At 45.2% G+C, this 57,671-nt stretch carries 40 protein-coding genes and 4 pseudogenes (1 of these 44 running past the window's edge); 32 read left to right on the top strand and 12 right to left on the bottom strand.

Annotated features, from left to right (window positions below; translation table 11 throughout):
- Positions 1 to 273 precede the first annotated feature (273 nt).
- Positions 274 to 1,452: an EndoU domain-containing protein gene (locus tag ACWXW9_RS02090; RefSeq protein WP_494928052.1), complete on the top strand. Its 1,179-nt coding sequence runs from the start codon at positions 274 to 276 to the stop codon at positions 1,450 to 1,452.
- Positions 1,453 to 1,492: 40 nt separating this feature from the next.
- Positions 1,493 to 1,909, top strand: coding sequence for a hypothetical protein (locus tag ACWXW9_RS02095; RefSeq protein ID WP_494928053.1), 417 nt, complete (start codon positions 1,493 to 1,495; stop codon positions 1,907 to 1,909).
- Positions 1,910 to 2,078: 169 nt separating this feature from the next.
- On the opposite strand, the gene ACWXW9_RS02100 is transcribed toward ACWXW9_RS02095, so the two are convergent.
- The 3 genes from ACWXW9_RS02100 to clpP all read right to left on the bottom strand — a co-directional run bounded on the left by ACWXW9_RS02100 (position 2,079) and on the right by clpP (position 3,755).
- A complete protein-coding gene (locus ACWXW9_RS02100) occupies positions 2,079 to 2,744 on the bottom strand; it encodes an MBL fold metallo-hydrolase (RefSeq protein WP_494928054.1) in 666 nt (221 codons plus the stop codon).
- A gap of 161 nt (positions 2,745 to 2,905) precedes the next feature.
- Positions 2,906 to 3,112, bottom strand: coding sequence for a hypothetical protein (locus ACWXW9_RS02105; RefSeq protein ID WP_494928055.1), 207 nt, complete (start codon positions 3,110 to 3,112; stop codon positions 2,906 to 2,908).
- A gap of 58 nt (positions 3,113 to 3,170) precedes the next feature.
- Entirely contained in the window at positions 3,171 to 3,755 is a 585-nt protein-coding gene (clpP, locus tag ACWXW9_RS02110) for an ATP-dependent Clp endopeptidase proteolytic subunit ClpP (protein ID WP_494928056.1), read from the bottom strand.
- A gap of 199 nt (positions 3,756 to 3,954) precedes the next feature.
- Between clpP and ACWXW9_RS02115 the strand changes: the two genes are divergently transcribed.
- Together ACWXW9_RS02115 and ACWXW9_RS02120 are read left to right on the top strand one after the other, a co-directional pair.
- Positions 3,955 to 4,680 carry an RNA polymerase sigma factor gene (locus ACWXW9_RS02115; protein ID WP_494928057.1) on the top strand — a complete coding sequence of 242 codons (726 nt, stop codon included), beginning with the start codon at positions 3,955 to 3,957 and terminating at the stop codon, positions 4,678 to 4,680.
- A pseudogene (locus ACWXW9_RS02120) lies at positions 4,680 to 4,900 on the top strand (IS66 family transposase); the annotation flags it as partial. The gene ACWXW9_RS02115 and the pseudogene ACWXW9_RS02120, both read left to right, overlap by 1 nt.
- Before the next feature lie 105 nt (positions 4,901 to 5,005).
- On the opposite strand, the gene ACWXW9_RS02125 reads toward ACWXW9_RS02120, so the two are convergent.
- Positions 5,006 to 5,920, bottom strand: a complete 915-nt coding sequence (locus ACWXW9_RS02125; RefSeq protein ID WP_494928058.1) for an arginase family protein — start codon at positions 5,918 to 5,920, stop codon at positions 5,006 to 5,008.
- 105 nt (positions 5,921 to 6,025) lie between these two features.
- Between ACWXW9_RS02125 and ACWXW9_RS02130 the strand changes: the two genes are divergently transcribed.
- Both ACWXW9_RS02130 and ACWXW9_RS02135 read left to right on the top strand, forming a co-directional pair.
- Entirely contained in the window at positions 6,026 to 6,367 is a 342-nt protein-coding gene (locus tag ACWXW9_RS02130) for a winged helix-turn-helix transcriptional regulator (protein WP_494928059.1), read from the top strand.
- Between the two features lie 207 nt (positions 6,368 to 6,574).
- Positions 6,575 to 6,850 (top strand): hypothetical protein, encoded by a 276-nt coding sequence (locus ACWXW9_RS02135; protein WP_494928060.1) that lies wholly within the window; start codon positions 6,575 to 6,577, stop codon positions 6,848 to 6,850.
- 84 nt (positions 6,851 to 6,934) lie between these two features.
- On the opposite strand, the gene ACWXW9_RS02140 is transcribed toward ACWXW9_RS02135, so the two are convergent.
- The 3 genes from ACWXW9_RS02140 to ACWXW9_RS02150 all read right to left on the bottom strand — a co-directional run bounded on the left by ACWXW9_RS02140 (position 6,935) and on the right by ACWXW9_RS02150 (position 10,141).
- Positions 6,935 to 8,497 (bottom strand): multicopper oxidase family protein, encoded by a 1,563-nt coding sequence (locus ACWXW9_RS02140; RefSeq protein WP_494928061.1) that lies wholly within the window; start codon positions 8,495 to 8,497, stop codon positions 6,935 to 6,937.
- A gap of 160 nt (positions 8,498 to 8,657) precedes the next feature.
- Positions 8,658 to 8,909, bottom strand: coding sequence for a hypothetical protein (locus ACWXW9_RS02145; protein ID WP_494928062.1), 252 nt, complete (start codon positions 8,907 to 8,909; stop codon positions 8,658 to 8,660).
- A gap of 119 nt (positions 8,910 to 9,028) precedes the next feature.
- The gene (locus ACWXW9_RS02150) at positions 9,029 to 10,141 is read right to left on the bottom strand and encodes an alpha/beta fold hydrolase (RefSeq protein ID WP_494928063.1); all 1,113 of its coding nucleotides are present in this window, start codon (positions 10,139 to 10,141) and stop codon (positions 9,029 to 9,031) included.
- Positions 10,142 to 10,287: 146 nt separating this feature from the next.
- Here ACWXW9_RS02150 and ACWXW9_RS02155 point away from each other — a divergent pair, with 146 nt between their 5' ends.
- From ACWXW9_RS02155 to ACWXW9_RS02210, 12 genes are all read left to right on the top strand, one after another.
- Positions 10,288 to 10,863 carry a TetR/AcrR family transcriptional regulator gene (locus ACWXW9_RS02155; protein ID WP_494928064.1) on the top strand — a complete coding sequence of 192 codons (576 nt, stop codon included), beginning with the start codon at positions 10,288 to 10,290 and terminating at the stop codon, positions 10,861 to 10,863.
- A gap of 68 nt (positions 10,864 to 10,931) precedes the next feature.
- The gene (locus tag ACWXW9_RS02160) at positions 10,932 to 11,432 is read left to right on the top strand and encodes a MarR family winged helix-turn-helix transcriptional regulator (protein ID WP_494928065.1); all 501 of its coding nucleotides are present in this window, start codon (positions 10,932 to 10,934) and stop codon (positions 11,430 to 11,432) included.
- A 70-nt stretch (positions 11,433 to 11,502) separates the two neighbouring features.
- Positions 11,503 to 12,621: an alpha/beta hydrolase family protein gene (locus ACWXW9_RS02165; protein WP_494928160.1), complete on the top strand. Its 1,119-nt coding sequence runs from the start codon at positions 11,503 to 11,505 to the stop codon at positions 12,619 to 12,621.
- A 48-nt stretch (positions 12,622 to 12,669) separates the two neighbouring features.
- A complete protein-coding gene (locus ACWXW9_RS02170; protein ID WP_494928066.1) occupies positions 12,670 to 13,734 on the top strand; it encodes an alpha/beta hydrolase family protein in 1,065 nt (354 codons plus the stop codon).
- A 312-nt stretch (positions 13,735 to 14,046) separates the two neighbouring features.
- Complete coding sequence (locus ACWXW9_RS02175; protein ID WP_494928067.1) at positions 14,047 to 14,196, top strand: hypothetical protein; 150 nt, start codon at positions 14,047 to 14,049, stop codon at positions 14,194 to 14,196.
- A gap of 48 nt (positions 14,197 to 14,244) precedes the next feature.
- Positions 14,245 to 14,649 (top strand): Rrf2 family transcriptional regulator, encoded by a 405-nt coding sequence (locus ACWXW9_RS02180; protein WP_494928068.1) that lies wholly within the window; start codon positions 14,245 to 14,247, stop codon positions 14,647 to 14,649.
- 218 nt (positions 14,650 to 14,867) lie between these two features.
- On the top strand, positions 14,868 to 15,176 hold the full coding sequence (locus ACWXW9_RS02185; RefSeq protein ID WP_494928069.1) for a hypothetical protein: 309 nt from the start codon (positions 14,868 to 14,870) through the stop codon (positions 15,174 to 15,176).
- 220 nt (positions 15,177 to 15,396) lie between these two features.
- Complete coding sequence (locus tag ACWXW9_RS02190; protein WP_494928070.1) at positions 15,397 to 15,834, top strand: ABC transporter substrate-binding protein; 438 nt, start codon at positions 15,397 to 15,399, stop codon at positions 15,832 to 15,834.
- A gap of 24 nt (positions 15,835 to 15,858) precedes the next feature.
- Positions 15,859 to 16,656: a hypothetical protein gene (locus ACWXW9_RS02195; protein WP_494928071.1), complete on the top strand. Its 798-nt coding sequence runs from the start codon at positions 15,859 to 15,861 to the stop codon at positions 16,654 to 16,656.
- 428 nt (positions 16,657 to 17,084) lie between these two features.
- Positions 17,085 to 19,151 carry a thioredoxin domain-containing protein gene (locus tag ACWXW9_RS02200; RefSeq protein ID WP_494928072.1) on the top strand — a complete coding sequence of 689 codons (2,067 nt, stop codon included), beginning with the start codon at positions 17,085 to 17,087 and terminating at the stop codon, positions 19,149 to 19,151.
- A 406-nt stretch (positions 19,152 to 19,557) separates the two neighbouring features.
- Positions 19,558 to 21,558, top strand: coding sequence for a methyl-accepting chemotaxis protein (locus ACWXW9_RS02205; protein ID WP_494928073.1), 2,001 nt, complete (start codon positions 19,558 to 19,560; stop codon positions 21,556 to 21,558).
- Between the two features lie 144 nt (positions 21,559 to 21,702).
- Positions 21,703 to 24,300, top strand: coding sequence for a response regulator (locus tag ACWXW9_RS02210; RefSeq protein ID WP_494928074.1), 2,598 nt, complete (start codon positions 21,703 to 21,705; stop codon positions 24,298 to 24,300).
- Between the two features lie 5 nt (positions 24,301 to 24,305).
- Here the strand turns inward: ACWXW9_RS02210 and ACWXW9_RS02215 are convergent, their stop codons facing one another.
- A complete protein-coding gene (locus ACWXW9_RS02215; protein WP_494928075.1) occupies positions 24,306 to 24,998 on the bottom strand; it encodes a response regulator transcription factor in 693 nt (230 codons plus the stop codon).
- A 596-nt stretch (positions 24,999 to 25,594) separates the two neighbouring features.
- Between ACWXW9_RS02215 and ectB the strand changes: the two genes are divergently transcribed.
- The 3 genes from ectB to ACWXW9_RS02230 all read left to right on the top strand — a co-directional run bounded on the left by ectB (position 25,595) and on the right by ACWXW9_RS02230 (position 29,312).
- On the top strand, positions 25,595 to 26,857 hold the full coding sequence (gene ectB / locus ACWXW9_RS02220; RefSeq protein WP_494928076.1) for a diaminobutyrate--2-oxoglutarate transaminase: 1,263 nt from the start codon (positions 25,595 to 25,597) through the stop codon (positions 26,855 to 26,857).
- 134 nt (positions 26,858 to 26,991) lie between these two features.
- Entirely contained in the window at positions 26,992 to 27,969 is a 978-nt protein-coding gene (locus tag ACWXW9_RS02225) for a helix-turn-helix transcriptional regulator (RefSeq protein ID WP_025682089.1), read from the top strand.
- Between the two features lie 125 nt (positions 27,970 to 28,094).
- The gene (locus ACWXW9_RS02230; RefSeq protein WP_494928077.1) at positions 28,095 to 29,312 is read left to right on the top strand and encodes an MFS transporter; all 1,218 of its coding nucleotides are present in this window, start codon (positions 28,095 to 28,097) and stop codon (positions 29,310 to 29,312) included.
- A 107-nt stretch (positions 29,313 to 29,419) separates the two neighbouring features.
- Here ACWXW9_RS02230 and ACWXW9_RS02235 read toward each other — a convergent pair whose 3' ends face one another.
- The 3 genes from ACWXW9_RS02235 to ACWXW9_RS02245 all read right to left on the bottom strand — a co-directional run bounded on the left by ACWXW9_RS02235 (position 29,420) and on the right by ACWXW9_RS02245 (position 33,763).
- Positions 29,420 to 29,938 (bottom strand): NAD(P)H-dependent oxidoreductase, encoded by a 519-nt coding sequence (locus ACWXW9_RS02235; protein ID WP_494928078.1) that lies wholly within the window; start codon positions 29,936 to 29,938, stop codon positions 29,420 to 29,422.
- A gap of 163 nt (positions 29,939 to 30,101) precedes the next feature.
- Positions 30,102 to 31,220: a GGDEF domain-containing protein gene (locus ACWXW9_RS02240; protein ID WP_494928079.1), complete on the bottom strand. Its 1,119-nt coding sequence runs from the start codon at positions 31,218 to 31,220 to the stop codon at positions 30,102 to 30,104.
- A gap of 107 nt (positions 31,221 to 31,327) precedes the next feature.
- On the bottom strand, positions 31,328 to 33,763 hold the full coding sequence (locus tag ACWXW9_RS02245) for a glycoside hydrolase family 94 protein (protein WP_494928080.1): 2,436 nt from the start codon (positions 33,761 to 33,763) through the stop codon (positions 31,328 to 31,330).
- Between the two features lie 224 nt (positions 33,764 to 33,987).
- On the opposite strand from ACWXW9_RS02245, the gene ACWXW9_RS02250 reads away from it, so the two are divergent.
- Entirely contained in the window at positions 33,988 to 34,722 is a 735-nt protein-coding gene (locus ACWXW9_RS02250; protein WP_494928081.1) for a thioesterase II family protein, read from the top strand.
- Positions 34,723 to 34,742: 20 nt separating this feature from the next.
- Positions 34,743 to 35,597, top strand: a complete 855-nt coding sequence (locus ACWXW9_RS02255) for a sugar phosphate isomerase/epimerase family protein (protein ID WP_494928082.1) — start codon at positions 34,743 to 34,745, stop codon at positions 35,595 to 35,597.
- A gap of 79 nt (positions 35,598 to 35,676) precedes the next feature.
- On the opposite strand, the gene ACWXW9_RS02260 is transcribed toward ACWXW9_RS02255, so the two are convergent.
- Positions 35,677 to 36,045, bottom strand: coding sequence for a DUF423 domain-containing protein (locus ACWXW9_RS02260; protein ID WP_494928083.1), 369 nt, complete (start codon positions 36,043 to 36,045; stop codon positions 35,677 to 35,679).
- Positions 36,046 to 36,361: 316 nt separating this feature from the next.
- Between ACWXW9_RS02260 and ACWXW9_RS02265 the strand changes: the two genes are divergently transcribed.
- The 9 genes and pseudogenes from ACWXW9_RS02265 to ACWXW9_RS02305 form a co-directional block, all read left to right on the top strand.
- Positions 36,362 to 39,310 carry a glycoside hydrolase family 48 protein gene (locus tag ACWXW9_RS02265; RefSeq protein ID WP_494928161.1) on the top strand — a complete coding sequence of 983 codons (2,949 nt, stop codon included), beginning with the start codon at positions 36,362 to 36,364 and terminating at the stop codon, positions 39,308 to 39,310.
- A 170-nt stretch (positions 39,311 to 39,480) separates the two neighbouring features.
- Positions 39,481 to 39,984 carry a ferritin gene (locus ACWXW9_RS02270; RefSeq protein WP_494928084.1) on the top strand — a complete coding sequence of 168 codons (504 nt, stop codon included), beginning with the start codon at positions 39,481 to 39,483 and terminating at the stop codon, positions 39,982 to 39,984.
- A 138-nt stretch (positions 39,985 to 40,122) separates the two neighbouring features.
- Positions 40,123 to 40,206: pseudogene (locus tag ACWXW9_RS02275) on the top strand (transcriptional regulator); the annotation flags it as partial.
- A 26-nt stretch (positions 40,207 to 40,232) separates the two neighbouring features.
- Positions 40,233 to 40,835: pseudogene (locus ACWXW9_RS02280) on the top strand (FAD-dependent oxidoreductase).
- 138 nt (positions 40,836 to 40,973) lie between these two features.
- Positions 40,974 to 41,522: a GNAT family N-acetyltransferase gene (locus ACWXW9_RS02285; RefSeq protein ID WP_134914796.1), complete on the top strand. Its 549-nt coding sequence runs from the start codon at positions 40,974 to 40,976 to the stop codon at positions 41,520 to 41,522.
- 57 nt (positions 41,523 to 41,579) lie between these two features.
- Positions 41,580 to 42,697 (top strand): annotated as a pseudogene (locus ACWXW9_RS02290) (LLM class flavin-dependent oxidoreductase).
- 232 nt (positions 42,698 to 42,929) lie between these two features.
- The gene (locus ACWXW9_RS02295) at positions 42,930 to 45,056 is read left to right on the top strand and encodes a S9 family peptidase (protein WP_494928085.1); all 2,127 of its coding nucleotides are present in this window, start codon (positions 42,930 to 42,932) and stop codon (positions 45,054 to 45,056) included.
- Between the two features lie 636 nt (positions 45,057 to 45,692).
- Positions 45,693 to 46,916 carry an ACP S-malonyltransferase gene (fabD, locus tag ACWXW9_RS02300; protein WP_494928086.1) on the top strand — a complete coding sequence of 408 codons (1,224 nt, stop codon included), beginning with the start codon at positions 45,693 to 45,695 and terminating at the stop codon, positions 46,914 to 46,916.
- Positions 46,891 to 57,671 carry the 5' portion of a non-ribosomal peptide synthetase/type I polyketide synthase gene (locus ACWXW9_RS02305; RefSeq protein WP_494928087.1) on the top strand. It continues 1,888 nt past the right edge of the window, so 10,781 of the gene's 12,669 nt are visible here — the first part of the coding sequence; the start codon lies at positions 46,891 to 46,893; its stop codon lies off the right edge, out of view. Before fabD ends, ACWXW9_RS02305 begins: the two co-directional genes overlap by 26 nt.

The following is a 57,671-nucleotide window of genomic DNA, read 5'->3' on the forward strand; positions in this document are numbered from 1 at the left end:
TGAAGTAATGATTTTGAGACTCAATATTTTTACGGGTAATTATCTTAATAGTGAGTTGACTGAAATAAGATATATTTTCGCGAATATTCAGCAGGAGATGACGAGTTATAGAGGTACTTTTTTATAATTAAGAGGGAGCTGTATTTGATAAATATAAGTCATAGGTCATAGGGAATAAGACTTCTTATTCTTATAACAATTAGGAGTAGAGAAGGTTTTCCATAAATTTGAATCATGCTATTATATCCTAACGAACCTAATCCGAGGTAAATTATGACAACAATTAAAGTGACACCTGAACTACTTATATCCGTATCTAAGCAATTTGAGCTTGCGCAGCAAACGGCTATTCAAATGAATGGTCAGTTATTACGGCAAATCTCGTTTATGGAACAATTTTGGGATGGCATAACGAAGGAGCAATTCTACTACAGCTTTCACATTTCACAGAAGAATATGGATGACTTTGTTACACTTACAGACTCCATTGCGAAAGAACTTCGTCATCATGCGGATAAATTTAGTTTGGCGGACGCTGAACAGGGAAATTTGATCGGAGTTACTGATAGTTTTCCTGCACTTGCAGGGGCTATGGGGATGATGAATACCAAGGGAGTAGAACAAGATAAGCCAGCTTATGATTATGATGAATATGACAAAAAATTTGTAGGGAATATGTGGATTCTCAGCAAGAATGGTGTTACTGATCAAGAAGCAGCCAAAGCAACTCTGGCCTATAATGAAGCACTTAAAAATGGACACATTAAACTAGATAACGAATCAGAAGATGTGGATATTAACTTGGTACAAATAGAAGCGTTCAAACAAGGATATAATCCTTGGACGGGAGAAAAACTATCTGAATGGCACGCGAAATCTCTTATTGTCAGTAGTGTATTTTCTAGTTTTATGGGGATTAGAAGTCTTAGTGGCGGTCGTGTTAAAATCAATAAGGGTTTTAAGATCAAATCTGGATCGAATAGAATTCCAAAGGCTGATTTTAAAAATGGCAGCACTAGTTATGTAAAGAATATTACTATTATAGATGATGCTATGAAGGAAAAGATATTATTTGGACAGAGAAAGTTCTCAAATAAGAATGATGTTATAGGTGGTCACTCTCCAAAGATAAACAACGGAAATCCTAACTATGCAGTTGAAGAAATGGTAGTTAATACTGATGGCACAAGAAGGGTTAAATACACAACGCAATTTCCAGATGGAAATCTTTCAAAAATTAAAACAAGCACATTATTTCCAAATACATGGTCTGATGATGCTATTATTAATGCTATAAAAAAAGTTGCAGATAGCCCAAGTATTGGAACACGAGATGGGATAACTCTTCACAGAAGTACAATAAATGGGATCGAAATAGAGGTAATGAAAGATGGAAATAAAGTAATCTCAGGTTTTTCTACAGGTGGTGTTCACACACCAGGTTTCAACTAAATAATATGGCTCACTAATTAATTTAATGGAGGAAACTAATTTGTATACAAATTTAGATGAATTTATTACAGAATACCAGCATACTACTGATTTTTGGTATGATGTAGGGTGCGTTATGGCATCTGAAAAGCTATCAAAGTTCAGTTCAAAAGATTGGCAGGAACTATCAATTATTGTGCATAATAGACCGCTAGAATGGCAGAAAAAACTTGCTTATTGTTTGGATACTTCTTGCAACAGGTATGAACTGGAAATTCTATTATCATTGCTAAGTACTGAAGATGAGGAACTATTTGAGATATGCATAGATACTCTAAGAAGCTTTACAACCCAAGAAAGCAAACAAATGATACTAGACAAACCGTCCATATTGAATCGTATAAATGATTTGCTTCCAAAAGCAGGCATTGTCTCTAAGAAGATGCTAGAGGATTTTCTAACGAGATTAAATTCATAGTGAACCACATGATTTTAAAGACTTTCAAAAGAAGAATGGATCAACAGATATAAACAATATTATGGACTTCTCCATTGAATAACGGAGAAAACGAATGAACTAAACCGACCCCATAATTGGAGTCAGTTTTTACTTGCTGATTGGGTAACCAGCGCTTGAAACTTTAACTTTATAATCCTTGGCTAAGTTCTAATATCTGATCATTCACATTTACATTACTTAGTCCCCCGTGATAACAAACCACGGATGCAATGTCGAGATCTAAATACTTTTTCAATGAGAGACGAGCGGCATTCATATCGGGTGTGGTTGGGACATGAATTCCCCCGAGAATCTCGTTTACACTGTACATCGAATCCCCGGCAATGAGGGTCTTACTTTGCCTTAAATAAAGGCTGATATGACCAGGGGTATGCCCAGGAGTATGGATGACGCGAATCCTGCCGCAAAACGGCAGTTCCTGACCATCTATTAAGGTATCGTCCACTTTGCCCTTCGGGGGATTCTCAAGGTGACCATCTTTTAAAAGAGGTATCTCCCCCTGAATATACGGCTTATCCAGTTCGTGAGCATATACTTTAATATTATGGCCACACTCCTGCAAAATCTCAGGAAGACTGCCTATATGATCCACATCCTGATGTGTCAAAATCACAGCTTTTAGTTTGTCGAACGACACGCCTACCTTTTCCATGGCCATGCGTAAATCTTCAAATTGCCCTGGGAATCCTGTGTCTATTAAAACAGCCATTTCTCGATCCCACAAAAGAATGGGGTGAATCATATTCCCATGAAAATCTAGATGAAGTATTTCTACTCCCTTTGAAATTTGCATAATATCGGGCCTCCATAAAATGAAATTTATACATAAAATAATATGAAAGTCCTCACCCTTGAACAATCACATGCCGGTTGAGAAAGACGCCACCCATGCGGCTCGCCGATCCGATCGCACGACTTGTTGAATCGGCGAGTACCAGTAATGCTAAAATAGGTTCATGGGGCGAATCCAACTCTGTAGCGTTGCCGTTCCTTAATGTCAATGGATACGGTGCGAATGGACGTAATAGGAATAACAAGCGTCTGATATTGCGTAAGGTACTTAACGAACTTGTCGTCAATCTGATCCAATATCCCGTTGCATGCATTTGTCCCATCTATAAAATGAATAGTTACTTCCTTGCCTTGTAAGCTTGCTAACATGATATCACCTCGTATTTTCTTGAAGTTTCTTGCCGGATCATTAGGTTTTTGACATACTCTACAAAGAAGTCACCACTTGATCAATAACACCATATTCCAGTGCTTCCTGAGCGGACATGTAAAAATCCCGGTCCATATCTTTTTCGACTTTTTCAAAGGATTGCCCGGTCCGTTCGGCTGTGATACGGGTTGCCTTTTCACGAGTCCATAAAATTCGTTTTGCGCTGATCGCAATATCGCTGGCCTGCCCTTGTGCGCCGCCGTGCGGCTGATGGATCATAATCTCACTGTTCGGCAGCGCCGAACGTTTCCCTTTGGCGCCGGCCAGCAACAGGATCGCGCCAAACGAAGCAGCAAATCCCGTACATATCGTATGCACATCGGGTTTGATGTACTGCATCGTATCATAAATGGCAAATCCTGCGGAAGTAGAGCCACCCAGGCTGTTGATGTACATGTAAATTCCTTTTTCCGGATCTTCCGCCGCCAGGAACAATAATTGAGCAATAATACTGTTAGCCAAATGATCGTCGATGGCTGCCCCTACAAACACAATACGATCCTTTAATAGTCTGGAATAGATATCGTACGATCTTTCACCTTGAGCGGTTTGCTCGACAACATAAGGAACATAAACACTCATTTTTTTACCCCCACTTTCCTGTTTTCAGTTGATTTCTCCTTGTAAACGAACCGAGACCGTAAAAAGATACGGAGGTTTCAATGGAAAAACGATTTGCGTAAATAGTGTAACTTTTACAACCACTTGTTCGTTTACATTGGAAGTAGCAAAAGGCTTTGCTCTAGCAAAGGACAGAATAAGACCATGGAGGAGAAGGCCTATGAGCATAGATGATTCTATACAAATGAAAGCCAATATAATGAACATCGAGAACTTGGAGGAATTACAGGCGGTCCTGAAACGTTACTGTCTGTCGCTTACGAAATCAAATTGGGATGCGGAAGAACTGGCGCAGGACACTTGGGTAAAAGCATTAGGAAAGTTAAATAGCTTCAAGCATACAAATCCCAAAGCGCTTTTGCTACGGATTGCTAAGAACACCTGGATTGATGATATACGGAGAAAAGCAGTCTACACTCGGATAGTGAATAGGGAACAAGCGAAAGTAACCGTGCCGGATAATGGACCTTTTGAAATCGAGCTAGCGTTGCAGTCCTTAATGAATCATTTATCTCCGCTTCAGAGAACTGTTTTTTTGCTGCGAGATGTGTTTGGATATTCGATTAGTGAGACATCCGACATGCTCGAAACAACGGAGGGAGCGATAAAAGTTGCACTCCACCGGGCACGAAAATCGCTTGGAGCAGTCAAGGAGGACCTCCTCAAAGGAGAGTTATCCTTACCGGAAAGTGAAAAGTCAAAAACTTTTCTGAGGGCGTTGACGGCGGCATATCAAATGGGAGATATTGCAGCAATGGTTATGCTCTCCCATCAGGATGTAATGGAGCCTGATGTGGTGATCGGAATCGTCAATAATAAGCTGCACCGGAGTCTCGCTTCAGTAAAACGAACTGATTCCCATACCATGAGTATGATGGCTGCATAGCCTCGAGCGAGAAGACGGAGCCCGATCAATTGGAGCTGAATCTGTTCAATGAAGCCGAGGTGTTCGCGACACTTGCCTCGCAGGAGCCAGACATGAAGACGGTCACCTACAAGTCGGATAAAATCTGCTGACAGCCGCAAGGCGAAGCTGGATTAATTCCCTGTGGGAACCATCACCTATGTTTTTACCTGAGGAGGAGCAGGTCTGCACCAGCTACGGTACTTGCCGCATCCCACATAAAAATACACCCACGCAAACATAAAGTGCGTGAGTGTATTTTTATGATTAAGCAGATCATAGTTCTGTTATAATTCCATTTATGAATTTACTTATTTAAAATAGGTATCTCTCCAAGCAGATTCTTTAAGTTAATAGAATCCCACGGCATATGCTCCGTTATACCTAATCCAACTACATCTGTTTCTTCTGATAGTTCTTTAATCAGATTAAGTAGTTGAGGCATTTGCATTGTTCCCGCAGGAGAATAGTTATAAGGTGCTTCAGGGTTGGCGAATAATAAAGAACGAAATGCCTTTGGGTCAAGCACATCTAAATCAAGGTGAATAGCTAGGTGCTTAATGCCACTTTCTTTAATCCACTCTCTTATAGATTCAGTACTGTTCGTTAACTCTTTGGTTCCTGCGGTTTTAATACCTAGTCTTTGAATCACTTCTGTGTCTTGTTCTGCAGGAGCTATACCTAGTCTTTGAAACGCTTCTGAAATCACTTCTGTTTCTTGTTCTGTAGGAGCAGCTAATCCCGCGATAAAGATATTTTCAGGTTTTAGAGGGATTTTCACATGTTTTGCGAACTCCTCATCTCCTTCTCCCAAAAGATTCCCGAGCGGTAATGTATGTCCGTTATCATAGCCCACATATCTAACTAAATCACTGTGAGCATCGATCCAAATTAAACCTAATTCCCCACCGTATCGTTCGTTTAAATAGGCAAATGGGGCTTGTTCGACTAAGCAGTCACCACCAAACATTACAATGCGATCTGGCTTATGAGCATTAATGATATGCTGAGCAGCCTCTAATTGTTCAAGTAGCTGTTTTCTCCCATTCATACCGTTCTCGTTTTCAAGAGGAGTTCCATCGTAAGCTTGAACTGGAACATGAATAAGGGGTTGATCATTGTCCGGAGCTAGCCAAGCAAGCAGTTCGGCTCCAAAAGAGTAGTTAGGGTTGTACCCCCCTTGCCATTGTGGCATTAAAAGGCGTATTGTTTTTTTAGCCATGTTTTTATCTCCTTTACTTCAAAGTAAGGTTAGTATAAACTGAACGCAAATAAAAACGTAGTACGCACTTTTTTGATAGGTACTACCCGAAAGGATAGTGTAAAAATGAGTATGGCTGAATATATAGGTAAAGTTAAAAATATTCAAGATACACCTTTTGGTTATACAGTGTCAGTGATTGGTGGTAAATGGAAAATGGTTATTATTTATCTCCTAGCAGAAAACCAAACGGTTCGCTTTAATGATCTGAAAAGACAGATAGGAGCTATTACTTATAAAACATTGAGTTCACAACTAAAAGAATTGGAAGCGGATGGTCTGGTGAATCGGAAAGAATATCCTCAAGTTCCCCCTAAAGTTGAGTACAGTCTCACAGATAAAGCGGAAACGCTATTACCCGTTTTGGAAGGGTTATGTGAGTGGGGAACAAAAAACCAAAATAATTAAATCTAGTTTTCTAATTGCTCACGGTATTAGAGAGACCATACTGTTGATGGTCGGAGAAACCCATTTATTTTTGTGCATCACAAGAAATGTAGAGATACCAGGGTTTACCTCAGCCACCATTTCAACTGTTATCTTACAGAAAAGTAAGGTACCGTTGAATGGCTTCGGGTGTTCGTTCGAAACCAGAACATGCGTCGCGAATAGCTAATGGCGAGAAGCAGGGGATGTGTGTACACTCGCGGGCTATTTTTTTGGTATGCCGATGAACTTCGTGATCTGGATTACCAAACGGCTCTGCAACAATTGATGGCATTCTTTGTAGATCTCGCATCCGCAAAAAACAAACAAAGCAAACAAAACGTATGGTGGTCAACTTCGACAGTGGATAGCCGATTTGCCCTTGTGCATCAAGGGTTTATTCGGTCACTCAAACTGCGAAAGTTGAGTTACTTACAAGGTGTGGGCTATTTGACGTTTACATAGGATGTTCACCGTTTTGGGATTAAAGAGCCAATGGCTTGCTATACATATCATAATTATTGTTCATTTCTGAATAATAATACACTGCTATCTACGACCCTCACCTTTTTTCCCGTCCTGTGCTTTATAAACCACCATGGGGCGCATCATTTCGTGATCTTCATGTTCCAGCATGTGACAATGCCATACAAAGCGTCCGGTGAATGGTCCGAAACGGCTGATAATGGATGTAACGTAACCAAAGGGACTCCGAACGGTATCTTTTAATCCCCTTTCATAGGGTTCAGGAGGGGCGGCAGGTCCTGTGAAAATAAGGTTTCCGGTTTTTTGAAAATGAGCAACGTCAAAAGGCTGGCGACCCAGGATTTGGAAGCCAACCAAATGGAGGTGAATGGGGTGAGGAAAATCATCGATTACATTGATGATACGCCAAATTTCAATGGTATCTACTTCAATTTTTTCGGATATTCGATCCATCCACATTCTTCCATCCAATAAATTAAAAGATCGACCATATTGATCCTTGATTCTGACGAGTTTTAAATCTCTGATTCTCTTTGCCATATTTATAGGAAATCCTTTGATTTCTCTTAGGTAAAAAGGAAGGGAGCTGGTATCTGCACTTCTTAATGGAACGCTTACTCTGAATTGCATGACATCTGTTGTTTCTGGCGATGCACTCTTGGTGACATTTTTGAGAGTGATGGTTTGACCATAGTATTGAGAAAAATCAACGATCACATCTACACGCTCGGCACTCATAAGTATAAATTCATTTATTTTTATCGTTGTCTCCAGAAGGCCACGATCCGTGCCAATTTGATAAAAAGGCTGATTGGAGTCCAGTTTCAATGTAAGGATTCGACTATTGGATGCGTTTAAAATTCGGAATCGGTATTTTCTTGGTTCAACGTTCAGAAATGGATAGACCTTCCCATTTACCAGTATCGTATCCGCATCAAAAGGAGAGACCAGAGAAGGATGAGGAAGACGTGTATCGTTTGGATCCGATGTGCTGGGGTAGTAAAGTGATCCGTCCGGGTTGAACGAACGGTCCACTATGAGTAGAGGGATTTCATAGCTTCCTTTCGGAAGATTAAGGGATTGTTCATTCTCGTCGCGAATGAGATACAAGCCCGCGAGTCCTGCGTAGACGTTTAATCTTGTAATTCCTACTGTATGGTCGTGATACCATAACATGGTGGCCGGCTCAATGTTGGGGTACGTATAAATCTCACGTTCAAATAAAGGCCCTGTTTGTTGAAAATCCCGTGTAAACCACGCTTCGGGGTAACCATCACTATGAGCAGGTGTTCTTCCTCCGTGCAAATGTACAACGCTTCTGCCCTCTGGAAGAGTTACTTCGGAACCGTGAATCGTGGTATCAACGGGAAGAAAGTGTTTATTGGGCAGATCACTCATCCATTTGATATGTACGGTTTCATTCTGCATCACTTGGAACGTAGGTCCCGGAAATATCCCTTCATACCCCCATAAACGGGTTGGTCCCAGGTCTCTATGCAGCTTCTGGGTAAATTCCCTCATAGTCACTTCATAGTATGAGCTATTATGGCTTCGCTTCTTGGGAGATAACGTGCTTGGGATAGGCAGTTCATCCACAAATTTTTGCAGCTTTATCTTTTCAGACATCAGAATTGAAATCCTCCCCATTATAGGCTTAACTGAGTAAATGTATGAGCATAATTTTTCATTATGTTCAATTGTATGTATTTCAAAGGATGAACAAACTCATAGGGTTGCCAATAAAGTAAAAATGGACCGCATAAGCGATCCAATTTACATTCCTGTTTTATTGATGATGCCACCACGATTCCACAATTTGATGAGCATGTTGCGGATGATATCCTCTTCCTATGAGGTAGGAAACTGCTGCCGCCTCTCTTAAAGCATGTTCCGTAGAAATGGTCTTCGCTTCCCACAAACCGTTTTTTACCCAAGGCTCAACTACCGCTAAGGTTTCATTTTTCAAATTGTGCATATGAGTCGATTGCGGATAATGACTATACATATGAGTCGATTGTGGATAATGAGTATATGCCAATTTTTTCTCCTCCTTTTTTCCATCAAGAATACATTAGCATATGCCCATATTTTTTTTTGGTGAGCCCAAAATGTCAACCATGGTTTTGGGATTTATGTTACATTAATAATCCCTTTATGTTACAGGAATTTCTTCATTTCATTAAATGCTAACTCCCTGTGACCTGCTTGACAGTGTTGTTCACCGCCTGTTTCTTTAGTAAATACTTTGGTTGTAATGGAAGCAGCATTTATTAATTCTTGTTGAATTTGTGGTAGTCGGCTAATAGGTACATATTGATCATCTTCTCCAGCTAATAAGAGAACATCTTGATTAATGAATGCTCCAATGCCTTGCATCGTGTGTTTTTCGAAATTTTTAATGAGGCCAAAAGGCGTTGATTCACCGGTGTTTTCCATCCTTTTGGTAATCTTCCAATGTAAATCAATATTGTGAGTCATCATCTTTTCAAGTAAAGAATTCACTTGATCTACTTCATTACGATCGACTAGTTGCATCATATTATGATAAGTTTCTGCTGGCATACCCATTTTTAATGCATCTAAACCACAATAGAAAATGTTAAAAGCAATTACTTTATCGATTCTCTTTTCAAAAGCTGCAGCACGCATAGCTAAATACCCTCCCCAGGAAGCACCTACGAGGCTTACACGATCTAATTTGAAATAATCAATCACAGTTGATATTGGCTTTTCCCAGTTGTGAATGAATTTAAGACCGTTTTTTAATGCAGTTCCTTGTCCTGGACCATCAAATACAATAATATTGTAATCAATTCCTTTCATGAATTTCATCATCTTAAGCATCTCTTCCATGTAAGAATCATAACCACCAAAGACAAGTAATGTTTTGTTAGCTCCAGGTGTCAATAATTTTACAGCAGGAAGATAGGAGTCTTCATAGGAAATCTTGTAGGATTCATAATCAAAATCATGAAAGCCTTTATAGAAGGTTTCTCTATATTTTCGATACATTTTTTCTTTATTGGGATCTGTGGGTGTAAGATAAAATTCTGCTGCTTGATAGTAGACTGAGGCTAAGTCATAGTCCTTGCTATCTTCGCGTTTCTTTGCAAAATCTAACCAGGCTTTATACCAGCTATGGGTATCGTTTAATTTCGGAATCATTTTTTCCAAGTCTGCTTCTGCGCGATCATCTTCTTGATAATAATCATTGATAAAACGGTTAATTTGAAGATTGAATTGTTCGTTATTTACATATTGTTTAAACATATATTTTCCTCCTTCAATTTGGGTATGTGCTTACTATAGAGTATAGTTACTACATAAAAAATAATTAACATCGTATAATCTGTAGGATATCTTACACGTTATACTTGAAGTGTTCGAAAACTTACACATAAGGAGCAAATGGTTAAATGAATGAAGATATCAGAATTTATAAAACAAAAATAGCTATTGAACGAGCACTCATTGAATTACTTCAACAAAATGATTTTAAAGATATTACGATCAAAAAAATTTGTGACCAATCTCTTATCGGACGTTCTACTTTTTACAGTCATTATTTGGATAAGTACGACTTACTAGAAAAAATAGTTAAACAGTATGCTTCTGATTTTAAAGTTGAGATTGAACAGCGCTTCGATCCAATGGAAGATGGCAAGGTGGCAAATGCCATAGAGCTTGTAACCAATAATATGATTAAAAATAAGTTCGAGATCTCAACATTGTTAACCGTTCATGAAGTATCAGCTGATTTACGTAAAGAATTTGAACAAATTTTGTTTAGGACTTGCTTAGATTATTTAAAGCAACAGAATTCTTCAACTTCGATCGCGTTGGAGTATTTAGCAGAACTATATGCTGCTAACTCAATGATGTCTATTCATTGGGTTTTGAAAAATGGAAAAGATGCTAACATCATTCTTCTTTTAGATCAAATGCAGGAATATATTTTTAACCAGGTAAAGTCTGATTTATATAAAGGTTAGTAGGCGTGGAGTGAAGCTTTTATCGACATGTCATTAATAAGTTGCAGGAATTTTTTATAAAATAATTATTGACGAAATTAGTTGTTATAGCTATTGTATTGATGACAATAAAAATAAGGCAGGTTATACAAATGACCAATCAATATGACTACAAACAATTGATCGGATTTAAAATTATTAAGGGAGAAGTCCTCATAAAGAGAAGGCTTTTAAGCGCCTTTTTGGATAAAGGATATGACATCACTTTTGAGCAATGGACTGTTCTCAATGTACTCTATGCAGAACCGGGCCTGATTCAAAGTGAAATTGCGATTAAAACTTACAAAGACAAAACAAATCTGACCAGAATTCTGGACGTTCTTTCTAAGAAAGACTATATAGTAAGGGAAACCCATGACAAAGACAGGAGAAGCATCCGCATTTACCTGACTGATGCAGGAAAAATGATGTTTCATGATCTGATTCCTTGTGTGGAATCCATTAACGAACAATTTCGGGAAGGTATATCTGACGAAGAATTCGCAGTATTTATGAACGTCCTTGAAAGAATAAGTAGCAATGCCGAGTAATTTTTTTAACTATATAGTTGTTATAGCTATTATAGTTAAAGCAAATAAAATTTAAGGAGGAATTACTTTGGTGAAGCTGTCCCTGCGAGAGAAGTTTGCATTTAAGTTTATTTTTAACGAAAAAAATGTGTATCACAGATGGTACGGAAGATTCTTATCTTTCGGAATTGATTACGGAAGGTTGAAAAGAGTCGTCGCCAGAATTCCAAATTGGATGCAGTGGTGTGAAGAATGGACGAAGGAAGGGGATGAGCTCCATAGAAAAGCCGAGCAGGCTTTAAATGAAGGTAATATTACTAAGGCCAAAGCATTGTTTCATGAGGCAGTAGGTTGCTATCATGTTGGCCAACACATTTTCTTTATCGATTCCAGTCAGAAAGAAGGAGCTCAAGAGAAGGCAAGAAGGAGCTACAAACAGGCAATCCGTTTATATGAAGACAAAGAAAAACCAATCCGAATTGAGATTCCGTTTAAAGGTGTGAAAATTCCTGCTTATTTGCGACTTTCAGGAATTCCGAACCAACCCCTGGTCATTTTTGTGAATGGAATGGATAACATTAAGGAAGCTGAAGGCCATTCCCAGGGCAACCTTTACAGACAGCATGGATTCAATTTTATTACTTTTGATGGCCCCGGGCAGGGAGAACTGTGGAAGGACCTGAAATTTGATGTCAAAGAATATCACAAAGCGGTTTCAGCAATTATCGACTGGTCGGAGAAGCAGCAGGATTATCAAATCGATATTCAAAAAATCGCCTTAGCAGGCTTTAGCTTAGGAGGATATCTAGCCCCAGTGTCTGCGGCATATGACAAACGAGTAAAGTGCGTGGTAGGCAACAGTGGGCTGGTTTATATCGGGGGTCTCCAAGGTTTAAAGCAATTGAATCCGATCTGGCAGCGTGGCGTCACTTATATGACTGGATGTATGACACTTGAAGAAGCCGTTCATACATTTGATTGGGACATTGAAATGGCTCCGAATCTACAGGTCCCACTATTGTTTTATCATGCAGGGAAGGATGAAGTGATGCCCTCACCAAAAATTCATTCTGAAAAGATGTTGAAATGGGCACAGGGAGACAAACAACTTAAATATTACGAAGACGGGGAACATTGCACCATGAACTATCTGGATGAAGTGTTCCCGGAAATGATTGACTGGCTTAAACACAACCTCGAAATGAACTGAACGAATACAATCGGGATGAATGAATCAATTGAAGAGGTGGTTAATGACATGGATAAAAACCAGCAGGAGCTTCATGCCACGATTCGAACTGTACCCATAGACAGGGCAATTACCAATGGATTTGATTTAATTGATTATTTGAAACTTATGGAAGAATACCAGCAGGGAAGAGACTATGTTGACACATGCCTGGAGATCGCAGAGACTGCTCAATCGCTTGCGGAAAAGGCTCTAAAAGATGGACATATTTTTACTGCAAGAACATTCTTCTTAAATGCAACAGCAGCATATAGAGTCGGGCAATATACAATAATTCATGACACGGAAAAAAAACTGGATATGTATCGCAAATTAATCATCTGTTACAGCGAAGCGGCAAAATTATATACTCCACCAATCGAGAAGGTTGAAATTCCATACAAGGGATGCCAAATGGCTGGTTGGTTGAGAATGCCTGAAAAAGCAAACGGTCGGGTACCTGTTGTTATTTCTATCGGTGGTGCTGATGGATGGCGTGAAGAGCATCACAATTACAGCCATTTTTACTCCGAACGAGGAATAGCCTATCTAATGATGGATGGTCCCGGCCAAGGTGAAACCAGATTATTCAATAAACTGTATATGGAATTGAACAATGAAGAAGCTCTCAATGAAATAATTGAGTATGTATTCAAAGATCAACGTTTTGAGAAAATCGGGATGATCGGTTATAGTTTTGGAGGATACTTGGTTGCCAGAACAGCAGCAATTAGTGACAAACTGAATGCTTGTGTTGTTAATGGGGGCTCATACTCTCCCAAAGAAATACTGTCCTTCTTACCACACTTTGCGAATGTATTTTCTGCTTTGACTCATAAAAAGGATCAGGATTTGAAACGGTTTATGGATGGCATGACCATGGAAGGATACGCTAACCGGATCAAATGTCCGCTTTTTTTAAATCATGGAAAACTTGACCCCTTATTTTCAGCTTCCGGTATTCAAAGAATTTATGATGAGTCTATTTCTGTAAATAAAACAATTAAACTATGGGATGACGGAAACCACTGTGTAACCAATCATGCAACTGAAGTTATTACAATGATAACGGACTGGTTTACAGAAGGATTTTAGAATTGTCCAGCATTTATTTTAAGATCCAGAGAGAGCCTTCTTTGTTGTTTATATACTCCATAGTTACCCTGATAAGCCAGTACCAACTAATTGTTCGAAATTACAAGTTTTTTTGTTCACCGACAGGATAATTTGTCAAAGTTTTCAATCACAAATGGACAAAGTGTTATTTTAAATGTATTGTAGACATTTTATATCCATTAATGAACCTTTATATCGTTGCAAAACTATATAGCTTTACTTACTTACTTACTTACTGACAGTTCATCCTAAGTAAGCAGTTCAATGGGAGGAGCCTTGCTTGTAACAAGCATGACAGCAACTAGCTCAGTCTCTTTTTCCGGCAGCATGCTTGAAGGTATTCGTGCTTCTTTTGGAATCGTAACCTTAATTTCAGGGATGGGCTTTGTTTTTTCCTTTTATCTGTCGGAGCATTCGAAACTTGACGATGCCGCATTATAAAGGATATTATATATAGATTAAATCCTGAATTGAGGTGAACTACTGAGCATGAAGTATTCTAAAGCGACAAACTATGCCCTTCACACCATGCTCTTTCTAGTAGTATTAAGTCCTAATAACAAGCCTGTTGGTGTACAACAGTTGGCGGATCGACAAGGGGTTTCACCTACTTACTTGTCCAAAATATTGACCAAGCTGGTCAAGGCGGGAATGATTGAATCCACTTCGGGTGCCAATGGCGGTTACAGATTGAAGCGGAACTGGGAGGATATTTCGTTTCTAGATGTTATTCATGCGATTGAAGGCACAACTACTTTGTTCGACTGTGGTCTGAACCATGAAACAGAATGCTTAATTCAAAAAATAATGGTTTCAGCGGAGAACAAAATGGATGAACATCTGAGAAATCAAAAGATATCCGAACTTGCCAAAGAAATAAAAATGGTTCTGTGAACCATTTTTATTTTGGGTTGATTATAGATATAATATACCTTTTATATATTTTATGTGAATGGTATGGAGAAATGGCTAGGAGCATACGCAGAGTACAGAAACAAATAGCGAAATATGGATCTAAATACAAAGTCAGAGGAGTATTCAAATATGAAAATTTTCATCACGGGTGTTACAAGGAGCGGTCGCCAAGTCCTTGCTGGAAAGCTGGCCATACGGTGTATGGATTGATCCGCAGTCCTGAAAAGGTGGCAGCCGTCAAAGAAATAGGTGTGGAACCTGTTATTGGATCGCTGGATGATTCTGCTGTGCTGACTCAATATGCGCAATGGAGCGATGCGGTGATCAATACGGCTAGTTCGGATCATCCTCTGGCCATCGAAACATTCATCAGCTCGCTTCGTGGCAGCGGCAAGCGGTTCATACACACATCTGGTTCCGGTGTCGTCGCCGACGACGCGCACGGTGAGTATGAAGGACAGCAAATATACGAGGAAGAAACGCTATTTGTACCAATTGATCCGTAGAAGAACGCATTGCGATCAACCAACGTATACGGCAAGCGGGTATAGATAAGGGGATACGCAGCAATGTAATTGCGACTTCCATGATCTACGGGACCGCGCTTGGCCTTCCTGCGGAGAGCTTTCAACTGCCTCTTGTCATTCGCAAATCACGTGAGATGGGCGCGGGCGTTTATATCGGGTTCTAGGTAAAGTGGAACAGGCTGAAAAGGTCATTCAGAATTTGCAAACGAAAGAAACTGAAGCCAAGGAGAAACTCCATTCTCTAGTTGGTGACGAGACAGTCATGTACATGATGATTATGGCGAAGGAGATCGTTATTTACGGAGAAAATAGTGATCGGGGAATCTTCATCCATAAGACACTAGGTCTAAAGCCGATTAAAGATTATCCACAGGGTGAGCTAAGTCTATCCATTTCATTGGAAAAAATACCGGAATATAATCCTGATCATATCATTTTGCAGTTAGACGATGACTCCAGTCAAGAAGTTCGGAATAGATATGAGGATATGCTGAACAGCTCTTTATGGAAAAACATGACAGCTGTGAAGAAAAAACAGGTTCACATGATGGGAGGCAAGGAATGGTTTAGTCTGGGCATGTCTCCACTGGCAGATCTTCATGCTATTAACGATGTCGTTCATGCTTTTGAAAAATAGATAACAATAATGGGAGTGTATGCTATGGGCACGGTTGATTTTCAACATTTGGAAGAAATTTTTTTCCTTACTTTGAATGAGCTTGATAAAACCGTGCTCACCATCCCTGCATTGGATCTATTAAAAGTTGAAAATATGAAGCACTTAATCGACACATACGGCACGCTCATCAAAGCTAAAGAAAGATCTGCAGCGGCAGCTTTTTTTATTAGCTGGTACGCGGGGGTATGCGGTGCGATGCAGCACATGCTGTATCGAGGCAACGTGTTGCTTTTGGATTTATCATTATCTAATTTATCCGTACAATTATATGTAGTTGACGGCTATCCGCTTTTTTCATTTAAAATCAACGAAGTGCGATTTAGCCATGCTCCGATAATGGGCCGTGATGATGAGTATAAGAAATCGCTTGATTCCTTTTACAGGGAACAGGTAACGCCTGTAATCGAACTTTTGTCCCAATTGGCTCCCATAAACGCTATTCCATTATGGGGACAAATCGTCAATGCGTTATATGCTCAAATGCAAGAAGAGTTGGCTGAAGCCTCTGATGAAGAAAGTAGAACCAGGATCATTTCTTTTTTCAAATTGCTCACACACGATGTCGATGCTAGTGCGTTCGGACTCCGTAATAACCCGTTTAATATTAAACCAAATTTCATTGAACACCCAAATATCCCTGATCAAAAAATGTTAGTGAAAACAGCTTGTTGCCTAGCTTATTGCTTGGATCGTGAATTTGGTTACTGTTACGCATGTCCGCGGTTAAAAGCAAAGGATCGGGCATTAATGAGAGGGAATGAACGTTATTTTATAGATTGAAGTTTGTATTGTAAGCTAACTCAGGGATTGAGGTGTGCATTAAAGGAGCTGAAATTTAGGTGACCGGAATAGTAGAAGTGTTTATGCTGATGATCTGACAGCGATTAAAAGCTACATTGGAAAATTTCGCAGCACAAACAACATATTGCTGGATGTGGCAGATGTAAAGGATGCAGTTGGCATCTACCAGAGTCTCCAGTCCGATTCTGCTCCGGGATACGCTAAATCCCTGAACGTGTATTTCTTTTTAATCTTACGCGTCCCGTAATTTTGTTGGTTGCTTTGAAAAATAGCCACAATCCGGGTGAGAGGATGCTACAGCACTTCCGGGAGAGGGTTACTTTTTTTATATATGCTACTTTCCCGGTCCATTTGGGGTAAACTAACACTAAGGGTGTCTTTACCCAATCCCAAAATGAAATGAGGTCGTGACAACGAACAGCAAACCCAATAGATTAGCCAAGGAAAAGTCACCGTATCTGCTGCAACACGCTCACAACCCAGTTAACTGGTTCCCTTGGTCAGATGAGGCTTTTGAAATCGCCAAACGCGAGAATAAGCCCATTTTCTTATCTGTCGGCTATTCCACTTGTCATTGGTGTCATGTAATGGAAAGAGAATCCTTCGAGGATGAAGAGGTTGCGGAGATACTAAACCGGGACTATGTATCCATTAAGGTGGATCGGGAGGAACGTCCGGATGTGGATCATATTTATATGTCCATCTGCCAGACGTTGACGGGGCATGGGGGTTGGCCGCTGACGATTCTGATGACGCCGGATCAGAAGCCTTTTTTTGCGGGTACGTATTTGCCCAAGGAGCAAAAGTTTGGCCGTGTCGGTCTATTGGAGCTGCTGGAGAAGGTGGGAACCCGGTGGAAGGAGCAGCCCGAAGAGCTGGTGGAGCTGAGTGAGCAGGTGCTAACCGAGCATGAGCGACAGGACATGCTTGCGGGGTATCGCGGTGAACTGGATGAACAGAGCTTGAATAAAGCTTTCCATCAGTACAGTCATACCTTCGATAAGGAATATGGCGGCTTCGGGGAAGCTCCGAAGTTTCCTTCTCCGCATAACTTGTCATTTTTGCTGCGATATGCACAGCACACTGGAAATCAGCAGGCACTGGAAATGGCAGAGAAGACGCTGGATGCGATGTATCGGGGCGGAATCTACGACCATGTAGGTATGGGATTTTCACGGTACTCAGTGGATGAGAAGTGGCTGGTGCCGCATTTTGAAAAAATGCTGTATGACAACGCTCTGCTGGCCATCGCGTATACAGAGGCTTGGCAGGTGACGGGCAAGGAGCTGTACCGGCAGATTACGGAACAAATCTTTACATATATCGCAAGGGACATGACAGATACAGGAGGGGGTTTTTATTCGGCGGAGGATGCGGATTCCGAAGGAGAAGAGGGCAAATTCTATGTCTGGGACGAATCTGAGGTAAGGGCTGTACTCGGCGATAAGGATGCCGCCTTTTTTAACGATTTGTACGGGATTACACCTTACGGGAATTTTGAAGGCCATAACATTCCGAACCTGATTGATATTAATCTGGAAGCCTACGGGATCAAGCATGACTTGACCGAACAGGAACTGGAACATCGGGTCAATGAGCTACGCGGCAAGCTGTTTGCTGCCAGGGAACAACGGGTTCACCCTCACAAGGATGACAAGATTTTGACCTCGTGGAACGGGTTGATGATCGCTGCTTTGGCGAAGGCGGGACAGGCTTTTGGAGATACCAGATATACAGAGCAGGCCCAGAAGGCAGAGTCGTTCCTATGGAACCAACTGAGACGGGAGGACGGACGGCTACTGGCGCGTTATCGGGACGGGGATGCAGCTTATCCCGGCTATGTTGATGACTATGCTTTTTATGTGTGGGGCTTGATTGAGCTGTACCAGGCCTCCTTTGACATACAGTATCTGCAACGGGCGCTGACGCTTAATCAGGATATGATCGACCTGTTCTGGGATAAAGAACGGGACGGATTATTCTTTTACGGGTCAGATAGCGAGCAGTTGATTGCCAAGCCTAAAGAAATTTATGACGGAGCCATTCCGTCGGGTAACAGTATCGCGGCCCATAATTTTGTGAAGCTTGCGCGGCTAACGGGTGAATCTCGATTGGAGGACTATGCAGCCAAGCAGTTTAAGGCTTTTGGCGGCATGGTTGCTCATTACCCGTCAGGCTATTCGGCGTTGCTCAGTTCGTTGTTGTATGCAATTGGAACGACGAAGGAGATTGTTATTGTGGGCCATAGGGATGATCCGCAGACCGTACAGTTCATTCAGGCGGTTCGAGCAGGATTCAGACCCCATACAGTGATTGTTTTGAAGGATGAAGGACAGCCGGAGATTACAGAGACGGTTCCTTATATCCGTGATTACGCTCTTGTGGATGGCAAACCAGCCGTATATGTGTGCGAGCATTTCGCCTGCCAGGCACCTGTCACCCATCTCGATGATCTGAAGGCTTTACTGAATTGATTAACCTAAAATAAAAACAAATTTGATCCCCTTGGGGTAACAACATATGGTGATTTTCGAAAAATGACCTTATGTATGCCAACCTCAAGGGGATTATTTCATGTTTAGAGGTAGGTATAGTGAGTTAAAACTAACATTTCCTTAACATGTTCAGTGCATTTTTTTTAATAGTTTTTAGGTATATTATATTAAGGAATCGGTTCCAAGGAGCCTTGCTGTATTCAAAACTAAGTACATATACCTATTTGTTGTCGTGTTTATATCTTATTTTGTGTCGAAGCGTTTTAGAGGGAGATGATGAAGAACAGAAAAGGGGAAGTGAATTTGTCGAGTGAATAATCATCAGCAAAGCGAAGCGGTTCACAATATGCAAGTAATCCAGGTGATGAAATGGAGATGTTGACTGATGAAGAAGTTTGCAAGAAAACCATGGGACTTAAGAAGGATGCTCAGCAATAATTTTAAAACGAAGCTGATGGTCGCTTTTATTGCTTTTTTGATCATACCATCTATGATTGTTGGGGCTCTGTCGTTTGTGAGTGCCAGCCAGCAGATTCGAAACCAAATTGAAGATAGCGCAGAGCAGGCCATCATCCGCACTAATTTTATTATTGATAGCGCCATTTCACCCAAGGTGCATGATGCAGAATATTTTGCTGAAAGGCTAAAAGGCAACCTGGTGGAGACGGAGGAACAAGCGGCGAATTTGGAAGAATTCTTTAAGCAATATATTGCACTCCATCCTGAAACAGAATCCATTTATTATGGAACGAAGGGTGGTAAATTTACAACCTATCCACAGAAGGAATTACCGGATAATTATGATCCCCGAGACAGATCATGGTATGAGCAGTCTATAAAGGAACAAGCAAAAACAGCGATTAGTGCGCCCTATCACTCCGCATCCTCCAAGCAAATGACGGTTACGGTATCCAGGGCTACGACGGATGGTTCGGGTGTTATTGGCATCGATCTGAAAATTAGCGGTATAAAGGAGACACTGAACAATATTAAAGTAGGTCGTGAAGGTTATGCCATATTGCTGGACAGCAAGCGCACTTACATTGTTCATCCGACGAAGGCACCAGGCACCAAAATAGCAGATATTGAATCACCCATGTATGAGAGCGACGCTGGTGAATACGAGTATCAGTATGAAGGCCAGTCCAAATATATGAACTATGCGACCAACAAGCTGACAGGCTGGAAAATAGGCGGAACGCTGTATTTATCTGAAGTGGATGAAGCAGCACGACCGATTTTGATCAGCACCTTGCTTACGGTCGTCGGGTGTCTTGTGGTGGGGATAATCATTGTTTATTTCCTGATCCGTTCCATCATTAAACCTATTTTAAAATTGAAGGAACAAGCGGTTAATGTGAGCGCAGGGGATCTGACGCAGGACATTCAAGTGAAGAGCGAGGATGAGATTGGACAATTGGGACTGGCTTTCCGAAACATGCAGGATAACTTGCGATCCGTCATTCAGAACGTAGGGGAAAGTGCAGATCATGTCGCTAGATCCTCGAACGAGCTAACGGTAAGCGCAGAACAAACCAGTGCTGCAAGTGAGCAGGTGTCCCAGGCTGTACAGGAAATTGCCTGCGGAGCGGAGAAGCAGACTACAGGCCTGGAAAATAACTCAGTAGCCCTTGATGAAATTGCACAGGGAGTCACACAAATTGCGGAACGCTCAATTGCGGTAGCCGATTTGGCCAGACGATCCTCTTTACAAGCAGAGGAAGGACGGAAATCCGTTGAGCAAACAGGCGAACAAATGAATTCGATTCACCATTCAGTAGAGCAATCTAACCGAATGATTCAAACCTTGCAAGCCCGCTCTCAGGAAATCGGTGAAATTACCAAGGTTATTGGTGAACTATCCAATCAGACGAACCTACTGGCCTTGAATGCAGCGATTGAGGCGGCTAGAGCAGGTGATCATGGCAAGGGCTTTGCCATCGTTGCAGATGAGGTGCGCAAGCTGGCAGAGCAATCGCAGGCATCTGCAACACAGATTGCCACATTGATTGCCGAAATTCAGCATGAAACGGAAACTACGGTTCAGACGATGAACCGTGTTACGACTGAGGTTCAGGATGGGCTGCAGATTTCCAAAGAAACCATTGTCAAGCTGGGAGACGCGATGGAAGGCATTCGGGAGACCACACCTCAGGTGGAGGAGGTTGCTGCGATTGCACAACAGATATCAGCGAGTGTACAAGAGATTGCAGCGACAGCCAACGAGCTGGCGACGATTGCAACCGGTAATGCTGCTACTTCTGAGGAAGTTGCCGCTTCCTCAGAAGAGCAGCTGGCTTCCATGGAGGAAATATCAGCCTCTGCTCAGCTGCTATCAACAATGGCTGCTGAGTTGAGGTCTATGATTAGTCGTTTCAAGTATTAAAACGAACTTGAACCCTATGGAATCTATAGTACAATGAATGCTCGGGACAGTTCTTTAAGCCTTATGGCATAAGGAATCTGTCCTGAGTTTTTTTATATTTCCAATATAGCTTACAAAGTAGGGAGATTACAGGAGGGAGAACACTTGGTTCGAGACTTGGTGCTTTATGTTATCGTGATATTATTAATTGTTTTGACTTTTCAGCCACCTATTACATTTGCGCGCCGCAATCTGATTTCTCAGCTCATTCGGCAGACAATCACGCGTGTTTTTTATGGAGTGACAGGAATTCTATTCTTATATTTTGGCATAAGTGATAGAGCTCTGATGACTTGTGTTCTGGAGCTAGTGATTGGTCTGATGTTCATCGCTTTGTTTGTACGCGTTTGGATCATTAAACATACATATGAACAACGTTTACTGAGCCAAAACCGTGATCTCCTAAATGTGCTTCGGGTTCAACCCGGTTTTACCTTCAGGCTGGAGAAAAGCGGCGACGAATTTTATTATAGGCTGCTCGAAGGAAGCTTGCTGGAGCGCATGGGTTTGGATCTGCAAGTCAGCTATAATCGAAGGGAGCATGTTAAGCGACTCGGGGATATTTTCGAGCTTTCCTCTGAAACGCTGGAGCAGCTTAGCGAATACTACAAACAGGCATGGTTCGGTGACCGGACGGTATTTGAGCTGGAGTTTTGGGAATACTCGGCTTTAATTACCTTACATCCGGTCAGGGAGGACGGGATCACCAAGCATGTCATCGGTCACGTAATGGATATTACGGAGTATAAAGCTTCCGAGCAGAAAAGAAAGGAGGTAGACGAGGCTAACCATGCCAAAAGCGTTTTTTTGGCTCATATGAGCCACGAAATTCGCACGCCGCTGAATGGGATCATCGGTCTGTCCAAGCTGTTGAACAAGACGGAACTGACTGCTGTCCAAAAAGACTACCTTGACAAGCTGCTCGCCTCCTCGCGTACCCTCTCGTCCATGCTCAATAACGTACTGGACTTTTCCAAGATGGAAGCAGGCAGTTTGGAATTGGAAAGACAGGAGTTTGAGCTGGAAAAAATGCTTAGGCATCTTGCAGATACGGTGGGTACTTTGCTGGAACACAAAGAAATAGAGATCATTTTTATAACGGACCCCAAATTACCCAAAAGTGTTAAAGGTGATCCATTGCGGATGGAACAGGTACTTTTAAACCTTCTGACTAATGCCGTCAAATTTACGGATCAGGGACATGTATTGTTAGAGGTGAAAATGCTAAGCCAGCAGAACGGACGGGTAGTGTTGTCCTTTATGGTGGAGGATACGGGTATAGGTATTTCCGAGGTGGGTGTGAACAAGCTGTTTGTCCCTTTTACCCAAGCGAATACATCAACCAGCCGCCGATATGGGGGCTCCGGGCTGGGTTTGGCCATTAGCAAGCATTTGGCTGAAGCCATGGGCGGGAATGTAGAGGTTGAAAGCCGATTGGGAGAATACAGTCGGTTTTACTTTAATGTCGAACTGAATATCGGAGATCTACATCCGGAAGGCGCACAGATAGAAAAACAAATAAGCGGCAAAGCCTTAATTGTTGTACGGCATGAGCTGTTGAGATTTAGTCTGAACGAATTACTACAAAGCACAGGATTAGAAACATACACCATTTCATCCTTTCAGGAATGTGTGGAAGCTTTTGAAAATGGTGAGCATTTTGATTTGGTTATGGTCGACATGAGTATGGGTGGCTTTCGAGAGCTGGAGACCCGGAGGAAGTGGCTTCAATTGCTGAATAGACAGATGACTCAGGTCATTGGACTTACAACAGTCTACCAGATGGAAGGGATAGCGACTGGGGACGAGGATAGCAGGGTGGATGCCTTTTTGTCCAAGCCCGTGACTCGGAACGCTCTATGGGAGGCTATCCGATGGGGGCTGGAAAAGGAAAAGGCAGTTTCTGTAGATATTAATACTCTGGATACATATACGATGATGAGCCCTCGTTATGAAGGAGAGATTACAACACAGAAGTATCAAATTCTCATAGCGGAGGACAATGAGATTAACCAGGTGGTAATTACCGAGTTCCTGGCAGAGCGCGGTTTTGAAGTAACCATGGTTGCAAACGGAAGAGAACTGTTAGAGTCACTGGAACTGCGTTCCTGGGATATGGTAATGCTTGATCTGCATATGCCAGAGATGGATGGCTTTGAGACGGCCAGACATATTCGCAGAAAGAAAGCTTTTAACAGACTTCCAATTATCGCCTTTACGGCCGATGCTGCGCAGCATGAACAGGAGGTTTGCCTTCTTTCAGGCATTAATGCAGTGCTGCTCAAGCCTGTCCATGAACTGAACGCTGTAAGAGTGTTAAACAGTTGGATTCATTTAGCATGGCTGCAAGAACTAAATGGTGTTCACGCGGAACAGGCGATAGCCGGTATGGATGGAAAGGTGTATATTTTCCAATTTGCCCTTTACAAATGGATTCAGGAATACCAGTATCTCGATAAAAGATTGACGAGGAAAATGGACAACGGACAGTTATCTGCCGCTCTCCGATTAATCCACTCGCTTAAGGGAGGGGCAGGAAACCTGTTTGCGTCCGGGCTGCTGGCAAAGGTCATAGAGCTGGAAAAGGGATTGAAACGTAGCCATGAAACCTCACCGGGGAAGATGTATCCAGACTGGCGAGAGCAATTGAGCTTGGTTCAAAAGGAGATTAACCAAATCAAGTCATCGGTTCCCTGGAGCTGATCATGCTATTGCACAAATTTATAACCAATTCCCCAGATGGTCCTGATTAATTTCGGCTTTTTAGGGTCTTTTTCGATTTTCCTGCGCAAATGGTTGATATGTACGTCTACAGCCCTCTCATTAATAAAGGAGTCTGTGCCACGAAGAGCTTGAATCAAGGCATATCGGCTGAATACAATTCCCCGGTTCAAATAAAAAAGCTTCATAAGCTCAAATTCCGAAAATGTCGTCTCCACAATCTGCCCATCAACGGTAATCATTCTTCGCGCCAGATCCAAAACAATGTCTGTTTCAGGCTCGGCTTCAGGCGCAAGGCCTCTTGCCTGTAACCGTGTGATTTCAATACGACGGAAAAGAGCCTCGATTCGCGCCTTTAGCTCCTGCATACTGAAAGGCTTGCAAATATAATCGTCTGCTCCCAACGTAAGTGTACGGATGCGCTCTGAGATATTGTTTTCTGAAGAAATCACGATGATTGGCACATCCGTATGCTTGCGTACCAGTGGGCAGGGATTGACACCATCCAAATCTGGAAGCAGCAGATCTAGCAAAATAATATCAGGCTGCACCATACCCAGCCGGGCAATTCCCTCAGCCGCCTGCTCCACCCGGGTAACGTTGTAGCCTTCTCCAGTCAAATACAAGGAAAGGGTATCTCCCAGCATATTGTCATCTTCAATAATCAAAACATTAGCCATGATGATATTTCCTTATCTTTCTATCAAATTCGAGCCAAATGGTTAGGATAGGTTCAATGCACTCAAAAAGTTTTTGGCAAGTTCTTTTGATAGAGTAACCCCCTTTGGACAGTCTGTCAAAAGATCAGGGGGATCGGGCAAACCAATAGCCGGGCAGAACGGATTTATACTTTTTTGATATGGAAATGCTCTATTTATAAGATTTTCAGCTCTATTCCGACATTTTTCGTGGAGAATTAACAAAATACACCAAGCCCACTACACTCGATTACAAAAATTTAACAAAACACATCATAATCATGCATTGACTTCAAAAATAATTATGGTATTTTATTACATAGGAGTGACATCCACTGATAGAGACCCCTTAGATACCCCCACCACTTAATCTTCTGGAGTTTAATTTACTCTCAATAGGCTACTCTGCATTTATTTATCTGTACTCTATTCGTTCCCGTGATCGTACTCATGATTCTTTGGTGTGGCTACCCCTTTGCGATTCAGGCTGTCTTCTCATTTTAGATTACATATTTACACTTTTTTTGCTTTCCATGCTTGTATTTTTTCAAATCAGGTCAGCGGGAGGACGAGAGATTATGAACACATTCGAAGCACTGGAGTCCAATGTAAGATCCTATTGCAGAAGTTTTCCGGTTGTTTTCAACAAAGCGAAGAACGATGTGCTGTACACAGAGGCAGGAGAGGGATATATCGACTTTTTTGCCGGAGCAGGGGCTTTGAACTACGGGCACAATAATGATTTCATGAAAAACCGGCTTTTGGATTATTTAACCTCAGACCGGATTATGCATGGTTTGGACATGTTTACGACGGCCAAACAGGAGTTTATTGAATCTTTCTCCGAGCGTATTCTCCAGCCCAAGGGCTTGAACTATAAGCTGCAATTTTGCGGTCCGACTGGTACTAATGCGGTGGAGGCGGCATTGAAGCTTGCGCGCAAGGTGAAGAAAAGAAATGGAATTTTTGCTTTTATGGGCGCGTTTCACGGCATGTCGCTAGGCGGTTTGTCTGTTACCAGTAACAACTCCATGCGAGAGAGTGCCGGTGTATCGTTGAATAACGTTACCTTCATCCCTTATAACAGTACGTTTAACGGCTTGGATACCATTTTATATATGGAGCAGCTTTTAACGGATACCCATTCCGGGGTGGAAAAGCCAGCGGCCATCATTCTGGAAACGGTACAGGCTGAGGGCGGTATTAACATCGCGGATACCGAATGGCTGCGTGATTTGCGGCAGCTGTGCGATGATCATGATATTTTGCTGATTATTGACGATATACAGGTTGGCTGCGGTCGGGTTGGTTCGTTCTTCTCGTTTGAGCGGGCGGGTATCGTTCCTGATATGGTTGTTTTGTCCAAGTCAATCAGTGGCTATGGTTTGCCGATGTCCCTGTTGCTGATCAAGCCGGAATTGGATATTTGGAGTCCTGGTGAGCATAATGGCACCTTCCGCGGAAATCAGCTTGCTTTTGTCGCTGCAAAGGCAGCGCTGGAGTTCAGGGATACGGTAGGACTGGAAGCACAGGTGAAGGAAAAAGAGGCTTTTGTCCAGCAATTTTTGCGTGAACATATTCAAACAATCGATCCTCTCATTGAAATTCGCGGCTTGGGTCTGATCTGGGGAATTGATGTATCCCACCTGGGAGAAGCGTTCGCCAAGGAGGTAGCTACTCTCTGCTTTAGTAAGGGCCTCATCATTGAGCGGGCTGGACGTAACGATACGGTGATTAAAATTATGCCTGCCCTAACGATCAGCATGGAAAACCTGCGTGAAGGCTGCAACATCATTAAAGAAAGCATGGTTCAGGTGTCCAGCACACTGGTTACTTTGTAAATCTTCATATTTTAACAGATCGACGGGAACCTCCATCGCTGCTATTTTCTAGCGGTAGGAGGTTCTTTGTCAAACCACCAACAATCCGGTATGATGAGAATAATTATCAATGAACAATACTGGAGTGAAACGCTATGCAGGAAGCTACTTTTCATCATAATTTTAATCTGTTTCTTGAAAAACTGGAGCTGAACGCTGACGTTACAGGTTATAAAGCTCCGATGGAACTTATACAAACCGTGGGGAAGGGCACTATTCGCCGTTGCTCCCCGCGCCTGGATATGGAGCTTGTGGTTTCAGACTATACCTTTCATCAAAGCCGAACGATTGATTTTGTGGCTACTGTGCCTATGGTGGAGCTTACTTGCTGTTTTCGCGGCGGACGGGAGGTTCAGGCGTCGGGAGTACGACATGAAATTGTGCCGGGGCATTTTTCGTTACAGCTCCTGAAGCCGGGCGAAGCTCGCTTTGAATTTACGGCGAATGAGCAATTTACGATGCTGGGCATCGGGATTCCGGTATCGACGTTTCATTATTTTATGGAAGAGGCGGACGGAAGAAGGAGTGTAGATTTTGCGGATTTACTCGGACCTCATTCGTTTCGCGCTTTTCAGGCTCGCATGAATCCAGTTGCCGTCTTCAAGTTGACTCAGCTGATGCAGGGCATCCAATCCGGTTCGATACGCAATATTGAAATGGAATGTGCCGTATTGGATTTGTGGATGCTAGCTTTACGCACCTTTTTCGAGGATGGACATGATCCATCTGTCTCCTTGAACCGGGACGAAATCGCCAAAATTAAGAGGGCGCGTCAAATTATGCTGGAGCACATGGCGGAGCCGCCGTCTCTCTTGCAGCTTTCACGTATGATCGGCATGAATGACTACAAATTGAAAATGGGCTACAAGGAAATGTACGGAACAACCGTCTTTGGAGATCTGCGTGAACAACGGCTGGATCAGGCACTTCATTTGCTGCAAGTCGGAGGAAATAGTGTGACGGAAGTTTCTTGTGCGGTGGGTTATTCCAATCCAAGCTACTTTGCAGAGGCATTCCGAAAAAAATACGGCTGCAACCCGGGTACGCTCGTCCGAAATCGCTTATTCAGCTAAATAACCCATTCCCGCAAACCAGCAACGAATTCCGTTAGCTGGTAGATCAGAACCGAACCCCCGTGTAGGATGAATGACAAGGTTACTGTACCTGTTATTCATTCATAAGAAGGGGGAACTAGGGTATGAATTCCGTACCACATGTACAAAAAGCACCTAACCCAAAACATTTCTGGACACTCGTCCTGTGCGGAACTTTACTGGTCATTACAACCACAGGCTTGGCCCGTATGGGTTATGGTGCTGTGCTTCCGTATATGCAGAAGGGGCTGCATCTGACGATATCACAGACAGGATTACTGGGAACGATCATGTTTCTGGGTTATTTGCTCACGGTAGGCTTGTCAGGTGTGCTGGCTGTACGCTGGGGAGCTAAATTGGTGCTTATAACGGGCAGTGCGGCTGTAGTGGTCAGTATGCTCGGATTGGCATGGTCGCCTTCATTTTGGGCTATCGGATTGTTCATGTTCGTTATTGGGGCTGGCAGCTCACTTGTATTTACTCCACTGATGTCCCTGATGATCGGCTGGTTTCCGCAGCAGCGGGGGAAGGTGTTAGGTATACTGTTGAGTGGCGCCGGTATCGGCATGTTATTAAGCGGTTTTCTGATCCCTGTGATCATACGGGTATTTCCCCATGACGGCTGGCGCGCTGTATGGTTGTGCTTCGGGATTATTTCGTTGGTGGTGCTTGTGTTGTCACTATTTGTTCTGAAAAATCCGGCATCTGCCCGTCAAACGGTAAGCGAGGAGGATAAGCCCCAGTGGTTGAAAAATAAGGAGCTTACCCGCATTGCTGTTTTATATTTTCTGATTGGCATGGCCTATCTAATACCTAATCTGTATCAAAGCAGCTATATGCTGGAGGCAGGTATTTCAAGCAGCACGACAGGGCTGATTTATGCGTTTGCAGGGGTATTCAGCATTATAGGCGGCCCTGTATGGGGAAGTATCTCGGACAAGGCAGGGGTGCAACGAACATTTATGCTGTCGTGGATTTTTGCTGTGCTTGGGGATCTCGTTCCCATTGTTATGGACAACGTGTGGGGCTTTGCGATTTCATCCATCATTTGGGGTTCGAGCATCGGAGGGCTAGTCACCTTGATCCAGGTTAAAGCTTCACAGCAGGTTCCGTCCAAATATGTTCCCTCTGCCATCGGGTTTATCTCTGTATTTTATGCAGTAGGGCAGATGCTGGGTCCGGCGCTGTCAGGCTGGATGATCGAGCATATGGGGGGCTTTGCCGCCGCTTACGGCTTGGGGGCTGTCGTCTATGCATTAGGCTTCGTGCTGAATAGCAGGGGGAAAGTTGTTTCCGTGCAATCAGAACGCAGTTCGTTATAATTCCTGATTTGAAAATTAAACTCAAAAAAAGCCCCCTGGTCGTTAGACTGCCACGTTCTGCGTCACAGCAGGTGGTAGCTCCAACCAAGGGGCATTTTCCAATAGAATTAAGAAGTAACGGTTTGCACGTATCTTTGCGCGGATTGCTCAAGCTCCTCATCGGTCAGAACCCCAGTGCCATATTGCACGAAATAAGGGAGCAATTTGACACCAACCAAGTGGCTTGTAGCTTCGAGGGGTCTCAGCAGTTCTTCGATTGTGTATCTGTTCCGTCCGTCATGTTGATAATTTTCCTCTACACTAGCGGCAGACAGAGCAATCAGTAACTCTTTGCCCTCCAATTTGCCACCTTCGCTTCCATAAGCCCAACCGTAAGTCAGAACCGCATCTTGCCATTTTTTCAGCAGGGAAGGGGTGCTATACCAGTAAAAAGGAAATTGCAGTACAATACGGTCATGCTGCTCCAGCAGTTCCTGCTCTTGAGCTACATTGATTTTCTCATCCGGGTATACTTCATACAGGTTATGAACGGTTACACCCGATTGCTTTTTGAGCTCCTGGACCCATCTTTTGTTAACGCGGGACTCCGCAAGATTAGGGTGGGTTACAATAACAAGTGTTGACATATGAAAAACATCTCCCTTAACTTATTTTATGTAAGTAAATTACGTTATTACATGTAAGTATTATAGTTTCAGCTTATATTCTTGTCAAATGGCTTGTCTTTAAAAAATAAATCCCCGGCAAGCGAGTGCCGGAGAAGTCATCCTGTGAGTATTCTCTGTCGAATTAGGCAATATGATTGAGCGAAACTATCTTATTCTTGCCAGAACGCTTGGCTTGATATAGATAGTCGTCCGCTTCCTGAAAGAACGCATCTTTGTTCATTTCTTCTGTATAGCTTTTCAGCCCAATGCTTACGGTTACGGAAATGTTTTGCTTTTTTTCGTAAAAAGTCATCTTTTCCACTTCGTGCCGGATGTTTTCGGCGATTTGATAAGCTTCTTCAAAGGTATGCTCAAACATCAGGATGGCAAATTCCTCACCACCATAGCGGGCCGCAATATCATTTGCTGTAATCTGCTCTGTAATGATTTGCGAAATGCCCTCCAAAATTTTATCTCCGAACTGGTGCCCATAATTATCATTAATTTTCTTGAAATTATCAATATCCACTAACGCAAGATGGATAATGGCGCCTTGTTCAGCATATTCGAGTGCTTTTTCATAGAAGTTCTGAAAGGACAAATGATTATACAATTTGGTTAATCCGTCGGTCATCGACATTTTGCTTATAATCGCGTTGCTGATCATCAACTCCTGTTGGGCGCGCTGTGTTTTGTACAAATCTACTAACAGATCGCGACCGCTTGCCTGAATAATGAGAGCAATAAAAGTAGACAAAATCAAAAAGGAAGGGATTGCCACGATATCAAAGTCCGACAAATAGGTACGAAATGAACCATCCACTGCCAGTAAAAGAAAAAAAACCACAACTTGCAAGACAAAGGAAAGCCATATCAAGCGACGATTGAAAAACAGGATGGATGAGAAAATAGGCAACAAACACAACGCCGTAATAATTCGGATATCGTAGTTTAGTCGAATGATCGTCCAGCAAATGACCGTGCTCGCTATAAACAGAATCGCGAAAGAATACCTATTACATTTAAAATGAGCTATTTCTGCAAGCAAGTTGGAGCCGCTCATGATCAGCGTCGGAACAATAAGGGTTTCAATGTAAAATTCATAAGGAGAAGCGTGGTAATCAAGAAACAAATAGCAGCCCAACTGGGTGATAGAATGTACGGCAATAATCATCCAGTACAGTAATAACATTTTGCGTACCCAGCGGGCTTGCTTCATTTTGTAATCCATGGTTTGTGTAAGCCGTTTTGTCTTGGTCATGATGTCACCACACTTAATATATCTTTAGCCATTCTCGTATTATAAGATACTATGTGATGAAGTTGAAGCTAATTTTTTAGGAGTCGATTTAGGTGCCAATGTACTTGTCAGCCCAATAGCACTTTAACCTGATGGACAGCACCATCTCCTGCAACCGGCAGAACATTGTCCGTGAGAACAGTCCCATCTATCGTGACTGTAGCTACACCCTTGGATCTATGTTGTGGATTCATGACTTGGATCACGTAGGTATCTCCGCGAAAGACGCGAGTGATTGTAAATTCGTCCCAGGCTGCAGGAATGCACGGGTCAATACGAAGACCATCCCATTCGGGCTGGATACCAAGAATAGACTGGGTAATGGCTACAAAGTTCCACGCGGCTGTGCCAGTCAGCCATGAATTTTTGGCTTCGCCTTCACGAACGGCATCCTTGCCTGCAATCATTTGCGCATATACATACGGCTCGGTACGGTGGATGTCGCTGATGTCCTCCAGGTAGGCAGGAGCAATTTTGCTATACAGCTCAAAAGCGCGATCTCCACGGCCAATCACGGCCTCCGCCATCATAATCCACGGGTTATTGTGACAGAAGATGCCCGCATTTTCCTTGTACCCTGGAGGATAAGAGGATATTTCACCCAGATTGATGTAATAGCGGGAATAAGGCGGATTTTGCAGCACAATGCCATAGGGAGTCTCCAGCCGATCCCGTGTAGAGTCGAGCGCTTTTTGAGCCTGACCTTCCTCAACGCCGATTCCGGCCATCACGCAAAAACCCTGAGGCTCAATGAAAATTTGGCCTTCCTCACAATCCTTGCTACCGACTTTATTCCCATAGTGGTCGTAGGCTCGCAGAAACCAATCCCCATCAAAGCCATGCTCCAACGTGGCGGTCCGCATCCGATCCACATGGGCCTGGGCCGTGGCTGCTTCGTCATCTAATCCTCTACGCTTGCAGAGCTCAATAAAATCTGGCCCTGTATATACGAATAGTCCGGCGATGAATACCGATTCCGCTATGCGACCCTCCAAATTTTGCGTGGTCTGATAGGACTCATCCGGTGTAGCAGAAAAACAATTCAGGTTCAAGCAGTCGTTCCAGTCTGCCCGGCCAATCAGTGGGAGGCCATGCGGGCCGAGATTGTTAACTACATGATAAAAGGATCGCTTCAAATGCTCAAACAGGGTAGCGGTATGCTCTTCATTCCCATCGAAGGGCACCTGTTCGTCCAATATGGAAAAGTCTCCCGTTTCTTTGATATACGCAGCGGTGCCGACAATTAGCCACAGCGGATCATCGTTGAAACCGCCGCCGACCTCGTGGTTTCCTTTTTTGGTTAAAGGCTGGTACTGATGATAAGCCCCGCCGTTATCAAATTGAGTGGAGGCGATATCGATAATCCGTTCCCGTGCTCGCTCCGGTATCTGGTGGACGAAGCCGAGCAAATCCTGATTCGAATCCCGGAAGCCCATACCACGCCCGATACCAGATTCGAAATACGAAGCGGAACGCGACATATTGAACGTAACCATACATTGATACGGATTCCATATATTCACCATCCGGTTCAGCTTGTCGTCGTGGCTCTGAATGGTGTACTTGGAGAGCAGGTTGTTCCAATAGGCCCGCAGCTCACTCAATGCTCGTTCAACATCGGCTTCATCCGCAAATTGTGCAATCATGACATGAGCCTGCTTTTTGTTAATCACGCCAGGAGATTCCCATTTTTCATCCTCCGGATTTTCCACATAACCAAGTACAAAGTTAAGACTCGTTTCTTCACCTGGCTCCAATGTGATTTCGATGCAATGCGATCCTACAGGCGACCACCCGCTGGCAATAGAGTTAGAGGCTTGCCCGGCGGTGACGGTTTGCGGCTGATCCAGCCCGTTGTATAGTCCCAGAAAAGCTTCACGGTCTGTATCGAATCCAGCCATTGGACGATTGACAGAGAAGAAAGCATAGTGGTTGCGGCGCTCACGATATTCCGTTTTGTGATAGATGACAGAGTCCTGTATTTCGACCTCGCCCGTGTTCAGGTTGCGTTGAAAATTGGTCATATCGTCATAGGCGTTCCACAGACAAAATTCCACGAAAGAAAAGACCTTAATCTTTTTAGTCTGATCAGAAGTATTCTGAAGCTTAACCTGATGTACTTCGCCATCAAAGGACAGCGGTACAAAAGCCAACTGCGTCGCACGGATACCGTTACGTTCACCCATGATTGAAGTATAGCCAAGCCCATGTCGGCACTCATACCGATCCAGCTCCCGTTTGACCGGCATCCAGCCCGGTGTCCAGTAATCCCCATCATCATGGATATAAAAATAGCGGCCGCCATTATCGACAGGAATATTGTTGTATCTGTATCGTGTTAAGCGACGTAAGCGGGCATCCCGGTAAAATGCATAGCCGCCGCCTGTATTGGAGATCAGTCCAAAAAATCGTTCGTTGCCTAAGTAATTGATCCAGGGATATGGGGTTTGAGGGGTGTGGATGACATATTCTTGGTTAGCATCATCGAAGAAACCGTACTTCATGGCGCAGAACTCCTCTCGAATTTAAAGAAATGAAAGCAAACACATTATTATATTCAAACCATAGGGCTATTCTTCCTAAAAGAAGCGGTTTCCTGCCTGATGCAAAAGATGCTTGATTTCCCCGACCTTGTTTCTTGAATTTGCAAAATATTTGAAATGGGTAAATATACCTTTTTATGCTAAAATGAAAGAGTAAGGACTTAGCATGGCAGGAGGTTGCAAGGATGGCACCCATCACATTGTTTTTCATTCCATATGCGGGCGGATCGGCATCGGTCAGCTTCAAATGGAAAAAGCTGCTGCTTCCGCACATTAAGCTTGTTCCGCTGGAGCTGGCGGGCAGAGGTATTCGTTCCGGTGAACCGTTAAAGGACAGCATTGAGGAGATGAGCGAGGATTTATTGTTCAAGATCAGTCAAGAAATAGCCCCCGGCGATCCTTATGCCATTTATGGTCACAGTATGGGAACGATGATCGCATTCGAGCTGTATTACAAGCTGGTGGCAGGCGGTTATGGGAAACCTGCTCATCTGTTCGTATCTGGTGGACGGGCACCGCATGTCCCGAGAGATTTCCTGTGGGCCCATGATCTTCCCGCAGAGCAGTTCAGGACGCATTTGCAGCGGTATGGTCAGCTTTCAGAGGCCATTTTTGACAATCGCGAATTGTACGACTATTTTATCCCGGTGCTAAGAGCGGACTTCAAAGCCGTTGAGACGCATGAGTACATGGCCCCAGCCGTACCTTTGAATTGTTCGGTCACAGCCTTGACAGGGCTGACCGATAACACAATGACTTTGCAGGATGCGGAGGCGTGGGGGCAGCATACGGATCAGAATTTTCGTATTTTCACCTTTGATGGAGGGCACTTTTTTATTCATGACGAGGTGGAGAGGATTACGCAAATCATTAATGAGACCTTGGAACGAAGTGCTGTGACAAACAGGATGCAACATTAAAAAAGAAGAGGTGATTGGAAGTGACTGTAGGCGTATTGGCGCATTTATTTGGCAAGTTGCCTTATCGCGAGTTGGCTGCAAAGGTAGGAGCGGCGGGCTTTACTCATGTTCAACTGGCTCCATGGAGAGCGATCAGTGATGTGGACTTTAACAAACCGGGCAAGTTCAGTCCGGGATTGGCACTGTCTATCGCGGAGGCATTCCGTCAGCATGGAGTATCCATATCGGTGCTTGGCTGCTATTTGCATTTTTTTGAAAAGGATGAGGAGCTTCTACGTGAAAATGTAGAGCGCTTTAAAGAGCTGATCCGATACGCAAGCCTGTTAGGGGCACCGATGGTGGCTGCCGAAGTCGGACGTAATGAGGATGGAAGCGCATATACGGAACGAGACTGGAAGGTTGTAAAAGAAGTTGTGCGCGAATTAGCGGACGAGGCGGGAAAATGGGGCGTGTTCGTCGGATTGGAGGCCGCTAACGATCATTTGGTCGGAACGGCGGTAGAGCTGGCTACCTTGCTGGAGGAAGTACCGTCATCCCAGATCGGCGTAGTGATAGATCCAGGCAATCTGCTGAAAACGGAAAATCTGGCACGACAGGATGAAGTCATCCGCGAAGCGTTTCAACTGCTGGGACCCCGGATTATCGCGGCACATGCCAAGGACCGGCGTTTGTCATCGACAGGTGAGATCGAGACCGTACCGCCGGGCTTTGGTGACATGAACTATGGTCTATACATGGAGCTACTGGAACAGTACAAGCCGGGGGTTCACATCATTATGGAGGCCGCGCAGGAGCACCAGATGGCTGAATCCAAACGCTACATCGAGAGCCATCGCTTATCGGCTCAAAAGGCGCAAGAAGTACAGACGAAATAATATTATTCTTTCATATTTGGGAATTGCTCAGGAGATTTGGAAGTTTCTACTTTTCCAAGTCTCTTTTCTTTAGCTTTGTTTAACCCTGCACTACCGCCACAATCACAAGTACCCAACTTGCTAAAAAAGCCACTCCGCCAATCGGGGTAATCGCTCCGAGCTTCTTCACGTCGGACAAGCTAAGAGCATACAAACTGCCGGAGAACAGGAGAATACCTGCTAGCATGACCCAGCCTGCGGTAACAATCAGAGAAGAATGGACCAGATTTCCTGCAACTACTCCGAGAAGAACCAAGCCCAAGCCATGAGCAATATGATATTGGATACCTGTCTGGAATATGCTCATCATATCTGCGGAAAGTCTTTTTTTCAAAGCATGTGCTCCGAAAGCTCCCAGAACTACAGCAAAAAACATCATTATACAACCAAGCACCAGTAAAATTTTCATATTAAACGCCTCCCTGTAAAATCGTACCGATTTCCTGCGATTTCGTCAATTTTCATTAACAAACTCTAAACATATTGATTTTTTCGACTCTCATTTGACGGTGGATATGGTATATTTTTTCCAGGGCCAATGTGAAGCATTTGGAGCTAATGGACAGCGTGTCCTCCACCTTTTTGACGGGAAAGTGAGGTGACGGTGCTGTCTTTTTGTGCTGTCGTTTTTCGGAACAAAAGCTTGTGTAAAGCCAAAATTGATATTGGAGAGGATGGATGTAAAAGTGATCAGCAGAAAATCCGTGTTCAGGAAATCTGTCTCTATGGTCATGTCAGCCATTTTGGTACTTCCGCTAACTTTGGGCATATTTCAAGCCGAACCCGACCGTGCATCAGCCGCAACACCGGAATCCACACGCTTCCTTCAATTGTATAAACAACTGAAGGACCCGGCCAGCGGATATTTTTCCAAGGAGGGTATTCCTTATCATTCGGTTGAAACCCTGATGAGCGAGGCTCCGGACTACGGACATTTAACGACCTCGGAAGCGTATAGCTACTGGATGTGGCTGGAGGTGCTGTATGGCCATTATACCGGGGATTGGGGACATTTGGAATCGGCATGGGATAACATGGAGAAATACATCATTCCTGTTAATGAGGGTGACGGCAAGGAAGAGCAGCCTACCATGAGTAACTACAATCCTAACAGCCCAGCCACCTATGCAGCAGAGTATCCGCAGCCGGATCAATATCCAAGCCGTCTGAGTGGTCAGTATAGCGGTGGCAAGGACCCGCTGGATGCAGAGTTGAAGGCAACCTATGGCAACAATCAGACCTATCTGATGCATTGGCTGCTGGACGTGGATAATTGGTACGGTTTTGGCAATCTGCTGAATCCGTCTCATACAGCGACCTATGTGAACACCTTCCAACGCGGGGAGCAGGAATCGGTTTGGGAAGCCGTCCCGCATCCATCGCAGGATAATCAAAAATTTGGTAAAGCAAATGAAGGCTTTATGAGCCTGTTCACCAAGGAAAATAATGCTCCTGCACAGCAATGGCGCTACACGAATGCCACCGATGCGGACGCACGGGCGGTTCAAGCCATGTATTGGGCTAAAGAGCTGGGGTATGATAACTCCGTGTATTTGAATAAAGCAAAAAAGATGGGAGACTTCTTGCGGTACGGCATGTACGATAAATATTTCCAGAAAACCGGAGGCGCTTCCAATGGAACTCCGGTAGCTGGCACCGGCAAGGATGCGAGCCATTATCTGATGGCATGGTATACGGCGTGGGGCGGCGGGCTGGGCCAAAGCGGCAACTGGGCTTGGCGGATTGGCGCCAGTCATGCGCATCAAGGCTACCAAAATGTAGTCGCAGCCTACGCTTTGTCCGATAAAGATGGCGGATTGATTCCGGATTCGCCAACAGCAGGACAGGACTGGGCGACCTCGCTGAAGCGCCAACTGGAATTTTACACTTGGCTGCAATCCGATGAGGGAGCGATTGCAGGGGGAGCAACGAATAGCTGGGATGGTGCCTATAAGGCGTATCCGGCAGGCACGAGTACCTTTTATGGCTTGGCTTACACGGGGGCTCCGGTATATAACGATCCACCGTCCAACAACTGGTTCGGAATGCAGGCATGGCCAGTCGAACGGATTGCTGAGCTGTACTATATTTTAGCCAAGAAGGGGGATACTTCTTCCGAGCAGTTTAAGATGGCTAAACAAGTGACGGAAAACTGGATTGCATGGTCCAAGAGCTATGTATTTGCCAACGAACGTCCTGTGACGGATGCACAAGGCTATTATTTGGACGCACAAGGCAAACGTATTCTCGGTGGAAAAAATCCGAAAGTGGCCACAACTACAGCTAAAGGTGAGTTCTGGGTACCGAGCAATCTGGAATGGAGTGGAAAACCGGAAACGTGGAGCGGATTTGCCAATTACAAAGGGAATGCCAATCTGCATGTGGTAACGAAGAATCCGGGGCAGGATACGGGAGTGCTGGGCAGTTATGTTAAAGCGCTTACTTTTTTTGCTGCCGGAACGAAAGCCGAAAAAGGTGATTACACCGCACTGGGCAAGGAGGCCAAGGATCTGTCCAAAGCTTTGCTGGATGCAGCTTGGGGCTACAATGACGGCGTAGGCATTACAACGAAGGAAGCACGCGAGGATTATTATCGTTATTTCACGAAAGAAGTGTATATCCCGAACGGTTGGAGTGGTAAAACAGGACAAGGTAACACTATTCCTGGCGCAGATGCTACCGCATCTGATCCGTCCAAGGGTGGTAATGGTACGTATTCCAGCTATACCGATATTCGGCCTAACATCACCAAAGATCCGCAATGGTCTTATCTCAAGGACAAATACACAACCTCTTGGAATAATCAGACGAAAAAATGGGACAAAGGCGCTCCGGAATTTACGTATCACCGTTTCTGGTCCCAAGTCGATATGGCGACAGCTTATGCTGAATATGATCGCCTCATCAACGGTGGTGGAACAACCGAACCGACGGCTCCCAAAGCTCCGGCCAATGTGAAGGCAAACGCCGGGGATGCTCAGGTAACACTGACCTGGAGCAAAGCGACTGGAGCAGACAGTTATACCGTCAAGCGCTCCACAACCAGTGGAGGACCTTATGCCACGGTAGCCACGGTAACGGATAGCACCTACAAGGATACAGGAGTGGTGAATGAAACCACCTATTATTATGTAGCAAGTGCGACCAATTCCCTGGGAACCAGCCCGGATTCTGCCGAGGTCAGCGCCAAGCCGACAGCAACACCCGTTCCGGCTACGGGAGATGTGATTGCCCAATACCGCGTGGGCGACACGAACCCGGGAGATAATCAGATCCGCCCGCTTTTCCGTGTTGTAAACAAGGGGAAAGAGGCTGTTGATCTGAAGACTGTCAAGCTGCGGTATTATTATACAGTGGATGGCGACAAGCCGCAGGAATTTCATTGTGACTATGCACAGCTCGGTAGCGGCAACGTTCAGGGACGTATTGTGAAGCTGGATAAGGCCGTGACGGGTGCAGATTACTATCTGGAAATCTCCTTTGGAGCTGGTGCGGGAAGTCTGGCAGCAGGAGCCAACACGGGGGATATTCAGGTTCGCTTGAACAAAACGGACTGGAGCAATTATAACGAAAGTGATGATTTTTCCTATGATGCGACCAAAACGTCTTATACAGATTGGGACAAAACGCCTCTGTATGTGAACGACCAACGCGTATGGGGTCTGGAGCCTTGAATGTAAAATAAACATTGGGTGAGATGGGCGCAACGCAAGGAGGGGGGAACCTCACATTGTATTGCGCCCGTTTACCATATATTTCTCCGATATTGTATATTCCCGCCGACACTCTTGTGGTACACTAAGATCGCTACATCATTACATATATGACCGAGGTGACCTGAGACATGAAAGACAATTTGGCACAGGCTCTAAATGAGCAAATGAATTTTGAATTTTACTCCGCTCACGTATATCTGGCGATGGCTGCTTATTGCTCCGGCGAAAGTCTGGATGGGTTCGCAAACTTTTTCCTGGTACAAGCTGAAGAGGAACGGTTTCATGCCATGAAGCTGTACAAATATATTAATGATCGCAGAGGACGTGCTACATTGGCTGCATTGCCTGAGCCTAAAAACAGCTACAATTCCATGCTGGATGTGTTCGAGCACGGCTACAAGCATGAGCAGCAAAATACGCAGAAATTTTATCATTTGGCTGACTTGGCTCTGGACGGACGTGAGCATGCGACGATCCATTTCCTGAAATGGTTTATTGATGAGCAAGTCGAAGAGGAAGCTCTGTTCGACAGTGTAATCCAGAAGCTCAAACGGATTGAAAGGGACAGCAATGCCTTTTATATGCTGGACAGTGAGTTTGCCAATCGCACCTTTGTAGCCCCTGCGGAATAAAGCAACATGTATGGGCAAAAAAGTAGAGAAGCCCGGTTTGCGGGCTTCTTTGCTTTTTTTATAATCAGGTATAAGCTTGACACATTAGCCGATTCAAGGATATTACAGACACAATAAGTCTTTAGTTTAGGCGTAGTCATAAAATTTACAAAAGCGACGAATTATGCCCTGCACACCATGCTCATGCTCGTTACTGCTTCGTCGGTTAAGCCGATAGGCGTTTAGCATTTGGCAAGGAGATGAGCATCATGATTTACGATTGTGCTATTATTGGCGGAGGACCCGCCGGATTGAATGCAGCCCTTGTGCTTGGCCGGGCAAGACGAAGCGTGGCTTTAATCGACAACAACCAGCCTAGAAATGCCGTTACATATGCATCGCACGGCTTTATTACGAGAGATGGCGTAACGCCGACCGAGTTCCGTCGCGTTGCTTATGAGGAAGTACTGCGCTATCCGTCTGTCGATCATCTGCAAACCGAGGTGACAAAACTGAATTCGGATTTGAGGTGCTTGATTCGTCCGGCCTTCATCGGCTAAAATGGACAGCTTGAGCATACTCGCTTTACGGATGGAACTCAAGTCTTGAGGGCTGGCGGTTTCGTGGCTCCCAAATTTGTGCAAAGTGCACCGTTTGGGGAACGTTGGGGCTGTGAAAAGCTGGAGTCGGGCGGGATCAGGACGGATGAATCAGGAAGAACCTCAATACCTGGTTTATATGCCGCCGGGGATTTTTCATACTTCATGCCTTCCCAATTGATTTTTGCCGCGGCCGACGGCAGCCGAACCGCTATGTGTGTAAATATGGATTTAACGGAGGAAGATTTTGCAATTCGTGCTCACTTTCGTTAGGTTATCGTTATTTTAAATATACTTATAGAAAAAATTAATTTGTCGCTGGATGGAGAGCATGCTACAGTTATTTTATCTTTTATACCTGATTAAGCAGATAGGATTAATAAATTAATTATACAGGAGAGGCGGGTTAACATGAGCGAAATCTATCGCCTGGCACAACAGGAAGATGCAGAGAGATTGCAGTACGTAACTTATGAGGCGTACGAAACGATTCGGCAGTTGGAGCTTAAATGGCCTGCCGCTCAGGCGGACATTCCTCTCATTCAGGAGAATATTAAAAATAATGACTGCTACGTGCTAGAAGTCGATGGCGTAATTCAGGCTACAGTTAGCCATCTCAAAAATAGAGCTCTTAATTTTATAACGGATCTACCATTTGTCATGTGGTTTGCCGTCGACCCGGCTGCTCAGGGCAAGGGCTACGGACGCAAGCTGCTAAACTGGGTAGAGCAGAATATTATCCGTGATCAGGTGGGAGCTCCTGCCGTTACGCTGGCAACAGCCGAAAAGCATCCCTATCTGCTGTCTATGTATGAGCGTTGGGGGTATGAGCGTATCCATGCGTTTGACCATGGTACAGGAGACGGAACGATGCATTTACTGCGTAAAGTTGTGAATCCCCAATTATTTGAAACGTATATTCGTGAAAAAAACGGAGCAGAGACTGCTAACCGCAATTAGACCCGATGCCCGGGATGGGACGAAGCCGGTTCGTTCTGCGAAAGGGGGTTTCATGAAATGAAGTTTGTTTTATTCAGCCTGATGGCTAATCTGCCTAATGCGATTACCGGGGAAACCTGGAGCTCGCAGCAAAAATTCCAAAATGTAATCAAGCAGGCTGTTCTCGCAGAGGAGCTTGGTTTTGATGAATACGGTGTGGGGGAGCGGCACGGTGCACCTTTTCTGTCATCCTCACCCCCGCTGGTGCTGACCGCTATTGCGGCGAGAACCGAACGGATTCGTCTGCTGACTATGGTAACGGTGCTTAGCGTGCTGGACCCGGTGCGCGTGGCAGAAGACTATGCGACGTTGGATCATTTATCAGGTGGAAGATTAGAGATTATTATTGGTAAAGGCAATGACCCGCGCCATTATCCGTTGTTTGGAATTACGGAGGAAGAACAGTGGGACTCGCTTGCCGAGCGCTATCGTTTGCTCAAACGGCTGTGGAGCGAGGAAGAGGTTACGTGGAAAGGAAGCTATCGCCCTCCGTTGCATCAAGTTACGACACAGCCTCGGCCGTATCAGCAGCATATTCCTATATGGCACGGCAGTGCTTCCAGTACACTATCGACCGAGCTGGCCGCTCAATACGGGGAGCCGATATTTTCCTCGAATTCTTTCCATCCTCAGGCCAAGTATAAAGCGCTTATTGATCATTACCGCGAACGGCTGGCTTATTATGGACATGATCCGGCACAGGCCGTAATTGGTGCCGGAGCAGGGAGTCTGTATCTGGCAGATACGGATGAGGAAGCGATTCGACGTATCGTCCTTATTATGATGCCTACCACTCGACAGCGGCAGCTCAGCACAATCAGTCGCCCTTTACAAGTCTGGAGGATAATATTCGTAACGGTCCTGTTCTGATCGGCTCTGCGGAGAGCGTTCTTGAGAAAATACGGAACTATCATACTGCATTTGGTAATCAGGTACTCAGCATCAGCGTGGACGGGCTAGGTGAGCAAGAGCAGCTCGAACAGTTGCATCGGTTTACCGAGGATATCATACCGGTACTGCGACGGGAAATTCCGAGCGTAATTTGGCAGCATGGGCCGAATCTGGATGTTGGAAGCAGGTCAATTACCGCTGTAAAAAATGATGCGCCACCCATATCTCCTATTTTTCAACTATAGTTGTTGACTGTTCAATCACCTTATCTCATAAAAAGCCTCCGATATAGGAGGCTTTCAGGTCCGTTGCGACCAGCGAGATAGGGTTTTTATTTTGGAAATACATGAAGAAGCAAATTGACAGAGACAAGTAAAAAGAGTAACGTGATTTTTATATCATTTAAATCTTACAAATTTCATCGGATTAATACATTCCTAATCTTATAGAGATCTGATGATTTGAGGAGGAATTGTTTTGAGTGACCCGCAATCCAGTATAACTAAACGCCATATAACAGCAGAGGATTTATACTATCTTCGGTGGGTCAGCGATCCTGCTGTCCATCCCGGTAACGGTGCAGTCGCTTACGTAGAGCGGTATATTAATGAAGACCGGACAGACTATAATTCTGACATTTGGGTTTTGCCATCAGAACAATCCGAGCCGTTGCCCTTCACATATGGGCCGAAAGATGAATCACCTTTCTGGTCACCTGACGGATCACAGCTTGCTTTTCTCCGCACACTGGAAGGTAAACGTCAGGTATGGATCATTCCAGCTCGCGGAGGAGAGGCTCGGCAGCTTACATGGGCAGAGAAAGGCGTTCATTCATTGGCTTGGTCACCGGACGGAGCCTACATATCCTTTGTCGCAAAAACCGCAGAGAGTCTGTCACCCCCAACATCCGGTGCTGGAAAACAGGGGGTACATACACTTCGAACTGTCGAACATGGTCAGATCGGTACATCCAAACAGGGTGTGGAATCGACCCAGCCTCCTTTATCCGCTAGCGCAAACTCTAAAGTGCAGCCAAAAGGACTGGTCGTTAACCGAACAAAAGCCAAGTCAGATGGCTACGGGCTATGGGATGATACACGTAATCACTTATATGTGACTGATGTAAATTCAAGGGACACCGTCCAACTGACGTTCGGCGCGTATGATGTGGCGGAACCTGTCTGGTCGCCGGATGGCAAGCTTATTTTATTCGTGGCCAGAATAGCGGAGCATTCAGAAGAGGATACGGATTTACGCAGGCAGAATGATTTGTTTACGATAGCTCCTGCTATTTCAAAAGGAAATGCGGAAGCACCGCGGAAGCTAACCTGCTCCGAGCTCCAAATCGAGAGTGCCGAATACTCTCCCGATGGTTCAACGATTGCCTTTTACGGACATGATCGACATGCTAAAGACGCGACCCAGACCCGTTTATACATCATCCCTTCGAGTGGTGGACCGGCAGTATGCATTAGTGAAACGCTGGACGCACACCTCGGTAACGCGGGTATGAGCGATATGCGCTCACACCTTCATATAGGGACACCACGTTTTAGTACGGACGGTCAATCCCTGTATACACTTGTAACCCGTGAAGGAAATGTACATGTATATCGGTTTGCATTTGATGGAAGCTTTGCAGTTTTGACGCAGGGAGACAGAGAAATTTATCAGTTCACGCTCACCCCGGATGAGCAGCATATTATTGCAGCTTCAACTCACGTGACATTGCCGGGCGATTTGTTTCGAATTGCGATCTCTTCCGGGACAGAGGAACGGCTGACGCAGGTGAATGGCTCGCTGCTTGGAGAGATCGAGCTAAGTGTGCCTGAGGGCTTTTGGACCGAGGTCGAGAATGGTCGGCGGGTCCAAGGGTGGGTGATGAAACCTGTCGGTTTTGCGGAGGGAGTAACCTATCCCGCTATTTTGGAAATCCATGGAGGCCCCCATGCGATGTATTCCCACTCTTTTTTTCATGAGTTTCAGTTGTTAGCGGCGCAGGGATATGCGGTCATTTACACCAATCCGGGAGGAAGCCGAGGGTACGGCCAGTCTTTTACTAATGTCGTTCTTGGCGACTACGGTGGACGAGATTACACGGACTTGCTGAATGCGGTAGATGAGGCCATTCGCCAGTTTCCATTCATTCATCCAGAACGACTAGGAGTTACAGGTGGGAGCTACGGGGGCTTTATGACTAACTGGATTGTCGGTCACACAGACCGTTTCCGTGCAGCCGTGACCCAGCGCTCCATATCCAACTGGCTATCAATGTATGGCGCGAGCGACATTGGCTACTCATTTACAGAAGACGAGCTTTCCGGAAATCCTTGGGACGATTTCGAGGTCTTGTGGAGACAATCCCCGCTGGCATATGTTAAGCAAATAAATACACCACTGCTTATTTTGCACGGGGAGCAGGATCTTCGTTGTCCCATTGAGCAGGGAGAACAGCTATTTACTGCACTGCGGCGATTGGGGAAATCCACGCAATTTATCCGTTTTCCAGACTCAAGCCATGAGCTTTCACGAAAAGGGCATCCGCAGCTTCGTGTGGAACGACTTCAACGCATTACAAACTGGTTTGTCAAGCACCAGATATAGTACAAAACCCATTGCTTGCACTTACTACACAGAAATTTTTACAAAAATTCATCAAAATTCATTGAAAAATTACAAACAATGCCTGATTTTCAGACCAAAGATGGCATTGTTTGTGTATAATATACTTATACATTACAACGTCATACTTTAATTTACTTTTGTGTTTATAAGACCCTATAAATCTCTATTTATTTATTTTTTTTCTAATTAAAGGAATTTGAAAAAATATTGACATTTTTCGAGTCCATATTTATTATATAATTAAAATATTTCACAATTAATACTTTCTTTTGGAAGAAAATTGCGTTACCTTCGGTATTTTTTTCGACACACTCATCTATGATACTGGATTCTTAGGTCCCAACCTAAGTCTTTAGTCCACTCCAAGTTTTTCACACTTCCAAGTTTTTACACACACCTAACTCATTTTCAATTACACCACGAATGGCAATTCAATTACCTAGTTAAATTTTAAATTGTGCTTATTGTTTTTTGGCAACCGTACAACTTTGCTTTGTTATGGTTTGCTACATCTATCTCCATATCTCCATATCTCCATACATATGTACATTAACACCTGAATCGTAAAAACATTTTTGTTTTGCCACATCTTTGTGGGGAGGAAAGGGGTTTGATATGAATCGCATGGCTTTGGTTTTTCCGGGACAAGGGTCCCAGTATGTAGGAATGGGAGCGGCATGGCACAGCAACTTTACAGAAGCGGATCACTTGTTTGAAGAGGCTGCTGATATTTTGGGATATGATCTGAAAGCTTTATGCATGGCAGGTCCGATCACCCAATTATCCAGGACATTCTATACTCAGCCCGCACTTCTTACGATTAGCGTGATTGCATTCCGGCGTTATATGCACGAAATCGGGATTATCCCTGAATTTTCAGCAGGTCATAGCCTGGGTGAATATTCAGCTCTGGTAAGTAGCGGTGTTCTATCCTTTGGCGACGCTTTACGACTGGTACAAGAGCGGGGACGCTTCATGGAAGCAGCCGCAGAGGCTGGTCTGGGCAGCATGATTGCCATTCGCGGAGCTGAGTTGAACGTCGTGGAAGAATTCTGTAGTCTGCACTCCACAGTCGATCAGCCTGCTGTCATTGCCTGTTACAATTCGCCCAATCAGTATGTCGTCTCTGGTCATCATACGTCGGTAGCTGTGGTAGCTGGCAAGTTAGAACAGCGGGGGGCCCAAATTACTCGCTTGCAGGTCAGCGGTCCTTTTCATAGTCCGCTTATGCAGCATGCTGCGGACAGGCTGACCATCGAGCTGCAAAAATACACTTTCCATGAAGCGCGGTGGCCCGTGATCTCCAATGTGACCGCTCAGCCATACCCTGATGTAGACAGCATACGTCAAGGATTGATTTTGCAAATGACTCACCCGGTTCGATGGATACAAACCATGCAGTATATGGCGAATCATGGCGTGGAGCAAGGCATTGAGTTAGGCCCACGGACAGTGCTGAAAAATTTGGCGAAAGAAATAAACACCACTATTGAAGTGCTTTCTCTGGATAGAGACCTGGATCGAGTTGAACTGGAACGCCGTTTCTCGATCCGTGATTGGATTGCCCGTTCCCTGTCGCTGGCGGTGTCTACTCCCAATGCCAATTGGAATGAAGATGAGTATCGAAAAGGTGTTATTTTTCCTGTTCGGAAACTGGAAGAATTACTGCGAAACTCGAAATCAGGCAGCAGTCCTCCACCTGCTTCTGAGCAAAGACAGGAAATACTGGGGTGTATTCGCCTGGTGTTGCAAACCAAACAGGTTTCCGAAGGAGAGCAGAAAGTAATTCTAGAGAAATTGAGGAGGGATCAGGATGGAACAGTTTCAAACTTTAATTGAAATCATTCAAGACCGCGCAAGCCGGAATGAGAACGGGATCACCTTTATTTCCGGTGATAAGCAAGAGGAATATGTGTCCTACAGTAAACTTCTGGAGCAAGCATCACAGGTACTTCATGAATTACAGGAAAAAGGGATACAACCTGGCGATGAGCTGATCATGCAGATCGACGACAATCATACCTTTGTGAATGTATTTTGGGGCTGCCTGCTCGGTGGAATCGTTCCTGTTCCTGTAAGCATCGGGAATAATGATGAACATAAAATGAAACTGTTTAAAATCTGGAATACGCTCTCCCGCCCTTATATGGTCGCGGATGACAAGGTTTTGGAGCAACTGGAAAAGTACGCGCATCAGCACGAACTGCTGAATTCCTTTGAGCCTGTTAAAAAAGCAACTTTTTCAAGCCATACATTTGACTATTCCGGTCTGAATAAAGGTGTAGTTCATGTATCCAAACCGGAGGATTTGGCTTTTATCCAATTTTCCTCAGGCTCTACAGGTGATCCTAAAGGGGTCATGCTGACACATGAAAATCTGGTTTACAATATTCGGGATATTGCAAATCAAACAGGCATGAGCTCCAAGGATGCTTATTTGGGCTGGATGCCGCTTACGCATGATCTGGGATTGATCGCCTTTCATTTAACCTGTGTGGTCGCTAATGCCAAGCAGCTGATTATGCCAACGGCACTTTTTATCCGACGCCCGTCTTTATGGCTAAAAAAAGTATCGGAGCATAAGGTGACTCAAATATGCTCTCCCAATTTCGGATATAAATTTTTTCTCGATCAGTACAAACCTGAAACAGCGGCTAACTGGGATTTGTCAAGCATACGTATGATTTTAAATGGGGCTGAGCCGATATCTGTAGAGCTTTGCCATGTGTTTATGGATGCGATGAGTGTTCACGGCTTGAATAAAAATGCGATGTATCCTGTCTATGGATTGGCAGAGGCGAGCGTGGGTGTTTCCACTCCCCCTCTCGACCAAGATACCTTTATTCCGTTTCATTTGAATCGGCAGCAGCTACGCGTAGGTGAACCCATAGAAGAAGTAGACAGGTCTGACAAGCGGTGTCTTACTTTTGTCGATTTGGGGAATCCGTTGGCCAGCACCTCTGTCCGCATTTGCGATGAACAAAATCGGGTGCTGGAAGATGGTGTGATTGGACACACGCAAATCCGTGGTAAAAATGTGACCGCTGGATATTACAACAATCCAGAGGCTACTGCGAAGGTCAAAACCGAGGATGGCTGGCTCATCACCGGAGATTTAGGGTTTATGCGGAATGGCCGCCTCGTTATTACGGGTAGAGCCAAGGATATCATTTTCGTGAACGGACAGAACGTCTATCCGCATGACATCGAGAGAATTGCCGAGGAACTGGATGGCGTAGATCTCGGAAAAGTAGCTGTGTGCGGTGTACATGATGCGCAAAACAGGCAAGATCGTATTGTTGCCTTTGTCATGCACACCAAAAAGATAGAGCTTTTTGTGCCGCTTGTCCAAAAACTGAAAAGTCATCTGAATTACCGGGGCGGTTGGCATATTCAGGATGTAGTTCCGATCCGGCGTATCCCTAAAACAACCAGCGGGAAGGTTCAGCGCTTTAAATTAGCCCAAAGTTATGAGCAGGGCGAATTCGATGAAATACTGACAACTCTGGCCGAGGCCACTCAAACCCTGCAAGCTGCTGAGCGTGCAGTCTTGCCTCAGGGAGAAATAGAACAGAAGCTGATTGGAATCTGCCAGGATATTTTAAATGTAAAGTCGATTGGTACGGACGATAGCTACTTTGATATCGGAGTAACTTCCTTGCAACTCGTTCAGATTGTGGACCAGTTGGAGGACCAATTAGGGGTTCATATTGAAGTGACGGACTTCTTTTCCTATCCGACCATCGCCAAGCTGGCAGCGTATATCTCCAGTCAGGGCCTCAGCAGCGACGCGGTTGCAACAGCACAGCCCGAGGCCAAGGAGGAAGCAAATGATCGGGATATCGCCATCATCGGCATGTCCGGCAAGTTTCCTCAAGCGGAAACGCTGGAGAAGTTTTGGGCAAATGTGTCATCAGGGGCAGACAATATCGGCCCGTACAGCAATGAAAGAAGAAAAGACGCCGAAGCTTTCATTTCCCGTCTGAATACCGAAGGTCGAAATATGCAAATCGCAGAAGGTGGTTATCTGGACGAAGTAGATAAGTTCGATTACTCCTTCTTTAAGCTGACTCCACGGGAAGCCTCGTTAATGGACCCCAATCAACGGCTATTTCTACAAACCGCCTGGAGCACGATTGAGGATGCGGGGTATGGAGGTAAGCAACTGGCAGGCCAAAAGGTCGGCGTGTATGTCGGCTTTTCCAAAACCAGCTTTGAATACGAGCGCCTGCTGTCCGAGGTGGAACCGGGTGCGCTGCCGAACTTTGCCATTGGTAATTTATCGTCCATTATTTCCAGCCGAATTGCGTATTTGCTCGATCTAAAAGGCCCGGCGTTAACGATTGATACAGCATGCTCTTCCTCACTTGTAGCGGTTCATCTGGCTTGCAAGTCCATCCTCAGCGGAGACTGCGATATGGCACTGGCAGGCGGAGTAAAGACGATTTTACTGCCTCTGAAAGCAGGCATTGGCATGGAATCCTCTGATGATCGGGCACGCGCCTTCGACGATCAGTCGGATGGAACGGGCTGGGGCGAAGGAGTTGGAGCGGTTTTACTGAAGCCGCTGCGTAAAGCGGAGCAAGACGGTGACAACATTTTAGCCGTGATCAAGGGAAGTGCAATCAATCAGGATGGCAGTACGATTGGTATTTCCGCGCCGAATGCGCTGGCTCAAGCGGAAGTGATTTCGCAGGCGTGGCGTGATGCACAGATTGATCCCGAAACGGTGAGCTATATCGAAGCACATGGCACCGGAACCAAGCTGGGCGATCCGGTCGAGATTGACGGCATTACCAAGGCCTTCCGCAAGCATACACAGCGCAAGCAATTTGTGGCGATCAGCACGGTCAAAACGAATATCGGCCATCTTTACGAAGCCGCCGGAATTGCGGGCTTGATCAAATCCGTACTGTCCATGAAGCATCGGCAGATTGCACCGCTCGTTCATTTTCGCACGCCAAACCAGAAGATCCATTTCGAGGAATCTCCGGTATATGCCAATACGAAGCTGAGGGAATGGGAAACGGACGGATTCCCGAGAAGAAGCGGGTTGAGTTCCTTTGGATTCAGCGGGACAAACTGCCATGTGGTGCTGGAGGAATATATAGCGAAGACGGAATCGGATCAAACCTCCACGGTCAGCAACAATGGATCATCACCGCTGCTGCTGACTCTGTCAGCGCGGAGTGAATCCGCTTTGCGTGAGCTGGTCGGGCGGTACGCAGAACGGTTCGGTCGCGCAGAAGAACTCATGATGCAGGATGTATGCTATACGGCTAACACGGGAAGAAGTCACCTGAATCACCGGATTGCAATAACTGCCGCTGGAGCGGATGCGCTGAAAGCGAAGGTACTTCAATTGCACGAACAAGGCAGAGCCGTCGAAGGCGTATACACTGGAAAAGCGGATAGCACAGGTGGTGCAGAGACGATTACTGGAAGCTTGGACACCTTGCAATCACTGGGGCAACTGGCTGCCAGGTACGTGCAGGGAGCACAGATCGATTGGAATACCCTATATGCAGGCAAGCACTACAAAAAGATTTCTCTGCCTACGTATCCATTCGAACGTAAAAGATGCTGGATTAACGTGCCCGAACAGGTTCGAACGGAACAGAAGGTACCAGTTCATGAAAACTCAACAGTAAAGGAGTCTGGAATTATGGGGAACGAGTATTTATCGTCGGCATCAGTTACCGATCAGCACAAAGCATCTATTCTTCAAAAGTTAGCGAAAATGATCGGTAACGTGTCCCATCTCAGTCTGGAGGAACTGGAGCCACAAACACATTTTCTGGAGCTTGGACTGGATTCCATTAATTTGTCCCAGGTTCGTCACAGTATCAAGGATACCTTCGGACTGGACGTTCCAATGAACGAATTTTTCGAAACGTTGACCACGCTGGAACTGTTAGCTAGCTACGTAGCCGAGCGGGTGAGCATTTCCACTTCTGCTGAAACCCCGGTTCAGTCTGTGGAAAATCGTCCGGAAACAACTCTGAATCAAGTTGATTATGTAGCTTCCCCGCTAACCCAACCGTCTCATGAATCAGCCGTTTATGCTATAGATACGGCTGGGCAAACACGGGCTCAAAGCTTCCCAATCGCTACAGCTCCTGCGGGTGTAGAGCGAATTTTGGAGCAACAGCTACATCTGATGTCACAGCAGCTCGATGTTCTCCGGCATCAACCATCTGCATCCGTAATAGCTTCCGAGCCGTTTAGTCCGGAAACGGGCGTTTTGCCCTCGGCAAGTAGAGAAAGCGCGCAGTTCATCCGTACCGAATCCAAGCAGGAAGTCGCGGCTGCTTTAGCACCGGCTCCATCCGTAAAGGCTGTTCCCAAGCAGACAGGCAATGAAGCCAAACCGTATACGCCTTATAAAAAGCTGGATGTTAAAGCACGTGAATTGCTTTCGCTCCGTCAGGAACAACATCTGCAAGAGCTGATTGAACGCTACACGGCCCGTACGCGTAGCACCAAGCAGTACACCCAGCAGTATCGCTCCGTATACGCCAATAACCGTAATGTGGCTGGTTTCCGGCCTGTTTTGAAGGAAATGGTGTACCAAATCGTTTCTCAACGTGCAGACGGATCAAAAATTTGGGATCTGGATGGCAATGAATATGTTGATTTGACGATGGGCTTTGGCGTGAATCTGTTTGGGCACAATCCGGCCTTTATCCGAGAAAAAATTGAGGAAGAACTGAAAAACGGAATGTGTGTCGGCCCGATGTCCAACATGGCCGGGCAAGTCGCCGAGAAAATTTGCAAGATGACCGGCGTGGAACGGATTGCCCTGTACAATTCCGGCACCGAGGCCGTCATGGTCGCGCTCCGTTTGGCACGTGCTGCTACGGGACGGGCTAAAGTCGTCATTTTTGCCGGCTCGTATCACGGTACATTCGACGGAGTGCTGGCACTGGGGAGCGCAGGTGACAACAAGGAGCATTCGACACCTCTGGCTCCAGGTATCTTGCAGCATATGGTGGACGATATCGTCGTGCTTAATTATGGAGCGGACGATTCCCTGGATTATATCCGCACCCATGCGCATGAGCTGGCGGCGGTTGTCGTGGAGCCAGTGCAAAGCCGCCGACCGGATTTTCAGCCTCAAGCCTTTTTGCAGGAAATTCGCCAGATGACGGAGCAGTCGGGTACTGCCTTCATTTTTGATGAAGTCATAACAGGCTTCCGGATTCAGCCGGGAGGAGCCCAAGCGTGGTTTGGGGTACAAGCCGACCTTGTGACTTACGGTAAAATCATTGGCGGCGGGCTGCCCATCGGTATCGTAGCCGGAAAAGCTGCCTTTATGAACGGGATCGATGGAGGCACGTGGAGCTTCGGGGACGATTCCTATCCACAACATGAGCAGCAGCGGACCTTTGTCGCAGGAACCTTCTGCCATCATCCGCTGGCAATGGCTGCTTCCTTAGCGGTGCTGGATCATTTGGAGAACAACGGCGAGCAGCTGCAAAATCGCTTGAACAGCCGCACCTCGGCGTTAGCAGCCGAGCTGAACAGCTATTTCACTGACGAACATGTACCTATGAGAGTGGTTAACTTTGGCTCCCTCTTCCGCTTCGTGCTCAAAGGTGATCTGGAATTGTTCTTTTATCACATGCTGGACAAAGGCATCTATATCTGGGAAGGACGAAACTGCTTCTTGTCCACGGCCCATACCGAGGAAGATATTGCGCGAATTGTGCAAGCGGTCAAGGATAGCGTGAACGAGCTGCGTAAAGGGGGATTTTTACCGGACCCGCCCCCGAATGGAAACGGCCCAGGGCCGGGCAAGCAACCTGTACCTGTAACTGTACCTCCAGAAGCTGAAGCAGTGGGTGTTCCAGAAACCGTAATTGCGCTGACTCCTGATCAAAAGCAGCTTTGGTTCGCCTCTGTTTCAGAACGAAGTGACTCTCAATCTTTACACGAAACCGCCTTGTTGCGGTTTCGTGGTCCACTTCAGCAGGAGGAGTTCAACCGGGCTGTCCAGACCATCGTGAACCGTCATGAAGCCCTACATACCTTTATGAGCGGCGATGGGGAAACTCAGGTGATCGCTCCTGTGATGAAAGTGGAAGTTCTGCTTCATGATTTTACCAGTCACCACCCGGATGAACAGGAACAGCATATCCGGGCATGGATGATCCAGGACAGTGAAACCCCGTTTGCCATGACGCCAGGAGATCCGTTATTCCGGATTCATCTGCTGAAAATATCAGATGAGGAGCATCTGAGTGTCTTTACGTTCCATCATTTTATCGCGGATGGCTGGTCGATTGGTGTATTCATTCAGGAACTGGAACACATCTATTCTGCGCTTGTCCAGCATGCCGACTACAACCTTCCCGATCCAGTACCTTTTCGGAAATACGTTGTTTGGCAGCAGGATCAATTGAAAGCCGGGAAAGAAGAGGCCTTTGCTTTTTGGTCAGCAGTGCTGGAAAAGCAGCCGCCTGTCCTCAATCTACCATCTCCGGTGAGGGGAATACAGATTCCGTCTTCCAGCGGAAGCAGACATACTGTAATGCTCGAAGCGCCGCTCGTTAAACAATTGAGATCCGCCAGTATAAAGCTTGGCAGCAGTCTTTTTATAACGCTGCTATCAGCCTTTCAGATTTTTCTGCATCGCCTGACAGGGCAGCAGGAAGTAACGGTGGGGATTCCCACCGCAGGACAATCCCATATGGACGCCTTCTCCCTGATCGGCAACTGTGTCAACTTACTTCCGGTGATCAGCGAAGTGCGTCCTGATACTACTTTTACGGAGCATGCCCAAACGGTTAAAAAGCGCATGAATGAACTGGACAGCTTCCAAAAATACAGCTTTGCCGGACTCGCTCAGCTGGGGCTGAGGAATTTGCCTGTCATTAACGCTGTATTCAATATGGATCGACCGATTCCGCGTTTTCAATTCCATGGAATGGAAGCAGAACTCATTGAGAATGAGGTATCATTCAGCAAATATGAGTTGTTTTTGAACGTGACAGAGGCGCAGAAGCAATTACGTCTTGATTTTGACTACAATTCGGATCTTTTTCAGCAAAACATCATCGAAGCCTGGTCAGGATATTTCCTGAATCTGCTGCATTCCATTGTAGAGGAAGAAGGGGCTCGCGTTTCCGCGATGTCTTTACTCCGTGCGTCGGAGAACGAACAACTTCGAACTGCATGGGCAGCAAATACCGATGCTAACGGAAACTATCTTTGCGTCCTTGATGCTTACAAGCATCTGGCACCTGTCGGGACAGCAGGGGAGGTGTATCAAGCCTCTGTAGCAGGCCTGTTGGGAACGACTCGGGAATGGGCTTACGTGGAAAACGATGGCAAGCTGCGGCATATTGGAAATTTGAATCGGACCATCCACATTCGTGGACATCAGGTTAATCTGGAACAGCTGGAGAAACACCTGCTGCAAATTTTCCAATTGGAATCCTGCGTCATTACATCGCAAACGGGCGAAGCTGGGGAAGTCTCATATATAACGGCCTATGTGGTGGCGAATGCATCGAAGCCTTGGGAAGAAGCCGCACTGAAAAAGGCTATAATTGAGATTCTTCCAGATTATACACAGCCCCGTTTTTGGATTCCTATGGATCATATTCCACTTCTGCCAGATGGTCAGCCTGATCTACAGGCTCTACCAGCGCCGGGACAAGCAAGCGTATTCGCTAAAACAGACGCCGCTTCTGAGAACCACGGCGTAGAAGATCAGCTCGTGAACATTTGGATGAACGTTCTGAATGTAACGGATATCAGCTATGACGATAACTTTTTTCAACTGGGCGGTGATTCGCTAAAAGCGACGGTCATTCTGTCGAGAGTCAATAAGGAATTGGGTGTACACATTCCACTCAGCCACATTTTTGAGCTGCAAACGATTGCTGAGCTGGCTACATATATTGCGGGGGGAACAAAGAAGACCTATGAACCGATTGTATCTGTAAAATCGCAAGCCTTCTATCCGGTGTCTTCTTCCCAAAAGAGAATGTACGTGCTGGATCAGCTGGGAGGCGGAACGGCCTATCATGTACCCGGTCAGCTTTTCATAGAGGGAAATCTGGAGGTCCCCCGCTTTATTGAAGCCGTTAAGGAAGTTATTTTGCGACATGAATCCTTTCGGACATATTTCGATCTGGAAGACGGGGAAGTAGTACAAAAAGTTCGGGACACGATTCCATTCGACATCCCGTATACCCGTATTTCCAAGGAAGAAGCAAAGCAGGCTCGGGCCTTGTTTGTTCAGCCTTTTCATCTGGGAACAGCCCCTTTATTCCGCGCCGAACTGCAGGAATTTATCGAAGGTGGCTTCATACTGCTAGTGGATATGCATCACATCGTGTCCGACGGTTTCTCCATGGCCGTGCTGCTGGATGAAATCATTCAACGGTATCAGGGCAGACAGCTTGCGAACATTCAGCTTCATTACAAAGACTTTGTTGCTTGGCAGAAGCAGCAGATCACTGACGACGCATTGCAAGCGCATGAATCATATTGGCTCCAGACCTTGAATGGCGAGCTTCCTGTACTGAATATGCCTACGGACTTTTCACGTCCGCAAGCACAAAGCTTTGAAGGCGACAGCTTGACCGTCACATTGGAATCCAACCTTACTAGCACACTCTACACATTGGCCCAAGATACCGAATCTACGATCTTTATGGTACTTTTGGCAGCTTATAATGTCCTGCTAGGCAAATATTCCGGCCAAGAGGATATTATCGTGGGTACACCTGTTGCCGGAAGACGGCATGTGGATACGCAAGCGATGATTGGCATGTTCGTTAATACGCTGGTTCTTCGCAATCAGCCGCAATCTTCTTTAACGTTCCAATCCTTTTTGCAGAAGGTTAAGCAAAGCTCGCTACTGGCACTGGAGCATCAGGAATACCCGTTTGATGAGCTTGTAGACAAGCTGGAACTGGTACGCGACGTAAGTCGAAACCCGGTGTTCGATACGATGTTCAGTTTGCAAAATGTCGGCACAGATGTTTTGGAAACAGGAGGCATTCGTTTTAAACCGGAAGAATTCAACGCGGGCATATCCAAGGTAGATTTTTCATTGCATGTGACCGAGGAAAAAGAAGGTTTGTCCTTCACTTTGGAGTATGGCACGAAGCTGTTTAAACTGGAGACCATCCGACGGCTGGCAGAGCATTTTGTGCGAATTTTGGAAACAGTGACGCAGGATGTCGGGGTGCAGTTGGCTGATATTACGATCGTATCTGATGAAGAGAAGCAATTGCTGCTGACCGGATTTAACGATACCATCGTACCTTTCCCGTACAATGAGACACTCCACGGGCAGTTTGAAAAGCAGGTCGCACAGACGCCGGATCATATAGCATTGGTGTTCGGAAATCAGCGTCTGACCTACCGGGAGTTGAACGAACGTGCTAACTCACTGGCACGGGTACTTCAAGCGCATGGCGTAGGACCCGATAAGCTGGTTGGCCTGATGGTACAGCGTTCGGCGGAAATGATCATCGGTCTGCTGGCCGTGCTAAAAGCGGGTGGCGCTTATGTGCCGATCGACCCTGAATATCCGTCAGCCCGTATTGAATATATGCTGAGTGACAGTGAGGCCGCCGTACTCCTGACCAGTCGCGATCTGGTAGGAGAACACCATTACAGCGCCAACACCCTGTTTATCGAAGATGAGGAAGTATATCAAGGAGAAAAGACCAATCTGGAAGCCACTGCTCAGCCGGAGCATCTGGCTTATGTCATCTATACTTCTGGCTCAACCGGAAATCCGAAAGGAGTTATGCTCCAGCATCGCTCGGTGCTGAACTTTATTACAGGAATGCGCGAAATGATCGACTTTGCAGCGGACAAAACGATTTTATCGCTAACCACCATTTCGTTCGATATTTTCGTATTGGAAACGATCCTGCCGCTGCTAGGCGGAATGACCGTTGTGCTTGGCGACCGCCATCATCAGGTTGATCCTCAAACACTTGGCGAGCTGATTACTGCACATCACATTGACATGCTTCAAATGACGCCATCCCGGCTGCAAATGCTGCTGAGTCATGAGGAAGGTTTCCGAGCGCTGCAAGGTGTACAGGAAGTTATGGTGGGGGGAGAAGCGCTTCCACCCAAGCTGCTGGAGGCATTGCAGAAATTGAACGGTCCCCGCATTTATAACATGTACGGACCTACGGAAACGACGGTTTGGTCGGCAGTGCAGGAACTTACGAATGCCAAACAGATTGACATTGGACGTCCCATCGCGAATACGCAAATTTATGTCATTGATGCGCAGGACAGATTACAACCTATTGGTGTACCAGGCGAGCTATGCATTGCAGGGGAAGGATTGGCCCGTGGCTATTGGAATCGCGCGGAACTGACGGCGGACAAATTTGTAGATAATCCATTTTCAACAGGAACACGAATGTACAGAACGGGCGATCTCGCCCGCTGGAAAGCGGATGGAAATCTGGAGTTTATCGGCCGAATCGACCATCAGGTGAAAGTACGTGGATTCCGGATTGAGCTGGGTGAAGTTGAAAATGCTTTGATTAGCCATTCTGCAATTCGAGAGGCTGTCGTCACTGTAAATCAAAGCAAAGATCAAGAATC

It is taken from the genome of Paenibacillus sp. LT-B23 (genome assembly GCF_059417685.1).

Excerpts from the sequence above, each read along its gene's own strand:
- ACWXW9_RS02090 (WP_494928052.1), top strand. The coding sequence starts at position 274 with ATGACAACAATTAAAGTGACACCTGAACTACTTATATCCGTATCTAAG.
- ACWXW9_RS02100 (WP_494928054.1), bottom strand. The coding sequence starts at position 2,744 with ATGCAAATTTCAAAGGGAGTAGAAATACTTCATCTAGATTTTCATGGG.
- ACWXW9_RS02105 (WP_494928055.1), bottom strand. The coding sequence starts at position 3,112 with ATGTTAGCAAGCTTACAAGGCAAGGAAGTAACTATTCATTTTATAGAT.
- clpP (WP_494928056.1), bottom strand. The coding sequence starts at position 3,755 with ATGAGTGTTTATGTTCCTTATGTTGTCGAGCAAACCGCTCAAGGTGAA.
- ACWXW9_RS02115 (WP_494928057.1), top strand. The coding sequence starts at position 3,955 with ATGAGCATAGATGATTCTATACAAATGAAAGCCAATATAATGAACATC.
- ACWXW9_RS02125 (WP_494928058.1), bottom strand. The coding sequence starts at position 5,920 with ATGGCTAAAAAAACAATACGCCTTTTAATGCCACAATGGCAAGGGGGG.
- ACWXW9_RS02130 (WP_494928059.1), top strand. The coding sequence starts at position 6,026 with ATGAGTATGGCTGAATATATAGGTAAAGTTAAAAATATTCAAGATACA.
- ACWXW9_RS02135 (WP_494928060.1), top strand. The coding sequence starts at position 6,575 with ATGGCGAGAAGCAGGGGATGTGTGTACACTCGCGGGCTATTTTTTTGG.
- ACWXW9_RS02140 (WP_494928061.1), bottom strand. The coding sequence starts at position 8,497 with ATGTCTGAAAAGATAAAGCTGCAAAAATTTGTGGATGAACTGCCTATC.
- ACWXW9_RS02150 (WP_494928063.1), bottom strand. The coding sequence starts at position 10,141 with ATGTTTAAACAATATGTAAATAACGAACAATTCAATCTTCAAATTAAC.
- ACWXW9_RS02155 (WP_494928064.1), top strand. The coding sequence starts at position 10,288 with ATGAATGAAGATATCAGAATTTATAAAACAAAAATAGCTATTGAACGA.
- ACWXW9_RS02170 (WP_494928066.1), top strand. The coding sequence starts at position 12,670 with ATGGATAAAAACCAGCAGGAGCTTCATGCCACGATTCGAACTGTACCC.
- ACWXW9_RS02175 (WP_494928067.1), top strand. The coding sequence starts at position 14,047 with ATGACAGCAACTAGCTCAGTCTCTTTTTCCGGCAGCATGCTTGAAGGT.
- ACWXW9_RS02180 (WP_494928068.1), top strand. The coding sequence starts at position 14,245 with ATGAAGTATTCTAAAGCGACAAACTATGCCCTTCACACCATGCTCTTT.
- ACWXW9_RS02195 (WP_494928071.1), top strand. The coding sequence starts at position 15,859 with ATGGGCACGGTTGATTTTCAACATTTGGAAGAAATTTTTTTCCTTACT.
- ACWXW9_RS02205 (WP_494928073.1), top strand. The coding sequence starts at position 19,558 with ATGAAGAAGTTTGCAAGAAAACCATGGGACTTAAGAAGGATGCTCAGC.
- ACWXW9_RS02215 (WP_494928075.1), bottom strand. The coding sequence starts at position 24,998 with ATGGCTAATGTTTTGATTATTGAAGATGACAATATGCTGGGAGATACC.
- ectB (WP_494928076.1), top strand. The coding sequence starts at position 25,595 with ATGAACACATTCGAAGCACTGGAGTCCAATGTAAGATCCTATTGCAGA.
- ACWXW9_RS02225 (WP_025682089.1), top strand. The coding sequence starts at position 26,992 with ATGCAGGAAGCTACTTTTCATCATAATTTTAATCTGTTTCTTGAAAAA.
- ACWXW9_RS02230 (WP_494928077.1), top strand. The coding sequence starts at position 28,095 with ATGAATTCCGTACCACATGTACAAAAAGCACCTAACCCAAAACATTTC.
- ACWXW9_RS02235 (WP_494928078.1), bottom strand. The coding sequence starts at position 29,938 with ATGTCAACACTTGTTATTGTAACCCACCCTAATCTTGCGGAGTCCCGC.
- ACWXW9_RS02240 (WP_494928079.1), bottom strand. The coding sequence starts at position 31,220 with ATGACCAAGACAAAACGGCTTACACAAACCATGGATTACAAAATGAAG.
- ACWXW9_RS02245 (WP_494928080.1), bottom strand. The coding sequence starts at position 33,763 with ATGAAGTACGGTTTCTTCGATGATGCTAACCAAGAATATGTCATCCAC.
- ACWXW9_RS02250 (WP_494928081.1), top strand. The coding sequence starts at position 33,988 with ATGGCACCCATCACATTGTTTTTCATTCCATATGCGGGCGGATCGGCA.
- ACWXW9_RS02260 (WP_494928083.1), bottom strand. The coding sequence starts at position 36,045 with ATGAAAATTTTACTGGTGCTTGGTTGTATAATGATGTTTTTTGCTGTA.
- ACWXW9_RS02265 (WP_494928161.1), top strand. The coding sequence starts at position 36,362 with ATGGTCATGTCAGCCATTTTGGTACTTCCGCTAACTTTGGGCATATTT.
- ACWXW9_RS02270 (WP_494928084.1), top strand. The coding sequence starts at position 39,481 with ATGAAAGACAATTTGGCACAGGCTCTAAATGAGCAAATGAATTTTGAA.
- ACWXW9_RS02285 (WP_134914796.1), top strand. The coding sequence starts at position 40,974 with ATGAGCGAAATCTATCGCCTGGCACAACAGGAAGATGCAGAGAGATTG.
- fabD (WP_494928086.1), top strand. The coding sequence starts at position 45,693 with ATGAATCGCATGGCTTTGGTTTTTCCGGGACAAGGGTCCCAGTATGTA.